This window comes from Azotosporobacter soli, assembly GCF_030542965.1.
Taxonomy (GTDB): Bacteria; Bacillota; Negativicutes; order SG130; family SG130; genus Azotosporobacter; species Azotosporobacter soli.
On sequence record NZ_JAUAOA010000001.1, the window covers coordinates 1 to 57,671 of the forward strand.

The 57,671-nt window shown below is 52.0% G+C and carries 42 protein-coding genes, 2 tRNA genes, 1 rRNA gene and 1 other RNA gene; 4 read left to right on the forward strand and 42 right to left on the reverse strand.

Annotation, left to right across the window (positions count from 1 at the left end; genetic code table 11):
• The 16 genes from QTL79_RS00005 to QTL79_RS00080 all read right to left on the reverse strand — a co-directional run.
• Nucleotides 1-416 (reverse strand): 16S ribosomal RNA (locus QTL79_RS00005); the annotation flags it as partial.
• 271 nt (nt 417-687) lie between these two features.
• Nucleotides 688-954 carry a pro-sigmaK processing inhibitor BofA family protein gene (locus tag QTL79_RS00010; RefSeq protein WP_346352873.1) on the reverse strand — a complete coding sequence of 89 codons (267 nt, stop codon included), beginning with the start codon at nt 952-954 and terminating at the stop codon, nt 688-690.
• Between the two features lie 287 nt (nt 955-1,241).
• Nucleotides 1,242-1,838, reverse strand: a complete 597-nt coding sequence (recR, locus tag QTL79_RS00015; RefSeq protein WP_346352874.1) for a recombination mediator RecR — start codon at nt 1,836-1,838, stop codon at nt 1,242-1,244.
• A 6-nt stretch (nt 1,839-1,844) separates the two neighbouring features.
• Nucleotides 1,845-2,171: a YbaB/EbfC family nucleoid-associated protein gene (locus QTL79_RS00020; protein ID WP_346352875.1), complete on the reverse strand. Its 327-nt coding sequence runs from the start codon at nt 2,169-2,171 to the stop codon at nt 1,845-1,847.
• A gap of 12 nt (nt 2,172-2,183) precedes the next feature.
• Entirely contained in the window at nt 2,184-3,881 is a 1,698-nt protein-coding gene (dnaX, locus tag QTL79_RS00025; protein ID WP_346352876.1) for a DNA polymerase III subunit gamma/tau, read from the reverse strand.
• Nucleotides 3,882-4,019: 138 nt separating this feature from the next.
• An RNA gene (gene ffs / locus QTL79_RS00030) (signal recognition particle sRNA small type) lies at nt 4,020-4,119 on the reverse strand.
• 102 nt (nt 4,120-4,221) lie between these two features.
• A tRNA-Ser gene (locus QTL79_RS00035) sits at nt 4,222-4,311 on the reverse strand.
• A 110-nt stretch (nt 4,312-4,421) separates the two neighbouring features.
• Nucleotides 4,422-5,135 (reverse strand): response regulator, encoded by a 714-nt coding sequence (locus QTL79_RS00040; RefSeq protein ID WP_346352877.1) that lies wholly within the window; start codon nt 5,133-5,135, stop codon nt 4,422-4,424.
• On the reverse strand, nt 5,101-6,672 hold the full coding sequence (locus tag QTL79_RS00045) for a Spo0B domain-containing protein (protein ID WP_346352878.1): 1,572 nt from the start codon (nt 6,670-6,672) through the stop codon (nt 5,101-5,103). The genes QTL79_RS00040 and QTL79_RS00045 overlap by 35 nt, the downstream gene beginning before the upstream one ends.
• Nucleotides 6,673-7,174: 502 nt before the next feature.
• Nucleotides 7,175-7,262 (reverse strand) — tRNA-Ser (locus QTL79_RS00050).
• Nucleotides 7,263-7,265: 3 nt separating this feature from the next.
• Complete coding sequence (gene tadA / locus QTL79_RS00055; protein ID WP_346352879.1) at nt 7,266-7,727, reverse strand: tRNA adenosine(34) deaminase TadA; 462 nt, start codon at nt 7,725-7,727, stop codon at nt 7,266-7,268.
• Nucleotides 7,728-7,948: 221 nt separating this feature from the next.
• Nucleotides 7,949-8,854: a hypothetical protein gene (locus QTL79_RS00060; protein ID WP_346352880.1), complete on the reverse strand. Its 906-nt coding sequence runs from the start codon at nt 8,852-8,854 to the stop codon at nt 7,949-7,951.
• 438 nt (nt 8,855-9,292) lie between these two features.
• Complete coding sequence (locus QTL79_RS00065) at nt 9,293-11,011, reverse strand: methyl-accepting chemotaxis protein (RefSeq protein WP_346352881.1); 1,719 nt, start codon at nt 11,009-11,011, stop codon at nt 9,293-9,295.
• A 120-nt stretch (nt 11,012-11,131) separates the two neighbouring features.
• Entirely contained in the window at nt 11,132-12,349 is a 1,218-nt protein-coding gene (locus QTL79_RS00070; protein WP_346352882.1) for an ABC transporter permease, read from the reverse strand.
• The gene (locus tag QTL79_RS00075) at nt 12,328-13,035 is read right to left on the reverse strand and encodes an ABC transporter ATP-binding protein (protein ID WP_346352883.1); all 708 of its coding nucleotides are present in this window, start codon (nt 13,033-13,035) and stop codon (nt 12,328-12,330) included. The genes QTL79_RS00070 and QTL79_RS00075 overlap by 22 nt, the downstream gene beginning before the upstream one ends.
• Before the next feature lie 18 nt (nt 13,036-13,053).
• Complete coding sequence (locus QTL79_RS00080) at nt 13,054-14,115, reverse strand: efflux RND transporter periplasmic adaptor subunit (RefSeq protein ID WP_346352884.1); 1,062 nt, start codon at nt 14,113-14,115, stop codon at nt 13,054-13,056.
• A gap of 167 nt (nt 14,116-14,282) precedes the next feature.
• On the opposite strand from QTL79_RS00080, the gene QTL79_RS00085 reads away from it, so the two are divergent.
• The 3 genes from QTL79_RS00085 (at nt 14,283) to QTL79_RS00095 (ending at nt 17,260) form a co-directional block, all read left to right on the forward strand.
• Nucleotides 14,283-14,948, forward strand: a complete 666-nt coding sequence (locus tag QTL79_RS00085; RefSeq protein WP_346352885.1) for a response regulator transcription factor — start codon at nt 14,283-14,285, stop codon at nt 14,946-14,948.
• Nucleotides 14,945-16,423 carry a sensor histidine kinase gene (locus QTL79_RS00090; RefSeq protein ID WP_346352886.1) on the forward strand — a complete coding sequence of 493 codons (1,479 nt, stop codon included), beginning with the start codon at nt 14,945-14,947 and terminating at the stop codon, nt 16,421-16,423. The genes QTL79_RS00085 and QTL79_RS00090 overlap by 4 nt, the downstream gene beginning before the upstream one ends.
• 171 nt (nt 16,424-16,594) lie before the next feature.
• On the forward strand, nt 16,595-17,260 hold the full coding sequence (locus QTL79_RS00095) for a response regulator transcription factor (protein WP_346352887.1): 666 nt from the start codon (nt 16,595-16,597) through the stop codon (nt 17,258-17,260).
• Between the two features lie 62 nt (nt 17,261-17,322).
• Here the strand turns inward: QTL79_RS00095 and QTL79_RS00100 are convergent, their stop codons facing one another.
• The 4 genes from QTL79_RS00100 to QTL79_RS00115 form a co-directional block, all read right to left on the reverse strand.
• Nucleotides 17,323-17,700, reverse strand: coding sequence for a hypothetical protein (locus QTL79_RS00100; protein ID WP_346352888.1), 378 nt, complete (start codon nt 17,698-17,700; stop codon nt 17,323-17,325).
• A 149-nt stretch (nt 17,701-17,849) separates the two neighbouring features.
• Nucleotides 17,850-19,259 carry an aspartate aminotransferase family protein gene (locus QTL79_RS00105; protein ID WP_346352889.1) on the reverse strand — a complete coding sequence of 470 codons (1,410 nt, stop codon included), beginning with the start codon at nt 19,257-19,259 and terminating at the stop codon, nt 17,850-17,852.
• Nucleotides 19,260-19,351: 92 nt separating this feature from the next.
• The gene (locus tag QTL79_RS00110; RefSeq protein ID WP_346352890.1) at nt 19,352-20,176 is read right to left on the reverse strand and encodes an alpha/beta hydrolase family protein; all 825 of its coding nucleotides are present in this window, start codon (nt 20,174-20,176) and stop codon (nt 19,352-19,354) included.
• Between the two features lie 148 nt (nt 20,177-20,324).
• A complete protein-coding gene (locus QTL79_RS00115) occupies nt 20,325-31,529 on the reverse strand; it encodes a calcium-binding protein (RefSeq protein WP_346352891.1) in 11,205 nt (3,734 codons plus the stop codon).
• Nucleotides 31,530-31,751: 222 nt separating this feature from the next.
• Here QTL79_RS00115 and QTL79_RS00120 point away from each other — a divergent pair, with 222 nt between their 5' ends.
• The gene (locus QTL79_RS00120) at nt 31,752-31,937 is read left to right on the forward strand and encodes a YjfB family protein (protein WP_346352892.1); all 186 of its coding nucleotides are present in this window, start codon (nt 31,752-31,754) and stop codon (nt 31,935-31,937) included.
• A gap of 55 nt (nt 31,938-31,992) precedes the next feature.
• Here QTL79_RS00120 and QTL79_RS00125 read toward each other — a convergent pair whose 3' ends face one another.
• From QTL79_RS00125 to QTL79_RS00230, 22 genes are all read right to left on the reverse strand, one after another.
• Nucleotides 31,993-32,667 carry a TVP38/TMEM64 family protein gene (locus QTL79_RS00125; protein ID WP_346352893.1) on the reverse strand — a complete coding sequence of 225 codons (675 nt, stop codon included), beginning with the start codon at nt 32,665-32,667 and terminating at the stop codon, nt 31,993-31,995.
• A 149-nt stretch (nt 32,668-32,816) separates the two neighbouring features.
• Nucleotides 32,817-33,980 carry a twin-arginine translocation signal domain-containing protein gene (locus QTL79_RS00130; protein WP_346352894.1) on the reverse strand — a complete coding sequence of 388 codons (1,164 nt, stop codon included), beginning with the start codon at nt 33,978-33,980 and terminating at the stop codon, nt 32,817-32,819.
• 37 nt (nt 33,981-34,017) lie between these two features.
• Nucleotides 34,018-36,846, reverse strand: a complete 2,829-nt coding sequence (locus QTL79_RS00135) for a purple acid phosphatase family protein (protein WP_346352895.1) — start codon at nt 36,844-36,846, stop codon at nt 34,018-34,020.
• A gap of 19 nt (nt 36,847-36,865) precedes the next feature.
• On the reverse strand, nt 36,866-37,594 hold the full coding sequence (locus QTL79_RS00140; protein WP_346352896.1) for a phosphatase: 729 nt from the start codon (nt 37,592-37,594) through the stop codon (nt 36,866-36,868).
• A gap of 30 nt (nt 37,595-37,624) precedes the next feature.
• Nucleotides 37,625-38,989, reverse strand: a complete 1,365-nt coding sequence (locus QTL79_RS00145) for an MFS transporter (protein ID WP_346352897.1) — start codon at nt 38,987-38,989, stop codon at nt 37,625-37,627.
• Between the two features lie 68 nt (nt 38,990-39,057).
• On the reverse strand, nt 39,058-40,026 hold the full coding sequence (locus QTL79_RS00150) for a sugar ABC transporter substrate-binding protein (RefSeq protein ID WP_346352898.1): 969 nt from the start codon (nt 40,024-40,026) through the stop codon (nt 39,058-39,060).
• 101 nt (nt 40,027-40,127) lie between these two features.
• Nucleotides 40,128-41,126 carry an ABC transporter permease gene (locus QTL79_RS00155; RefSeq protein ID WP_346352899.1) on the reverse strand — a complete coding sequence of 333 codons (999 nt, stop codon included), beginning with the start codon at nt 41,124-41,126 and terminating at the stop codon, nt 40,128-40,130.
• Nucleotides 41,095-42,624, reverse strand: coding sequence for a sugar ABC transporter ATP-binding protein (locus QTL79_RS00160; RefSeq protein WP_346352900.1), 1,530 nt, complete (start codon nt 42,622-42,624; stop codon nt 41,095-41,097). The genes QTL79_RS00155 and QTL79_RS00160 overlap by 32 nt, the downstream gene beginning before the upstream one ends.
• A 101-nt stretch (nt 42,625-42,725) precedes the next feature.
• Nucleotides 42,726-43,799, reverse strand: coding sequence for a tartrate dehydrogenase (locus tag QTL79_RS00165; RefSeq protein WP_346352901.1), 1,074 nt, complete (start codon nt 43,797-43,799; stop codon nt 42,726-42,728).
• A gap of 87 nt (nt 43,800-43,886) precedes the next feature.
• Entirely contained in the window at nt 43,887-44,897 is a 1,011-nt protein-coding gene (gene iolG / locus QTL79_RS00170) for an inositol 2-dehydrogenase (protein WP_346352902.1), read from the reverse strand.
• Nucleotides 44,898-44,909: 12 nt separating this feature from the next.
• A complete protein-coding gene (iolE, locus tag QTL79_RS00175; RefSeq protein WP_346352903.1) occupies nt 44,910-45,806 on the reverse strand; it encodes a myo-inosose-2 dehydratase in 897 nt (298 codons plus the stop codon).
• A 13-nt stretch (nt 45,807-45,819) separates the two neighbouring features.
• On the reverse strand, nt 45,820-47,682 hold the full coding sequence (gene iolD / locus QTL79_RS00180) for a 3D-(3,5/4)-trihydroxycyclohexane-1,2-dione acylhydrolase (decyclizing) (RefSeq protein WP_346352904.1): 1,863 nt from the start codon (nt 47,680-47,682) through the stop codon (nt 45,820-45,822).
• Nucleotides 47,679-48,497 carry a 5-deoxy-glucuronate isomerase gene (locus tag QTL79_RS00185; RefSeq protein WP_346352905.1) on the reverse strand — a complete coding sequence of 273 codons (819 nt, stop codon included), beginning with the start codon at nt 48,495-48,497 and terminating at the stop codon, nt 47,679-47,681. Before QTL79_RS00185 ends, iolD begins: the two co-directional genes overlap by 4 nt.
• 14 nt (nt 48,498-48,511) lie before the next feature.
• Nucleotides 48,512-49,480, reverse strand: coding sequence for a transketolase family protein (locus QTL79_RS00190; protein ID WP_346352906.1), 969 nt, complete (start codon nt 49,478-49,480; stop codon nt 48,512-48,514).
• Nucleotides 49,477-50,325 carry a transketolase gene (locus tag QTL79_RS00195; protein WP_346352907.1) on the reverse strand — a complete coding sequence of 283 codons (849 nt, stop codon included), beginning with the start codon at nt 50,323-50,325 and terminating at the stop codon, nt 49,477-49,479. Before QTL79_RS00195 ends, QTL79_RS00190 begins: the two co-directional genes overlap by 4 nt.
• Nucleotides 50,315-51,589, reverse strand: a complete 1,275-nt coding sequence (locus tag QTL79_RS00200) for a phosphoglycerate kinase (RefSeq protein WP_346352908.1) — start codon at nt 51,587-51,589, stop codon at nt 50,315-50,317. Before QTL79_RS00200 ends, QTL79_RS00195 begins: the two co-directional genes overlap by 11 nt.
• A complete protein-coding gene (locus QTL79_RS00205; protein ID WP_346352909.1) occupies nt 51,574-52,602 on the reverse strand; it encodes a type II glyceraldehyde-3-phosphate dehydrogenase in 1,029 nt (342 codons plus the stop codon). The genes QTL79_RS00200 and QTL79_RS00205 overlap by 16 nt, the downstream gene beginning before the upstream one ends.
• 272 nt (nt 52,603-52,874) lie before the next feature.
• Nucleotides 52,875-53,939 carry a LacI family DNA-binding transcriptional regulator gene (locus tag QTL79_RS00210; protein WP_346352910.1) on the reverse strand — a complete coding sequence of 355 codons (1,065 nt, stop codon included), beginning with the start codon at nt 53,937-53,939 and terminating at the stop codon, nt 52,875-52,877.
• Between the two features lie 303 nt (nt 53,940-54,242).
• Nucleotides 54,243-55,373 carry an ankyrin repeat domain-containing protein gene (locus QTL79_RS00215; RefSeq protein WP_346352911.1) on the reverse strand — a complete coding sequence of 377 codons (1,131 nt, stop codon included), beginning with the start codon at nt 55,371-55,373 and terminating at the stop codon, nt 54,243-54,245.
• 647 nt (nt 55,374-56,020) lie between these two features.
• A complete protein-coding gene (locus tag QTL79_RS00220) occupies nt 56,021-56,404 on the reverse strand; it encodes a DUF6960 family protein (protein WP_346352912.1) in 384 nt (127 codons plus the stop codon).
• Nucleotides 56,405-56,608: 204 nt separating this feature from the next.
• Nucleotides 56,609-57,088: a hypothetical protein gene (locus tag QTL79_RS00225; RefSeq protein WP_346352913.1), complete on the reverse strand. Its 480-nt coding sequence runs from the start codon at nt 57,086-57,088 to the stop codon at nt 56,609-56,611.
• Nucleotides 57,089-57,099: 11 nt separating this feature from the next.
• Nucleotides 57,100-57,624: a hypothetical protein gene (locus QTL79_RS00230; RefSeq protein ID WP_346352914.1), complete on the reverse strand. Its 525-nt coding sequence runs from the start codon at nt 57,622-57,624 to the stop codon at nt 57,100-57,102.
• Nucleotides 57,625-57,671 lie beyond the last annotated feature (47 nt).

Here is a 57,671-nt window from a genome sequence, read left to right on the forward strand (position 1 = left end):
GTGGCCGTTCATCCTCTCAGACCGGCTACTGATCGTCGCCTTGGTGGGCCATTACCCCTCCAACTAGCTAATCAGACGCAGACCCATCTCTAAGCGGTAGCATATTCAGAGGCCACCTTCAAACAGCATCCCATGCGAGGCACTGTTCACATTCGGTATTAGCAACCCTTTCGAGTTGTTGTCCCCATCTTAGAGGCAGGTTATCTACGCGTTACTCACCCGTTCGCCACTATTTGTTGTTCAACACCCAACCTTCAACTGAAGTGTTATCCTCTTTGATAACGCGTTCCCTCTTCGCTTTCGCTCATCGGTAACGCCTCCGCAAAGATTCGGTGTTAAACAACAAACCGTTCGACTTGCATGTGTTAGGCACGCCGCCAGCGTTCGTCCTGAGCCAGGATCAAACTCTCCATAAAATTATGAAGAAGCTTCATCAGCTCTTTATAACAAAAACATATTGTTTGTTGAGCCATCATCACCGAAGCGATGACGTCTCCGCACATCTGGCTTTTCATTCTTTTCCACATTGTTCAGTTTTCAAGGAGCACCACCGCTTTCGCGGCCGGAACATTAGTTTAGCACAGTCACTCGAACCATGTCAACTACTTGTTTCCGTTTTTCTTTTTCAGTTGCTGCCGCCGTTTGGCGACTTGCCTAGTATACCATAATCCGTTTTCTCTGTACAGCCTATTTGCCAAAAAGTTGATATAAAATAATCGCCGCTACGCCAGGCAAGCCAAAAAAGCCAGCAATTACAGCCGTCAACGGGTTAAGCGGTACCGAAAAATGTATGTATGCGCCGACAAAATTGACGACCCACAACAAGATGCCGCCGATGATTCCGTTATATACTAATTTGAAAAACAATCGGATCGGCAACGTGAACAATTTGCAAATCACATACAATGCGATCAACGCACCGACAAAAGCTAATAGTACCGTCATGCTCATCATCCAAAACCACCTTCATCGCATTCTTATTTCATTATAGTAATAGAAAACCGCCGCCATTGCAAACGGCAGCGGTCTATGTCGTCTCGCAAACCCCGTCGTCCCCACGAACGAACCAGTCGGCACCGCCGACGAAGTTCGCCCCTCACTTTGCAAAAGCAAGGCGGCTGTCGAGACGCAGACCGGCCTAGGCGGCAGGGGCGAGCCGCCCACAGGCGTACCGAAAGGTACGTTGAGGACTGGCGAACTCCTGCCAACAACGACCGGCGAAGCGTATCGGCAGTCGCCGCCTACATTTCGCGACGGTTTTCGAGAGCCTTGGAGAGCGTCACCTCGTCCGCATACTCCAAATCCCCGCCCACCGGCAAGCCGTGTGCAATGCGCGTAACCATCACGCCGAGCGGTTTCAGGAGCTTTGCGACATACATCGCGGTCGCTTCCCCTTCGACATCCGGATTGCTGGCCATAATGACTTCCGTCACCTGATCGCGATGGATGCGTTCCAAGAGTTCTCTAATCTTCAAATTATCCGGCCCGATTCCTTCGAGCGGCGAAAGGTGTCCATGCAAAACATGATAGCGGCCTTTAAATTCGCGCGTTCGTTCCATCGCAGCCACATCCCGCGGTTCTTCCACCACGCAGATTTGTTTGACGTCACGCTCCGCGGAACGGCAAATGCGGCATGGATCTGCATCGGTCAGATCAAAACAGGTCTGGCAATAGCCGATTTTTTCTTTGGCTTCGAGAATCGCTTGCGCGAGTCCTTTCGCTTTCCCCTTATCCATTTCCAAGATATGATACGATAATCGCACCGCCGTCTTGGCGCCGATTCCCGGCAGTCCTCTGAATTGCTCGATCAATTTGGCCAACGGCCCAATGTGTTTCATAAACGCTTAGAACAATCCTTTAGGTAAATTCATGCCGCCAGTCAGTTTGCCCATTTCCTGCGCCATCATGTCGTCGACTTTCTGCGTTGCTTCATTGAAAGCCGCCGCCATCAGGTCTTCGAGCATTTCTACGTCTTCCGGGTCTACGGCCGCCGGAGAAATCGACAGCGACTGCACTTGCTTCTCGCCGTTCATGACGATTTTTACCGCCCCGCCGCCGGCCGATACTTCAACCGTACGCAGTTTCAGTTCTTCCTGCAGTTTCGCCATATCGGTCTGCAGTTTCTGCATTTTCTTCATCATACCGCCCATATTTCCCATGTTCCCAAACATTATGATTCCCCCTTAATTTTCTTTTACCGTTACATTGCCGCCAAACATTTCAATGGCTTTTTCCACTGCCGGATGCATTTTTTCAGCGTCCGGCACACTTTGTTTCGCTGCAGCAGGCGATTTCCCCTGCGACGCAGCGCTCTTTTTCGGCACTGCGACGCTAGGAGTTCCCGCTCCCAGTATACAATAGAGATTCACCCTTCGGCCAGTAATTTGTGCCAAAGATTGTTCAATCAATTCCTTGTAATCCGGTTTTTCCGTCCGTTCTTTCGGAAACGCCGCCGCAAATTGCACGGTGGCCTGTTTCTCCGTAAGCCCGACCAACTGCCCCTGCGCCACGCAAGCGTGTACAGAGCGTTTACCGCCTTGGACCAATCCCTGCAGCAACTGCCCCCACACGGCAGTCAGATCGTCAGGCAACGGTTTTGCCGTCGCTGCCGCAACGGCCGCACTGTTGTCCGGCGCCGCTTGTTCCACTTTCACTGCAGGACGAGCCACCCGCGCATTTTGCGGCGACGCCTCAAATACAGGGGGCGAAGACGACACGCTTACGGCTCCGCCTTGCAAAAGCTTAGCCAACTTTGCTTCAAGCGCCTCGATCCGGGCAACCAATTGCCCTTCCTCGGCTCCGCCGCTGTTGCGCCGGCAGGCCGACAATAGCGCCATCTCGACCGCAAAACGTGGCTCTGCAGCATAGCGCGCCTCCGTTCCGCCCTGGTGGAGAATATTCAATATATTCATGACGTCAGCCGCTGGCAATGCCTTCGCCTGCTCCGCCAATTTTTCCCGCTGTCCTTCCGGCACGCTGATCTCAGGGGCCGCCTGAAACAACATGATCGTCCTCATGTACTGCGATAATTCACTGATCACTTGGCGCGGATCTTTGCCGAGCGCCAACAGCTCCTCTAGCGTAAAAAGCAGGTCTTTCGGCTCACGTTTTGCCAGCGCATCGGTAAAGCGGCATAACCATTCATGCCCGACCAGGCCTAGCATATTCCTCACTTTTACAGCCGTTACGATCTGATCATCCATGACCGCGCACTGGTCTAAAATACTCAGCGCATCACGCATTCCGCCATCCGCGTGCGCCGCAATCAGTTCAAGCGCCGCCGCTTCCGCTTCGATTCCACTGCCGTCCGCCACTTCACGCAGCCGCGCTACCATCTCCGGCAAACCGATACGCCGGAAGTCATAACGCTGACAGCGCGAATGAATGGTCGCCGGAATCTTATGCGATTCGGTCGTCGCCAGGATGAAGACAACATGGGGCGGCGGTTCCTCTAACGTCTTTAAGAGTGCATTGAACGCTTCCGTCGTCAGCATATGTACTTCATCGATGATATAGACTTTATACCGGCCATCGACCGGCGCAAACTTGACCGTCTCGCGTAAATCCCGGATCTCATCGATACCGCGGTTGGAGGCAGCATCGATCTCAAAGACATCCATCGACGAGCCGTTGTTGATCTTCAGGCAGGCATCGCACTGGTTGCAAGGCTCCGGCGTCGGCCCCTTTTCGCAATTGAGGGCTTTGGCCACAATCTTGGCAGTACTGGTTTTTCCCGTCCCGCGCGGGCCGGAAAACAAATAGGCATGGGCAATTCTGCCCGAGCCAATCGCATTTCTCAGCGTCACGCCGATATGATCCTGTCCGACCAGGTTGTCAAAGTCTTGAGGCCGCCATTGTCGATAAAGCGCAACATACGCCATAGCCGCTGCACCTCCTTTTTACATTCTGCATTACCTTAATTCCACATTAGCGTTTCGTTTCCTGTACCCCTATGAAAAAGAAGCAACCAGCATGGCTGATTGCTTCTTTTCCGTCCGTTTTTAGAGCCGGTTCACGACAAAAACCAGGCGCCCTCGCGGCACATGAGAATAATCACTTACCGTTGCTTCCTTCCGGACCTGGCGGGGTTCATGAGTTCCCATTGCGCAAGACCCGGCTTTTGCCGTGATCCCACCCTAAAATGAATAAATGGCCCAACCCGAAGTGTAAAGCCAAATATAACGAACGTACTATATGATTTTCTGCCATCCAGCATATAAATGGCGGAGAGAGAGGGATTCGAACCCTCGGTACAGTTTCCCGTACACACGCTTTCCAGGCGTGCTCCTTCAACCGCTCGGACATCTCTCCGGATCCACACTTTATGTATTATAAAGCATGGGCATCTAAAAAGCAAGCCTAACCAGTAACTTTTTTACGTTTGCATTCATTTTATGTAAATATATATTTCGCACTTTATTCTACAACCAATTTTTCGGCAAGGAGGCGCCTTGGTTATAACGGTATTGATTCACCGGCCGTCCGACAGCGCCGTATTGCGCTTCCATAATCAAGAGACCTAACTCCTGCAGGAATTTGAGATACTTTCGAATTGAGACTTGCGAAATTCCAACGACTACAGCCATCTCTTCCGCGGTAAATTCCTGTTCCACACTGCTGACGCTTTCCCATACGCGGCGCAGCGTATTGCGCTCGACCCCTTTGGGAAGAATCAGCGCCGACCGTTCTTCCGGCTGTGCACGAGAGAAAACCTTGCGATCCAAATCCTCCTGACTGACCTGCTTCAGATCATTCATCCATTCGCAGCGTTGACGATAACGCTGCAGCGCGCCTTGAAAACGGTCAAATTGGAATGGTTTCACTAAATAATCGACCGCCCCCTGACGCAATGCTTCCAAAATACTCTTTTGATCCTTCGCGGCCGTAACCAGGATCACATCGACGCTATACTGTTCTTTGCGAATATGATTAATCAGATCCAAACCGCTCATTCCCGGCATATAGACATCGACCAGCAAGAGGTCGACTTCTGTTTCTTGCAAGGCTTCCAGCGCTTCTTCGCCGCTGCGGCATGAGCCAAGCAAAACGAATCCACTCATCTGCTCCAAATAACGTCGATTCAGATCCGCCACCATAGGATCATCTTCCACAATCATCACACGAATCATTTTCATCCCTCCACTCCTGTAACGGCATCGTAATCGTAATTCGTTCCCGGCCCTCGCTCGGACGACGCCTCTGTAGAGTCGCCCCCCGCGTTTCCGCCAACACTGTCAGCCGCAAAAGGCCATCCGAACGCTCGACGTTTCGTGCCGAAAAATCAAGTTCTGCCGCTACATATCCTTCATCCGCCCACAACGCAAGTACGACGTCCCCCATCGCTTCGCGTTCCGGCAACGCAAACACTTCCATCAACAAGGCATCCAGCAAAGCGATCCATTGGCGAGCCATCACTTCCGTCAGGACGCGCAGCTCACTGTCCGGGTGCAGGAAGAACGACACCTTGCGCTCGCGCGCCTGACTCATCTTGCCCAGCAAAAAGCCCGATACCAGCGGATCCATGATCTTGACCCCGACATCCTCCAGTTCGCGTTGATTGCTTTCAACCACAAAACGGACATATTCCTCCAGTGCATCATAACGCTGCAATTGGACCATGCCCCAAATGACATGAAGCCGGTTCATGAACTCATGCGCTCGCGCCCTTAACGCTTCTATATAAGAATGCACGCCCGTCAATTCTTCCGCCAGACGCTCTACTTCCCCCTTATCATAAAAGGTCAGCAGCGCACCGATCAAACGACCTTCCAATAACAACGGCGTCCGACTGGCCAGTACGTTTTTTCCGCCCAACTGCATTTGCGTATCGGCCATACTTTGCCCAAGTTCCATCACTTCAAGCAAGCCCGCCCCCGGCAAGGAAGCTTCGATCCGTTTGCCGTACCATTCCTGTGCATCGCCTGAAAGCGATAAGATGCGCATCGCCTCATCGTTAACCAGCGTGATTTTCCCCTGTTCGTCAACGGACATCACGCCCGCGCGGACGGAAGCGAGGATCGCATTGCGCTGTGCCAGTTGGCGCGCAATCGTTTCCGGTTCCATCCCCCACATGATTTTTTTCACATGGCGGGCCATCCCCCATGCGGCCAATACGCCAAACGACAGTCCCGCCAGCAAAGCCCAGCACAAAGCCCGGTAGGTAGCCGCCAGCGACTCGGTCAGATCTTCGCGCAAAATCCCCACCAAAGCCACGCCAATCTGACGTTCTCCGTCATAAACCGGCACATAGGCGCGCAAAGTACGTCCGCCGCTCCCTTCAAAGGTAGCGACATGCATCTCGCCCCGCCAGGCTTTCTTTTTTTCTTCGCTGTCGATCGCCCGTTTCCCCACAGGGGCATCTTCCGGACGATAAAGGCGCTTTCCTTCCATGTCAAACACATTTACGATTTTGACCTTCGCCGTGTCTTTCATGGACTCGATATGTTCTTCCAGCACTGCTGACGGACGTACTCCCAGCAAAGCATCCCTTACGACTTCTTCCTTGGCAAGTATGCGGGCCAGCGTCACCGCCTGATATTCCGCATGGCTACGAGCTCCCTCGCCAAGTACTTTAAACAACACCGGCGTCAATACGGCCAACACAACCAAGACAACCGTTATCGCCAAAACCAGGATGCGACCCTGGAGGCTGAGCCGCTTCCAAAGTTTCATGAAAAATACCCCTTTTCTAACTTCGGTTTCATTATACCTTAGGTATTTATTCACTACAAGTGCTGTGCATCTTTGTCCTCAGTCTCATTTTCCCGTCACGGCCATTATGACCATTACTAGTAAGGCAGCCGACAATAGTCCTATCTGATTCTGTTGCATATTCCTCTCCTCCTTTTAAATTGTCGTCAGCTACACTTTCCACCTATCTTGGTTAAATCGTTTTTAAACAAAAAGAAAAGGCTTTGAAACAGCAGAAATAATATATTTCCACTCCATTCAGCCTCACAGTCATGGTAAGCCGATCAACTTTACGATTCCTTATGATAACACACCATTTTTTTCCTGTCAATCTTACTGTCGTATTTTCCCTCACAAACACGGGCCGCTTCTTTCCTTAAAAGTCATCCGCAGTTTTTCAGACTCGCCCTCCAGCATTGCGCACTCAACGTTTTTCCCGCAAAAAAAGCTCTGTAGTTTTTAAACTACAGAGCCGTACTTTCAATGGCGGAGAGGGTGGGATTCGAACCCACGGTCCCTTGCGGGACACTTGATTTCGAGTCAAGCACCTTCGACCACTCGGACACCTCTCCAAACTATGCTTTTTTCTGCCGCCGCCGTTCACGAAAGAATTCTTTCATAATTCCGGAACACTCCTCTTCCATCACGCCAGCCGTGACGGCCAAGCGATGGTTGAGCTTTTCGTGCTGTACGACATTGAACAGCGATTCCACCGCGCCCGCTTTGCTGTCAGGGCTGCCGTACACCAACCGGTCTACCCGGCTGTTGACCAGCGCTCCTGCGCACATCGGACAAGGTTCGATTGTCACATACAAGGTCGTTCCCGATAAACGCCAGCGTTCCAATTTGCGGCAGGCATCCTGGATGACGATCATCTCCGCATGTGCGGTAGCATCGTGTCCGATTTCTCTCAGGTTATGTCCCTTAGAGATGATCTGACCTTCACTGACCAATACGGCTCCGATAGGAACTTCGCCGAGCTCGAAGGCCTTACGCGCTTCTTCCAGGGCTAACGCCATATAGTCTCTATCATCCATGTTCAGTTCACCACGCATTATCGTTCTGTCTTGTTTGTGACGACCACTCTGATATTATAGCTTATAAACTGTCGCCATGCAATCCCTTATTTTCTATGTCAACATCGACTTTTCACTTTCTTACGGATGCTGACCACTTTCTTCTCCTGTCTGAATTGCACGCCTCACAAGACCGCCAAGTGAAAAGTCTCTAAATCATACTAGCTGTGCAATCTTTTCAATTACTTCTGATGCGGCGTCATCTTGAAACGATAGACTTCGCAAATTTCCTTTTCATAACCTGGGTAAAACCCTTTGACCATCCCCAATACAATACGGGAGCCGCGATTGTAAAGCACTACCAGTTCATCAGTCTTCGGATCCACCGCAAAGCCTTCGATCTCGCCTTGCTTCTTCACTTCGGTAAATGCTTTTTCCATTACTACGCTGGCATATGACTTGTCCGTAACATTGACGCGGTAGAGATGATCCGGTTCATCCAGATCAGCTGTACCATCATCGGCCGTCAGGTACAGCGAACCTTTCCAATAATAAATGCCCTGCTGCCATTGCGGCACGGCCTGCAAATGAACTTTGCGCAGATACGCTCCACTGTCGAGGCTGTATTCGTAAATATAACGGCCGCTTTCCTCGCCGACCCAGGAGCTCATCCAAACGGTCCGCTTGTCGCGATCCACGCAGATCGCCGACACTTCTTCCTGGCCACTGGACGGTTCGAAGGCAAAAGCGCGCTTGAATTTCAATGTTGCAGCATCATGAACAGCAATCTGAATGTCCTTGCCCACGCCATCCATGAAATTTTCCGCGCTGACAAACACTTCGCCATTAAAGACGTCAATGCCGCCAATATGATTAGCAAAAATAGGATAACCTTCAAACGGATTCTCATTGGCCAGCAGCAATTTTCCCGCCTTGTCATATTTGTACAACGCCTTACTGCCGCTGACATAATAGAAATCTCCGTCCGTCGTGACGCCTTGACGTCCCTTTACTTCGAACGAGCCAACCAGCGTATAGTCATAGTTTGCCAGTTTTTCCTGATCCGCCGGCGTAATTTTCGCCGCCGCGCTGCCGCTGCCGGTCGCCAGACAGAGCAGCATTAGGATAAGCGTGCATTTTTTTAACATGTTTGCGTCCTCCATATTCTTCTATTCTTTCAAGCTGGATTCTCATCTATTATTTCACGGATTTAACTCTTGCGAAATGCGGAAATTTTCCGATTTTTGTGTAAGTGTTTTTCTTACAACATCTACAAAGCATCTTGATTATTTTTCCGACGCCATATAACATAAGGCTATACTTTTCACCAGAAGGAGTACACGATTAATGAAAGACTGGAAAAATATTGTTGCCTTCATCATTTTTGCTGGTTTAATATACCTTTCTCTTACAGGCTGATGCCCCGCCTCGTTTTGCACCCATAACGCACAAAAAAAGAAATTCTCTCTGCAAAACAATCATGGACATCCTTCGCCAACAGAGAATCTTCACAGCCAACGCTTGCTCTTTACAATCACTAAAGGGCCGATCAGCAATCCGCTGCATCGGCCCTTTAGTGTCCCACTTTATACCGTAAATTTTTGTATCGACTCTTGCAGTTGGCTGGCCAAATCCGCCAGCCGTTTGACCCGTTGCGCAATTTCCTGAATCGTGGCGCTGGCTTCTTCGGTCAGAGCCGCCACGTCTTCGGTTCCGGCTGCGGTTTCTTCCGAGATGCTGGCAACATCGCTCAGTGCATGCCCCGCCAATTGCGCTTCTTTACTGAGCGACTGCGTCGCTTCACTGACCGAGCGCACATTCTCCTGCACGCTGCTCACCGCATCGGCAATCTGTCGGAATGCACCAACCATCTGCTGCAAGCCTTTTTCCTGATTTTCGACGACTTCGGTAACCGTGTCCATCTCGCTCGATGCATGATCGACGCCGATCTGCACTTCTTTGACGATATCGATGATCCTTGTTCCCGAGTGACTGACCTGTTCGGCTAACTTGCGGACTTCATCGGCCACGACGGCAAACCCTCTGCCGTGTTCGCCGGCGCGTGCCGCTTCAATCGCCGCATTCAGCGCGAGCAAGTTGGTCTGACTGGCAATGCCCTGAATGACCTGGACGATTTCACCGATTTCGCGCGATTTTTCCGCCAGTCCGGCGACCGCACTGCCTACCTTTTGGCAGACCGCTTTGTTTTCCGCCATTTTTTCTTCCTGCTCGCCAACCAGCCCCGCGCCGGTGGAAACAGCCAGTCCAGCCTGCTTAGTCAACGCGGCGGAATTCGTCATGTCCGAGCTGATATGTTCCAGTCCACTAACGATTTCGCGCAGTTTGTCGCTGCTGCTTTCCGCCGACATGGCTTGCGCAACGGCTCCTTTGGCCAGTTCAGTGATTGTGATTGCAATGCGCTCCGAACCTTTGCTGATTTCATCAATCGAAACGCTCATCTGTTGCGCATCTTTGACCACGGTGCCGCTAAGTCCGCGGGTATCGGTAATTAACGTTTTGATATTGCCGATAACCAGATTAAAAGTCTGCGCGATCAAACCGAGTTCATCTTTTTGTTTCAAATCGATGGATTTTGAAAAATCATACGCTTCCAGATGATTCAACAATGCGATGATTTTTTCGACTGCATTTTTGATCGGCGCAATAATCAAAAGATAGACAAAAGCCAACACAAGGCAAATAACGCTTACAACAGCAATGATAATTCGGTACATGAACGTATTTTTAATTTCCGTCAGGTCATCGACATAGATGCCGGTACCGACAATCCATTTCCATGGTTCAAAGCCTTTTACGTAGGAAAATTTCGGCTGCGGCGCATCTTTACCCGGTTTAGGCCATTGATAGCGTACAAGCCCCTCGCCATTTTTCTTGACCGTTTCCGCAAACTCGCTAAAAATACGCAAGCCATTCGGATCTTTCAGTTCGCTGACGTTTTGTCCATCCAGTTCCGGCTTCATCGGATGCGCAATCATCACCGGAGTATAATCATTAATCCAAAAGTATTCATCCTCGGCATAACGCAACTTTTTAATTTCCTGTTTGGCCCGTTCTTTTGCCGCCCCTTCCTGCATTCGTCCCGCTTTGACTTCATCATTGTAAAACTCCATGATGTGATAGGCGGTTTCCGTCAGATTTTTAATCTTTGTTTCCGCATCGCGTTCCAGTGCATTGCTTAGCGTCGGCAAAATATAAAAAGCAACCAAAGCGCCAAACGACGCACTGAGGATCAGGACGACCAATACGATTTTGCTGGCTAAATGCATATTGTTCAGCCATTTCACAGTACCGCCCCCATTTCAAAATAATGACGTTTTATAATAGCATTCGCTTTTTTTATCCCACTTCCTTCCATATAAATAAAAACATTCCATCTACTTTCCCCAAAACAGATGGAATGTTTTTTATTCATAGCGTAATGCATCAATCGGATCAAGCAGCGCCGCTTTGCGCGCGGGATAAATACCAAAAAACAAACCGATGCCAATCGTCAGACTGAACGCGCTGATGATCGCATGATAGGAAAGAACCGTCGTCCAGCCTGCCACTGCGGAAACGATATACGATGCCGCACTGCCGCAGAGGATGCCGATGATTCCGCCGCTGACGCTGATGACGATCGCTTCCGCCAGAAATTGCAGCAAGATGTTGCCGTAACTGGCGCCAAGCGCTTTGCGGATGCCAATCTCCCTTGTCCGCTCCGTCACCGAAACCAACATGATATTCATCACGCCGATGCCGCCGACTAGCAGTGCGATCGCGGCCACCGCCGCAAGAAAAAGCGTGATGGTCGCCGTGTTTTCCTGCATCGTCGCCATTAGCGCCGTCATATTTCGTACTGTAAAATCATTTTCCGCATTGGCGGCGATGTGATGGCGCGTTCTTATGAGCTGCGCTATCTCTTCCTGCACACGCTCGATTTCACCGCTTTCCGTCACTTGGATACTGATGGAATGCACATAATTTATCCCCATCAAACGTTCCTGTCCTGTCGTCAACGGAATCACGACAAGATCGTCCTGATCCTGCCCCATGGAAGACTGTCCCTTCGCCGCCAAAACGCCAATCACGCGAAACGGGGCGTTATCGACACGAATCATTTGTCCGACTGGCGATGCATTGCCAAACAGGTTTTCTGCTACCGTTTGTCCGATCACGGCAACGCGGTTGCGCATCGTTTCATCGCTGCTGCTAAAGCTCGCACCAACTGCCAAAGAGTAATTGCGTAGAGCAAAAAACTCCGGCGTCGCCCCCTGCACCGACGTCTTCCAGTTCTGGTTGCCGTAGACAAGTCTGCACTGTTGGCTGACGGTCGGCGCAACCGCTTCTACGCCGCTTATTTCGCGCGTAATCGCTTTTGCATCCTGGTTCGTTAATGTAATGTTTGACCCGGCCGCCAAACGAACGCCGCCTGACGGTGAATTCGCGCCCGGCATCACGATCAATAAATTGCTGCCTAAGCTGGCAATCGAGCTTTGCACTTTTTTCTGCACGCCGAGTCCGATCGAGACCATCGCGACAACGGCCGCGACGCCGACGATAATGCCGAGCATCGTCAATAGCGAACGCAGTTTGTTGCTTTTTAAGCCTTCCCAGGCAATCAGGATACTCTCTCGGAACAATGCTCTTCCTCCTTGCGCCGTTCGTCATTGACGATTTTTCCGTCACGCACCTGAATGACCCGCTCGGCATATGCGGCGATCTCCGGTTCATGCGTGACCAAAATCAACGTTCGACCAGCCTTGTGCAGACGGCTGAAAATTTTCATGATCTCTTCACTGGAACGACTGTCCAGATTACCGGTCGGCTCATCGGCAATGACGAGGGGCGGATTGTTAAAGAGCGCTCTGGCAATCGCAACCCGCTGCCGCTGACCGCCGGACAATTCGTTCGGGCGATGATGCATCCGCTCTGCCAGTCCAACGGCATCGAGCATTTCTTCCGCCCGCGCAAGACGCTCCTTTTTCCCGAGTCCGGCATACAAGCCCGGCAAGGCGACGTTATACAAAGCCGAAATGCGCGGCAGCAAATTAAAATTTTGAAAGACAAAACCGATGGTTCGATTACGAATCGCGGCCAATTGATCCATTGTCAGTTTCGCCGTCTCGCTCCCGTTTAAGAGATACGAGCCTTCGCTCGGCCGATCCAGACAGCCCAGAATATTCATCAGCGTCGATTTGCCGGAGCCGGACGGGCCGGTGATCGCGACAAACTCACCTGCACTTATTTCAAGATCAATGCCGCTTAGCACCAACAGCATCTCACTGCCCATATGGTATGACTTTTGCAGCTTTTTCAGCTCAATCATGATCTACCCTCCTGACGCCTACATCGGCGGCGGCCCCTGCATTTGATTGTTGCTTGTTTTAGTCTTTGACGTCGGCAACACAATTTGATCTCCTTCCTGCAAACCGCTGATCACTTCTGTTTTTTCATCGTCGCTCAGGCCCGTTTTGATTTCAACTGTCTCTATTTTTCCGTCCTGCATGACCTGCACGCAACGTTTTCCTTTGACGTCCTTAATGGCCGTCAGCGGCACCGTCAATACCGCCTTTCTTTCATTGATCTGTATCGTCGCTCTGGCCGTCATGCCGGGGTAAAGCAAATCATCCGCCGCATCAACATCGACATACACTTTGTAATAGACGACATTCGACGTTGTGGTCGCTTCTTTCGAGATGCTGCTCACGCGGCCCTGAAAGGTTCTATCGCTGTAAGAATCGACCGTAAACGAAACGCTTTGCCCTACTTTCACCTTGCCGATATCGGTTTCATCGACGGAAACCTTGATCTGCATTTTCGACATGTCGGCGATTGTCATGATGACCTGCGGCGTCGAAATCCCCTGTGCCACCGTCTGCCCTGCCGGAGTCGGTTTGCCAACCACGACGCCGTCGAGCGGCGAGGTAATGATGTAATAGTCAAGCTGCAACGCAAAATTGTCATAGTTCGCTTTTGCCACTAAGTAATTGGTTCTGTCGGTTTCCAGTTGTTGCGCCGCTTGCGCGCCGGCTGCGCTCAACTTTTTGCTGCGTTCGTAAATAGCCGCATAATTATCGAGCTGCGCCTGATACTGCGCAATTTGCGCGCGCAGCGTCGAATCGTCCAAGACGACGACGACTTGCCCGGCTTTAACTCTTTCGTTTTCCTGCACCTTCAATTCGCGAATCAGACCAGTCACGCGCGAAGAAATTTCCACCGAGTTGAGCGCCGCAATCGTTCCTGTCGCAGCAACCGTCGCTTGAATGTCCGCACGACTCACCGCCGTTGTTTTCGTTTCTACAGAGGCAGCATTATTTTTGCTTTGGTAATAAAAAAAACCGCCTGCCGTCAGCGCACCGACGCAGAGCAGCGCAGCAGCCCATCGCCAAATTTTTTCCCGCTTCATCAGCGCACTCCTTTTCCATTCTTTCTATTTCTTTCAGCATAGACAGCTTATGTCACAGTTTTGTTACAGCTCCGTCTAAAAACCAGCAACTTTCTTTCCTGTGCATTGACGTTGCCGTCCGCAAACCGTATCCTAATAGATGACATACCTATAAGGAGCGTCTTAGCATGAAAAAAACGATCTTGCTGGTTGATGATGAACCACGCATGCGCAAACTGCTCTCCGATTTTCTCAGCCGCGAAAGCTATGCAATTGTTGAAGCCGACAACGGACAGTCCGCATTGGAAATCGCCGCTGCTGGAGGCATCGATCTCGTGATCCTCGACGTGATGATGCCGGTTCACGACGGCTGGACAGTCTGCCGTGAGCTGCGCAAAAAATCGACCCTACCGATTATCCTCTTGACCGCCAAAGGCGAGGAAAGCGATCAGTTGCTCGGTTTTGAACTCGGCGCCGACGAATATATCACCAAGCCTTTTAGCCCTCGCGTATTATGCGCCCGCGTCAACGCGCTCTTTCGCCGTCTGGAAAGCGAAGCAGCCACCGCCTACGACGGACTGGTCATCGATCAGTCTGCGCACACCGTTTCCAGTGACGGCGCCCTACTGGATCTCAGTCCAAAGGAATATGACCTTCTTTCCTTTCTCGCCGCCAACAGCGGTCGCGCTTTGAGCCGCGAACAGATCCTGAATCAGGTTTGGAGCTATGACTATTTTGGCGACCTGCGCACTGTGGACACGCACATCAACCGCTTGCGCACCAAACTGGGCGCGCACAGCACACTGATCCAGACGATTCGTGGCTTCGGCTACCGTTTTGAGGTGAGCAAATGAGATCGATCCGCACCCGCCTTTTCCGCAACATCACCTGTCTGATCCTTTGTTTCGTCCTTGCTGTTTGGGCCTTGGGCGCTCTTTTTATGGAAGATTTTTATCTCTGGCAAAAAAAAAGCAGCCTGATTGAAAACAGCCGTCGCATCGCCGCTCTTTATGCACAAAACGATCCCTCTTTTTCCTTAGAGATGAACCGCATTGCCAACCATCTCGGCACTCATGTCGTCATCCTCGATGCCGAAGGACACATCAAGCAAAACACCTTTAGTTTTTTCCACGACACTCACCCGGAAGGGCCGGATTCTCCGCCTCCGCCGCGCGGTCCCCGCCCCTCATTTTTGACAAAAAGCCAGGAGACAATTGATGCGGATACGACCATTGCGCTGGAACACGATCAAATGCTGCGCATCGATTTCATGGCCTTGGAGCATAAACTGCCAAACGGCGATCTTCTCCTGCTCAAACTTCCGCTCCCAAGCATCAAGGAAAGCGCCGCTTACGCCAATCGTTTCCTCAGCCTGACCGCCTTCTTTTTTCTCTTGGCCGGCAGTCTTTGGGCCTACCGTTTCGCGCGCGACTTCACCGCGCCCTTGCTTGAACTTGACGGCATCGCGCAAAACATGTCCCGCCTCGATTTTTCCCGTACCTGCTCAATCAGCACGCAGGATGAACTCGGCAATCTCGGCCAGAGCATCAACCATTTGTCCGGTCAACTAAGCCAGACAATTTATGAGCTGAATGAAAAAAACGAGCAACTGACCGTAGAGATCGCCAAAGAAAAACAGCTCGACAGTTTGCGTAAGACCTTCGTCTCCAGCGTCTCGCACGAGTTAAAAACTCCGATCGCTTTGATTCTCGGCTATGCCGAAGGACTGAAAGAAGATATTGCCGACGATGCCGCCAGCAAAGACTATTACGCTTCGGTCATCGTCGATGAAGCGGAAAAAATGGATCGCCTAGTCAAGGATCTGCTTAATCTTTCGCAGCTCGAAGGCGGCTATTTTCATTTGGAGAAAACGGATTTTGACCTTTCCTCGCTGATCGATGCCGTTTTGCAGCCTTACCAGTCTCTGCTGCTGGAAAAGAAGATTCGCCTTTGCTTGGAAAAGCCCTCTGTCCAACCGGTTCACGGCGATATCCTGCGCACCGAGCAAGTTCTGCTCAATTTATTGACCAATGCTCTTGACCATGTCGATATCGGCGGCGAGCTGGCGATCCGCTGCCAGATCGCAGGCGAGCATTGCCGGGTGAGCGTATATAATTCGGGCAGCCAAATTCCATCCGACGCAATCGACCACCTCTGGCAAAGTTTTTACAAAGCCGATCCCGCCCGCACCCGGCACCTCGGAGGTTACGGACTCGGTCTTTCGATCGTCCGCGCCATTCAGGAGCTGCACGGCAACGCCTACGGCGTCGCCAATCAAACCGACGGCGTACTCTTCTGGGTCGATTTTCGCACCGCCGCTGCGCTATAACATTTTTTGCCTGATTGTAACAAGACTGTGACAATCATCGACTATACTTGTTATTGGAAGATGCCACCATCACACCATTCGTCCCACACTTATCCAATGCCAAATGCAATCCTCCTGAACGAAACCGTCCAGGAGGATTGTTTGGCATCTTGCTTATGGAAAGGAGTCGCGATGCGTTTATTATTAGTGGAAGATGAAGCAAAACTGGCAGAAGCGCTCAGCTATCAGCTGCGCCATCACAGCTATCTCGTCGACTGCCGCCACAATGGCGAAGCCGGGTTAGAATCGGCGCTCAGCGGCATTTATGACCTATTAATCCTTGATCGGATGCTGCCGAAACTCGACGGCCTGACGCTGCTCAAAGAATTTCGCGCGCAAGGCCACAAGACGCCGGTTCTATTTCTCACCGCCAAAGATACGTATCAGGACCGCGTCGCAGGCCTTGACGCCGGTGCCGACGATTATATGGTCAAGCCTTTTTCCACCGAAGAACTGTTGGCCCGCATCCGCGCGCTCGGTCGACGATTGGACAAGGATTTTGTCGATGACGTTATCGCGCTTGGTTCGTTACGCCTCGATCCGCTGCGCTCGCTCGTCTATGTCGCCGATAGACCGGTGCACTTGAGCGCCAAAGAAATGCAACTCTTAGAGCTATTAATGCGCAATCATAAACAGGTCTTGACGAAAAATCAGATTTTCTTCAAGATCTGGGGCAATTCCAATTCCGACTTCGCCAACGTCGATCTTTATGTTCACTACCTGCGCCGCAAGCTGCCGCCGGATTTGATCAAGACGATTCGCGGCATCGGCTATTCGCTGGAAATTCCGTCTTCCTGAGAAGGTAAAGATCGTCCCAGCCTTAGAAAGCAAAAAGCGCTGCCGCATGCAGCGCTTTTTTACTATTTCTTGCTGGTCGTATTCTGTTCCACTGCAGTTCCGCCCGCTGATCCGGTTGCCTGGCCGCTTAACTCCACCTTATAGGCAGGACCGGCTTGCGGCGCTTGGCCGCCTTGCGGAGGTTGTCCGCCGCCTTGGGCGCTGCCCTGGCTGCTGCTGGAAGTTGCGTTTTTTTGCTGCAGGATTTGCGTATCGATCTGTTGGATTTGCAGTTGCAATTGTTTGATCTTGTCCGCGTTCCCTTCAGATGCCTGCGACTGCAGCTCTTTCACTTGCGCTTCCAGTTCCTGTTTTTTCTTTTCCAGTGTAGCTTCGCTGGTACTGCTGCTTTGCGACGCGCTGCTGCTGGTCGTCGTACTGCTCGTTGCCGTAATGTTCATTTTCACCTCTCCTTTCGTTTCTACTTATATTGTCTGCATCCAATCTTGGAATTCAGTTGGAATCCGCCTTCTTTTCAAAAATTATTCCTACTGCACAAAAAGAAAAACGACTGAGAACTTTTTTAGCGCTCTCAGTCGTTTTTCTTTTTTTATTTTTTCAGCAGCGAGCCTAAGATCGTTTTGCCGCTGGCAAAAACCATGTCGCCAAAGCCTTTGTTCTTCGCAAACACTTCTTCCAGCGCCGCCAGCAAGCGGTCGATCTGTTCATATGAAACCGTCAGCGGCGGTTCCAGACGGATGACATTCGGATTATTCAGCGTGTACGCGGTGATGATGCGATGCTTGTTCAGCAGTTCGCCCGCGACCATCGCGCCCACATATTCATTGGCCATCTTCTCGAGCGCGCCGCCGGTCAAAAGATTCATCAATCCTTTTTTCGGCGGCGTAAATTCGAGCCCGATCAACAGGCCGCGCCCGCGCACTTCTTTAATGAACGGATATTTTTCTTGCAGCTGCTGCAGTTTACCCAGCAGATACTCGCCCTTTTCGGCCGCCTGCCGCGGCAGATCCTCTTCGTACATCGTCTCCAGCACCGCGATTCCGGCCGCGACCGCGCGCGTATTGCCGCCGAAAGTCGAGGTGTGCAGCATCGCTTTCTCCACGCTGCCGTAAGCCTGCTTCCAGATCTTCTCTGTCGTCATATAGGCTGCCAGCGGCATCACGCCGCCGCCGAACGATTTCGAAATGCACAGGATGTCCGGCGTAACTTCTGCATGCTCGCAGGCGAACCACTTTCCGGTACGGCCAAAGCCGGTCTGAATTTCATCGGCGATAAACATCGTGCCGTGTGCGCTGCAAACGGCGCGCACCTTTTGCAAATATTCGTCCGGCGCGACGATGATGCCGCCCTCTCCCTGCACCGGTTCCATGATAAAGGCCGCGACATCGTCCTTAGCGAGTGCCTGCTCGAGCGCCGCCGCATCGGCGAACGCGATGAACTCGACCTCCGGCACGAGCGGTGCAAACGGCGTGCGGTATTTCGCCCGTCCGGTCACCGACAGCGCCCCGAGCGATTTGCCGTGGAACGAGCCTTCGCAGGAAACGATCTTTTTCCGTCCCGTTGCGGCCCGCGCCAGTTTCAGCGCCCCTTCGACCGCCTCGGCGCCGCTGTTGCCGAAGAAACTGTACTTCAACTCGCCCGGCGTGACGAGAGCCAGATTGCTGGCGAGCGCTCCCGCCAACGGATTGAGCGATGCCTGGAGCAAATTCGGCAGTTCCTGTACCGAAGCCAGCGCCACGTCGAGCGCCGGATGATTGTGTCCTAAATTCAAGGCACCATAGCCGCCGAGAAAATCAAGGTATTCGTTGCCGTCCGCATCCCAGACGCTCGTTCCCTTGGCACGAACAAAACACTTGTCGAAATTCAAAATGCCCATCAGATTCACGATTTCCGGGTTGATAAAACGCCGGTGGTTATCGCGGTTTTGCTCGCGCGACAAGGCGACTGCTTCCTCTATGCTGATAAAATCCGGCATGGCCGTTTTAATTTTCTTTTCCATATTCAATACCCTCCCCCGTTACAGACCAGTTAATCATTTATAGCGCCACATCCATTATATACTTTTCCCTTACCTGCGCAAGAGCCGTCCGCTTATAAGCCGATGCTTTTCAGATAGGGACCGACTTGTTTCCACCAGATGCCAATCGTCGCCGGTCTGAGAAAAAAATCATGCGGTCCGTCAAACGTCACGACATTGACTTTGCCGCCCGCGCTGCTGAATCCCTTCTGCATCCCTTGGACAAAATCACCCGGATACCAATCGTCGCCCTTGGTATAAATCCAAAGTTCCGGCACTTTCGTCGTCTTGCCGAATTCCTTGTAGCAGGCGAACAACGGTCCGGCATTGCTCGCGTCAAACACGCCGCCGCTCGAACTGCGCGCGCCGCCGGCAAAGCTGATCACCCCGACTACGCCGTCCAGTTGCTTCGCACCGATGCAAACGGAAATGAAACCGCCGAACGAGTAGCCCGCCACGACAATCTTATTTTTATCGACATATTCCTTCTGCTTCATATGCGCAATCGTCGCCAATACGTCCTGCGCACCGTTCTCGACCGCTTGACGCGGATTGTAACGCTTGAAATCCCACTCCTGGTACTTGCTGAGTGAGCGCCCGTAACCGCGCCGCGTCGGCATCACGACGACATAGCCCTGCTCAGCCAAAAATGTGGCTTGTGCATCAAAGTTAAACGCGCGAAAGCCCATCTGCAGTTCCGATTCCGTGCTGCCGCCGTGATTGATCACAATCATTGGCTGAGGCTTCTCGCTCCACTTCTTATAGACCATCACGTCGATCGCTTCGCTGCCGACGATCACCTTCTCCGTACCGATGCCGACCGCCGCTTCCGCAGCCAGCGGCATCTGAAAACCAACCGCCAGCAACAACAGCGCCAGCATCCGAAAGCAATTTCCCATCCTTTACAACCTCCTTCTGCCAAGAACCCTTTAGCAACTTAAATACCATTTTATCGCATTAGGCTGTCTATGTACAATCGCTTTGACTGTCAAAATAAAGAAATACCGCAGTCACGACAATGCCGTAACTGCGGTGCTTACTTTGTAATTAAGAAACCTTTGTCCAACTGCTGCCATTGGTCTTATACAGCTCGTTGTTCAGATAGAATTGACCGATTTGGTTGGCGCCGCCCAAATTCCAATCGTCAAGCGTGATCTTATCGCCCTGATTGTCGCTGATCACCAAATTGTTGCCATTTAGCGCCACAAGCAGATCATTGATAGAGGAAACGCCATCAATGCGCAGCTTGTCGCCAGCGCTGGCGACACTGGAGAGAATCTCATCCACGCCCCACTTGCCGTTAAAGAGGTAGGTGTCGTTGCCGGCTCCGCCATCCAGAATGTCATTGCCGCTGCCGCCGTTTAAGACATCATTTCCCGCACCGCCGTACAAAGTATCGTTGCCGCCATTGGCAGCGGTCGTCTGAAATTCCAGCTGCAGCATATTTATCAGGCTCGAATATGTCCCTGTCGGTTCTGTAATCTGCAGCGTCCAGGTGCCCGCCGCGCTTTGGCCATTGAAAGCGCTTAACGCCTGAGCCGGCAGATAGCTGCCGCTATACGGCGCCGTGTCATTGCCGATTGCGGCATACGCCTGGTCATCAAGCGTCACGCCGTTCAAGCTGCCGTTCGCACCGCTGAAGAGATTGATCTTCGTACCGTTCGGACTGGTCAGATACGCGTTTAGTCCTACCTTGGAATAGCAATTGACGTTCAGACGTATGTTCAGGTCCTCCACCAACCCAGGATCGGTTATATTCATCTGGATCGTCACCCCATTCGGGTCGCCGGTCTTTATGAGCCCATTCCCTGTCGTTTGCATGCATAAGTAAGATCCGTCGCCATACAGCTTATCGTCGCCATTGCCGCCGTATAAAGCATCATTGCCAGCGCCGCCATAAAGACTGTCATTTCCGTCATAGCCATACGCCGTATCGTCGCCGTTGCCACAATCCAGCAAATCGGCTCCACCGGCTTCCGCCAGGACGTAGCTGCCGTTCGAGCCATCCGCAATTTCCGGATGCATGCCGCTGTTAAAATCCGGTATATTGGTCTTGACGTATTGGTACAGCTCGCCCGTGGTAATGACGCCGTCGCCATTGGCATCGGCCGCGCTCTGTCTTAGACCCCAATCGCCAAACAAATATGTGAAATCGCCATTTTTCAGATAACTCGGATCACCGCTGACTTCCGTAGGCGAACTGGCGCTGAACACGGTATAGCCGCTGCCTGCGTTATTGAATTCATTCACATACTGACCGGAATAGCAGGAGTCGAACGCCATCGTGATTCGGCCCGTCGGCCCCAGCTTGTCATAGACCGCCTGCATCGCCGTGCGCAATTCCGCCGGGCTGATATATTCACCGGCGTTGTAGCCGACCATGTCACCTGTTGGGTTAACGCCATGACCGGAATAATAGAAGAAGATTTGATCGCCGCTTTGCACCTTGGTTGCCAGATCGGCAATGCTGCTGTAAATCGCCGCTTTCGTCGCCGCGGCATCAAGCAAGCTGGTGACCGATGCACTAGCCCATTCGGTATTGCTGCTCAAAAACTCTTGCATGTCCGCCAAATCATAAACAGGGCCATTCAAATGGTGCGCCGGGTCGCTATAGTTACTCAAAGCAACGAGCACCGCATACTTATTGCCGCCATTTACAGCCGCATGCGGCAAATCGCCGTACAGCGTGTCATTGCCGTCACCGGCATAAATCGTATCGCTGCCGCCGCCGCCCTGCAGGACATTGGCATTGGCGTCGCCCTGCAAGAGGTCATTGCCTTGTCCGCCTGTCGCATTTTCCACACTCACGTAGCGGCTGTCCGCCAGGTTAATCGATACAGCATTTTTCAGCGCAGATGCGTCAATAGTGTCACTGCCTGCGCCGCCGTTGACCACTTCCGTATCCTGATAGTATTTGATTTTATCATCGCCTGCGCCGGCAAAAATGACATCTTCACCGCCGCCGCCGTCGATCACGTCATCGCCGCCAAGAGCAACCAGCACATCGTTTCCGGAGCTTCCCGACAAAAGCGCATCATTACCTGCGCTGCCGGCGCTCAATTCATAGGAATCCGATCCCAATTTGACTTTATGCAGATGATTAGCCGGATCGGAAAACCACCCTTCCAGCGTTACATCGCAATTGCCGCTGGAAACGATTTTTAAGTCATCGCCGCTTTGCGTCACATCCGCGTTTTTGAGTTCCGATGGGCTAACAAAGAACATGTCTAAGACATCTTCTTTATTTCCTGCGTTTGCCGTGATTTTATCCGAACCAACACTTAAACCGATTTTATATGTATCTTGCCCTGCGCCGCCCGTCAGGACATTGCTGCCGCGTCCGCCGTTAAGCGTCGCGCCGGTCGCGCCATTATTGACGATCGTATCGTTCCCGTCGCCGCCGTCAACATATTCTATTTCGCTGATTAAATCTGCTGCACCGTTAAAGTTGATCGTCGCACCGCTGCCATAAACAGCTAAGGTATCACGACCCGCGCCGCCCGAGATTTTGACGGCGGCCGGATCATAATAAATGATGTCATTGCCCGCCCCTGCCAGAATCGTGTCGGCACCGCCGCCACCGTCAATCCAGTCGTCGCCCTCGCTGCCTTTGATCGTTTCCGCTGCAGCCGTTCCCTTGATGTCAATATCGCCATCTTTTTCAAAGAGGACATTGATCTCTGAACTATTGCCAAACTTGAAACGACAGATGCGTCGGCTGTCTTTTTCCGGATAAAGCCCGTAATTGTCGTTTTCTCCCGCATACCAGCCTTCCAGCGTCAATGAGCCTGTACCCAGATTGATCTTCAGGTCATTTCCAATCCGGCTTGTCGGCAATTTCATGAAATCGGCCAAACTCGCCACATCCGGCAGCACCAGCAAATCCTCGTTGTTCAGGATATCAAGCGAGATCCTGTCATTACCTGCATTGTTTCTCACAATGTACGTGTCTGCGCCGCCGCCGCCGGTCAATCTGTCATCGCCCGTTCCGCCGTCGAGCACATTGGCATTGCCGTCGCCGACCAGAGTGTCCGCGCCGCTGCCGCCGGTCAGATTTTCGAAGTTCGCGTAGTTAGTGCCGCTCGTGCCCTGTTTACTCAGATTGATCGTCACTGATGCGGTCTGCTTTGACGCATCCAGCGTATCGATGCCTTCACCGCCATCCAGACTCAGAGCAGCGCTGTTGTAATACACGGTATCGTTCCCCGCTCCCGCCGTGATCACGTCGGCTCCGCCGCCGCCGTCAATCGTATCGTTGCCGTCAAGCCCCAGGATCAGGTCGGCGCTCGCCGAGCCGGAAAGGATGTCCGCCTCACTCGTTCCAAACTTGAAGCCATATTCCTGTCCGTTGCCGAGACGGATGCGCTGAACCTTATTCGTATCCGCATTGTACCAGCCCTGAATCGTAACGGAGTCACTGGCGTTGAACTGGATTTTTAAGTCCTGATCTCCGTTGACCTTCGTCAGGCTCAGTTTTTGGAAATCAGCCAGCGTCTTGACGTCGCTCAGCACCAGAACGTCATCCTTATTGCTCGCATCCGCCAGGATCGTATCGTTTCCGTCACCGGTTTTGAATACATAGCTGTCGCTTCCCGCTCCGCCGACCAATAGATCGTCGCCTGCGCCGCCGGTCAGCGTATCGTTGCCATTGCCGCCAAGCAGCGTATCATTGCCCGCACCGCCAAGCAGCACATCGTTCGCAACGCTGCCCATGCGATACGCCGGCAGCAACGCTTCGATCTGCACGCTCGTGAACGTGCCGTCGGCAAAAATGAAGCTTTCGATCTTATTGTTGACCCAGTCTTTTATCGTAATCGTACCATTGCTGTGCGTCATCACCAGATCGTTGCCGTTCATGCTGTAGACAAAATCGCTTTTCTTCGGCTTGAACGTCGGCGCATTGCTTTGGTCATCCAGCACTTTTAAGACGTCGATGCCGTTGTCGCCGCTGGCTACCGAATTGTCTATCACAATATTGCCCGTTCCGCCATTCGTCCACAGGCCGCCAATCTGGTACGAATCGTTGCCTGCGCCGCCTTTCATCGTACCGTTGCCGCTCAGGAAGAGCTTGTCATTGCCCGCACCGCCGTCTAATACGGTATTGCCGACCGCCCAGGCCTGCAGCGTGTCATCGCCGTCTTCGCCGTAAAGCAGATTGTCCGCGACGCCGTTATCAGCGGTAATTTTATCATTGCCCGCACCACCGTGCATTTCATTGCTGCCGGAGTCGTCCCAGATCGCATCATTGCCGTCGCCGCCGTAGATCTTATCATCGCCCGCGTCGCCGCCCAATGCATCATTGCCGGCTCCGCCGCTGATGGTGTCGTTGCCGCCGCCGCCCACGATGTAATCGTCGGTAAGCGTGCCGTTTAGTATTTCATTGGCATCATTGCCCGCTTGAAAATTGACGGTCACGATTTTGCCGTCGACTTGCGCCTTCATTTGTCCGACTTTGTAATCGGCGCTGCCGGAGAAATAGCCTTCGAGTTTAACGCTGTTTCCTGAGCCAAAATCAAGCGTCAAGTCTTCGCCGTTTGCCTGCGTGGTAAAGTCCGGCCGTTCGTAGGCGCTAAAGTCAAGGATGTCCGTTTTGTTATCCGCCGACTTCGTTATCGTATCCGCGCCAAAGTTTTTTCCGAATACATACGTGTCGCTTCCCGCACCGCCGCTCAGCGTATCATTGCCCGCGCCGCCGTTCAAAATGTCGTTGCCTGCGCCGCCTAGCAATACGTTATCTTTCGCATCGCCGGTCAGGAAGTCATTGCCGGCGCCGCCGTTCAGATTTTCAAAGTTGGCATAGTTGATGCCGTTCGTCCCCTGTTTGCTTAGGTCAAGCGTCACTGCGCCAGTCAGTTTTGAAGCGTCGAGCGTATCACCGTCGCCGTCGCCGCCGTCAATCGTCAGTGCGCCGGAATTATACGCTACGCTATCATTGCCCGCTCCGGCCAAAACAACGTCAGCCCCACTTACTCCGTCGATCGTGTCGTCGCCATCCAAGCCCATAATCAGATCGACGCCAGTCGTACCGCCCAGAGTTTCCCCTCCGCTTGTGCCTAGCTTAAAGCCATATTCTTGTCCGTTGCCCAGACGAATTCGCTGGATTTTATTTGCATCAGCATCATACCAGCCTTGAATTGTAATCGAATCATTGGCATTCAGCTGAATCTTGAGATCATGATCACCATTGGTTCTGGTCATGCTCAATTTTTGAAAGTCCGCCAGCGTCTTAACATCGCTCAGCACAAGAACGTCTTCCTTGTCACTTGAGTCGGCCAGGATCGTGTCATTGCCGTCTCCAGTCTTAAATACGTAGCTGTCGGAGCCCGCGCCGCCGCTCAAAATGTCATCGCCAGTTCCGCCGCTCAACGTATCGTTGCCGTCGCCGCCCAGCAACGTATCATTACCCGCTCCGCCGCTCAGTACATCGTTGCCCGCTCCGCCGTCCAGTACATTGGCATTGGCATCGCCGTTCAGTATGTCTGCCGCGCTGCCGCCAGTCAGATTTTCAAAATTAATATAGTTGGCAGCAATCGTACCCTGCTTGCTCAGATCCAGACTCACTGCAGTCTTCATTTTTGACGCATCAAGTGTATCGATATCGTCGCCGCCATCGATAGTCATGGCACTGGCATTATAAGCTACACTGTCATTGCCCGCTCCAGCCAGAATTCTGTCATTTCCTGCATAACCATCAATACTGTCATCCCCAGCCAACCCAAAAATCAATTCTGCGCCAGCATTCCCTATGATTGCATCATTGTTAGCACCACCTAGTTTGAGCGTGTAATAATTCCCATCCCCTGTTCTAATTTGGTTAATCTTACTAATATCCTGAAAAACCAAGGAATTGTTGGCATCGAAGATGATTTTAAGATCATTGTCATTGTTCATTCTAACAAAAGTCAGTTTTCTCAAGTCATCCAGCGTCTTAATATCGTCTAACGCAATCGTCTTATAGCTGGCATCAGCCACAATCGTGTCATTGCCATCTCCATTTCTAATCACAACAGTATCCAGTCCCGTTCCACCCTGGAAAATATCATCGCCTGTTCCGCCATAAAGGGTATCATTCCCGTCGCCGCCGGTCAGCGTATCATTGCCCGCGCCGCCGCTCAGCACGTCGTTGCCTGCGCCGCCCAGCAATACGTTGTCTTTCGCATCGCCGGTCAAGAAGTCGTTACCTGCGCCGCCGCTCAGGTTTTCAAAATTGGCATAGTTGATGCCGCTTGTCCCCTGTTTGCTCAGATCCAGCGTCACTGCGCCGGTCAGTTTCGAGGCGTCGAGCGTATCACCGTCGCCGTCGCCGCCGTCGAGCAGCAGTGCGCTGCCGCTGTAGGCGACAGTATCGTTGCCGGCTCCGGCGCGAATCAGGTCGATGCCGCCTTTGCCGTCGATGGTATCGTTTGCATCGCTACCGATCAGGATGTCGTTTCCGCTTGTCCCTGTTGTGTCCGCCTGATAGGAAAGCGTGGTCGTACCGAGTTGAATCTTATTGATGCGGCCGTTGCCGTTCCAGTTGCTGACGGTGACATCATCCTGAGCGCTGGTGGAAAAGATCGCATCGGAACCGGTGACTGCGGCGCTGAAATTCAGATAGTCCTGCATAGTTTTCACATCGCTAAATTGCAGGATGTCGTCGTTATTGGTGATCCAATTGCCCGCCTGGTCTTTCTGCTGTGCGATCGTGTCATGCCCGCCGCTCTTTTTAATGACGTACGTGTCGCTGCCTGTAGCGCCGGAGAGAGTGTTGTTGTCGGCGTTGCCCGTCAGGATGTCGTTTCCTTTGCCGCCCAGTACGTTTTGCACGTTGCTGACTTTGGCCGCATCGTTTAGGTCGATGCTGACGGCGGTCGCGCTTGTACTGGCATCCAGCGTGTTCACGCCGCTGCCGCCATTCACTTTGTCCGTCGCATAATATGCGATCGTGTCGTCGCCGTCACCGCCAAAGATGACGTCGCCGCCGCCTTTGCCGTCGATTTCGTCGTCGCCGGCTTGTGCCATGATCAGATCGGTGCCCGTCGTACCGATCAGTTTTGCGCTGGCGCTGTCGCTGTTATCGGTTCCCAGAATATAACCATAGGTCTTGTTATCGCCTATTTTGATGTTGTGAATTTGATAGTTGCTGCCTTTGTACCAGTCGATGATCGTCAGTTGGTCAGCATTGTTGAGTTTTAAAATTAAGTTTTCGCCGTTTTTCACAGCTTCGAGGCCCTGCAGTTCGCTCAGCGATTTGACGCTTGGCAGATACAAGGTATCTTCCTGGTTGCGATTGTCGGAGGTGATGGTATCGGCTCCGTCGCCTACGTTAAAGACGTAGGTGTCTTTGCCGGCGCCGCCGCTTAGAATATCGCCGTCGCCTTTGCCGCCAAGCAACGTATCGTCTCCGTCGCCGCCGAGCAGCGTGTCGGCTCCGCCGTTGCCGGTCAAGATGTCGTTGCCCGCTCCGCCGCTTATTACGTTGTCTTTCTCGTTGCCGGTCAGGGTATCGGTGCCGGCTGTGCCGACGAGGTTTTCAAAGTTTACGTAGTTAATGCCGCTGCTTCCCTGTTTGCTTAGGTCAAGGGTTTGGCCTGCGGTCAGTTTTGAGGCATCGAGCGTGTCATGTTCTCCCGTACCGCCGTCGATCACGCTGTCGGCCGCATCATAATAGACGGTGTCGTCGCCGTCTCCGGCATAAATCATGTCTGCGCCGGCACCGCCGTCGATGATATTATTGCCGCCCATGCCCATGATAAGATCGACCCCGCTGCTGCCGGCCGTCGAGGCATTGCTGTTCATATTGCACGCATATTTCATTCCGTTGCCCAACTGGACGGTACCGATTGCATTGCCCGCGAACCAGTCCTTCACCTGGATCGAATCATAGTCGTTGAGGTTGATGATCAGATCCTGTCCCTGTTGCCGGATGTCAAGTTTTTTGAAGTCATCATACGTTTTGATGTCGGCTAAGAGAAGCAGGTCTTTGCTGTTTGCGCCTTCTATGCTGTCGCGACCGCTTCCGAGGCGGAAGGTGTAGGTATTGCTGCCCGCACCGCCGCGCAAGGTATCATCGCCGCTGCCGCCTTCGAGCACATCGTCGCCCGTTCCGCCCTCGAGGGTATCGTCGCCCTCACCGCCAAGCAGCGTGTCGTTGCCGTCGCCGCCATATAGGGCATCGTCGCCGGCTCCGCCGTTTAGCGTATCGATTCCTGCACCGCCGCTTAGGCTGTTGTTTTTGGCATCGCCGGTCAGCGTGTCATTGAGTGCACTGCCGGTCAAATTTTCAAAGTTGTTGTAGTTAACGCCGACGCTGCCTTGTTTGGTCAGGTCAATCGTCACACCGCTCTTATTGCCGGATGCATCGAGCGTGTCAACGCCCGCGCCGCCGTCGACGAAAAGATCGCTGGCGTCATAGCCGACGCTGTCATTGCCGGCTCCGGCGCGGATGATGTCGGCGCTGTTTTGTACGCCAGACAGAATGTCGTCGCTATCGCGGCCGGCAACGTAGCCGAATTTTTGCCCATTGCCGATTTGGATGTTGCCGAGTTGGCTGCCGGCAAACCAGCCTTCGACTTTGACGGCATCCTGATCGTTGAGATAGAACGTCAGATCGTCGCCGCTGTCTTCGATCGCCAACGCTTTGAAGTCATCCAATGTCTTACTGTCGCTCAGCACTAACGTGTCCTGGTTGTTTGTCGTCTCGCTCGCAATAGTGTCGTAGCCGCTGTCGGTCGCAAAGAGGTATTGGTCTTTGCCCGCACCGCCCACTAGGCGATCATTGCCTGCGCCGCCTTTTAGGATGTCGTCGCCCGCTCCGCCATCGAGAACATCGTCGCCGTCATCGCCGCTCAGCGTATCGTTGCCGTCGCCGCCGTACAAGGTGTCGCTTCCTGCACCGCCTGCCAGCGTATCAAGGCCCGCGCCGCCTTCGAGGATATTTGCACCGCTGTCACCGGTCAAAGTGTCGCTTCCTCTGCCGCCGCGCAGATTTTCCATGTTGCTGAAGTTTTTCCCAGCTGCATTCATATCGAGTTTAACGCCTAGCGTATCACTGGAGGCGTCCAGCGTGTCATTGCCGTCGCCGCCGTCGAGCACGACAGCGGTCGCGGAGTAGCTGACGGTATCGTTGCCCGCACCGGCATAAATCTGGTCGCTGCCTTTTTGCCCGTTGATGATGTCGTCGCTGTCGGAGCCTTCGATCAAATCGGCATTATCGCTGCCAACCAGATTTCCGCCTGTGCTTTTAGCTTTGCGGTAGCTGAAGGTTTGTCCATTGGCAGTCTGAATAGAGCCAACCGAGCCGGTCGCGCTGTCGTACCAGCCTTGCAGGTTGACGCTGTCGCCATTGCCGAGATCAATCGACAGATCGCTCGCATTGTCGGTCTTGGTCAGCTTGCGAAACGCATCGATGTTGGCAATGCCTTTGAGTACCAGGTTGTCGTCTTTGTTCGAAGCATTGGCTGCAATCGTGTCGTTTCCGTCGCCGGCGTTCAGGATGTATTGGTCTTTTCCCGCACCGCCCAGTAGCGTGTCGCTGCCTTTGCCTCCGGTCAAAACATCGTCGCCGGCACCGCCGTTTAAGCGGTTATTATTGGCATCGCCTGTGAGCGTGTCGCCGTAGTTGCTGCCGGTCAGGTTTTCGATGTTTTTGAGTTGCAGGCTTTTGCTCAGGTCAATTTTTACGCCGCGGCTGCTTGCTTCTGCGCTGACGGTATCGCTTCCCGCACCGCCGTCGACGATGGAGTCGTTCGCATCATAGGCGATGAGGTCGTCGCCGCTGCCGCCGTAAATGGCATCGCGCCCTGCGCCGCCGTCGATCGTGTCTCCTTGGCTGCCGGCCTGAATCAGGTCGCTGCCGCTCGTGCCGATCAGCGTTCCCGCGATATCGTCGCGTCCCTGGCGGTAACCGAAGGTTTGGCCGTTGCCAAGCTGGATGTAGCCGACTGCGCCTTCTTTATACCAGCCTTGAATCCTGACGCTGTCGCTAGCGCTCTCGTTTAAGTAAATAACAAGGTCTTGTCCATCCGCCACTTTGTTTAATTTTTTGAAGGCGGTCATGTCGGCTACGCCGTTTAAGACCAAGGTGTCTTCCTGGTTGGATACACTGGCGCTGATGACGTCTTGTCCATCGCCGCTGTTTAGAATGTATTGGTCTTTTCCCGCGCCGCCGCTTAAGGTGTCGTTGCCGGCGCCGCCGGTCAAACTGTCGTCGCCCAAACCGCCGCTCAGTAAGTTAGCCGCACCGTCGCCGTTTAAGATGTCATTGTAGTCACTGCCGGTCAGATTCTCGATATTTTTAAAGTTGCTGATCGTTTTGTTCATATCGAGTTTAACGCCGCTCTTACTGCCCGACGCATCAAGCGTATCGATGCCGCTTCCGCCGTCGAGCAGGATGTCGGCTGCATCATAAATGAGCGTATCGTCGCCTGCGCCGCCTAGCACGATATCGCGACCGCCGCGTCCGTCGAGGCGGTTGTCTTCGCTGTCGCCGTTTAGCGTTTCGGCTCCATTTGTGCCAAGGATCGTGAAGCGGTCGGTTATTGCACCGCTGTTCAGACCGCCTACGCTGGTCAGTTTTTGCAAGGAGGTTCCGTCGCTGCCGATTTGGTATAAGTCGCCGTCTTTGGCAAAGGTGAGACTGTTGCCGTCGCTTGTCCAGTTGGGCTGACCAAGAACGGTTCCGCCAGTTCCAGGCAGCAAGACATCAGTTTTGCCGTCGCTGGTGATGATATGAACGCCATCGACATTCGTATACGCAATTCGATTGCCGTTCGGCGACCAGACCGGATTTTGCGCTGTCACATCACCGCTTAGCAGCGTGTCTTTTTTCGTGATTAAATCTGCCAGCCAAAGGCCGTTATTCGTGGTGTTCAAATACGCAATCTGTTTGCCGTCCGGTGATATCGCATAGGAAGCAATATTGGGACGGCGCAAGACTTCTTTTGCGCCATAGGGATCGGATATGGTTTGCGACATGATCGCAACGCCGCCGCTTACGACGGTTTCATAAGTCAAGGTCGTCGCGTTCTGCCAGACCGGCTTCTTGCCAAGCAGATTCTGTACCTCGACATAGCCGGATTGGCACAGCTCATAGACTTTTATTCTGCCGTCTGTCACGACAGCCAGACTGGAACCGCTTGGCGACCAGATCACTGCTTCGAGTTTTTTTACGGAGGAAAAAAGTTTCTCCTGATTTTGCCCGTCTTCGTCCATCAAGAACAGTTCGCTCAAACCATTGTTTTCCGTCACATACGCGATCTTTCGTTTTGCCATTATTCAACATCCTCCCGAGACATTTCACTTCTATTATTTTTATTTATTACATCTAAAAATTGCATATAGCTACAATTCCACTTCTATAGCATAGTACCGCCAATCAAGCATTTCTATTTTTTTAAGTTTTTTTTAAGATTCCTTCTATTAATAAATCGTTATGCTATAATGGAGTCAAAGAGTTCTGTTCGATTACGCAAAACAAAAACGAGGTGAGATTTCATGGACATCGCCGCTATGTCAACCGGCTTGAGCCAACTTAATTTTCAAAGCCAGGCCAGCACGTTAGTGTTGCGCAAAGCGATGGATCAACAGCAACAGCAAGCATCGGACATGTTGTCGTTGCTGCAATCGGTCGCCGTCCCTTCGCCCGAACCTCTCGGACAAAGCATCGATATCTCGGCATAAAAGTAGCAGGTGAGCCTGAATAAATGGCTCCCTGCTATTTTTTATTTTCCATCAATCATTTCTTCTTTGACCACAGATATCCCGCATACGCTGTTATTGAGACAACGAGCAAGGCGATTAAGCGTACAGGATGATCTTTATAAGAAGCCGCATCATGCCCCAGCGTGACTTCGATCCAGGCGGACGGCAGTTTGCCGATAAAGGTCGCGATCACATAATCACGCAAACTGATCGCGCTGATCGCGCCGATTGCGGTAATCAGACCGGACGGAACAAACGGGATGCTGCGGGCGACGATCATGATGACAAGACCGTCCTTGCCGCTCAGTTCTTCCACTTTCTGCAGCGCATCGCTGCGCACGATCAGTGCATGCGCATTCTCGCGAAAGAAATAGCGCATAAAGACAAAGCTGATGATAACGCCGACGGATTCCGCCGCCCAGGAAATCAGCGTTCCTTCCCAGATGCCGAAAACGATTCCGTTTACTGCCAGCATGAAAATATTCGGCAACACGGCTACGCAATTGATCAACACAACGATCAGAAAGCTGACTACGGCGGCATACGCTCCGAAGGAACGGATATATTCGATGCAGCCCGTCATGTCGCCGGTATAAATAAAATGCGCCATTTTTTGCAGCGGTTCGGGATTCAGCCAGTACAACACGCCGCAGACAAGCGCCAGCGCCGCCAGTACCATTATTTTTTGCTTCGTTTGTTCTTGCTTCATAGTTATACTACCTCTTTTTCAGCCCCGTACACTCTTTTTTCGATGATCCTTCTATTATAGAGTTGTTTCCGATTATATTCAAATCGAAGCTTCATTAATAAGAAAGACAACCTGCCTCGTTTGACAGGTTGTCTTTCTTATTCGCGGCATTAGCTGATGATAATTTTTTTCACAGTCGCGCGCAAACCTTCCTCGCCGTTTTCCACCCAAACCTGATGCAAGCGCTTGACGCTGGCTTGCGAGAACAAATAACTGCGAAATGCATTAAACGGCAAACCGTTCAGGTCGCTCTCCGTCATCCGGTAATCCTGCCGCGCGATTACGCTCAGTTTTTCCGTCATCCAGCCGGCGGCCGGAGCCGTCATGACATAATCATGATCGCCCAGATGCACCATGAACCCTTCCTGACGGCGCGGCAACGGCAGCGTCGCTGCGTCGCTTGCCAAATAACCTTCCCGGACCGGATCTTTGCCGGCAATGATCGCCGCGGCCTTAATCCAGTCGACTACCTGCGCCTCATCCGCTTTAAAGCCGGGATGATTATGCGAGCAGGCCAACGCTACGACCAATTCCGGCGCGGCATCCCGATACATCGTGTCGGCAATGCCTAAGATATGATGCACGCCGGTTCCCGCTACATTGGCCTCCGGCAGGCAAGTGCCGTCGTCTTTCCACTGCAATACCCAGGTCTTTTGAATGTCATGCAGCAAAATAGCCGACACGATCAGTTCCTTATTCATCCGGTAACCGTAGATCTCCTGATACGCTTCATAAATACCGAGCGCCGTTTTCAAATCCACCGCGACATGCGTTACCAAGCCGCCCGGGTAAGGATGATGGCTTTTCCAACCGCTGCCCGGCGCGGTGCTGAATGCCTGCAGCACACGATCCGGGCCTTCGTTTTTAGGAAACAGCTGTTCATCTGTCATTTCCGCTTTGGCATACCCGACGTCTTGCAGACGCAGACGCAGGCGAGTCACATCGCCAGAGCCCGGATACCGTTCCAGTAACTTCGGCTTCGGTTGCTGCAAACCGTCCCGTGCCATGCTGCGTACCGCAGCGTTTGAGATCAGATCACACGACGAGAGCAAATAAGCATAGCCTCGCTTCACCATTGCCGAGCGCTCCGCCATCGCTGCCGGCGTTAATTTTATGCACGCATCCAATGAAATGGCACTACTGTCCGCCGCCACCTGGTTTGCCGCTTCCGAAACAGAAAATCCAGTCCCCACCGTCAACACCGCTGCCGCTCCGGCGGTCAAGCGCAAAAAATCCCGTCGATTCAGTCCACGCGTCAATAAATCTGCAGCCATTTTTTTCTTTCACTCCTTCGCTTTGCTTTGCTTGCAGTTAGCCATGAATCACATCGGTATATTCTTCAAACACTTTTGTGCGATAAAGAGGCAAGAAGCCGACTGCCCCTTCCCATTCGCCGTCTTCCCAGTCCAGGCGTGTTCCCCAGGCCAGCAGAGACGTTCCGGCAGCATCTTCCAACGAATAGCATTCCAGCTTCGGCACTTCGGTTCCACTTTCGCCGACATACGATTCAAATTCGCTGCGGATTCGCAGCCATCGTCCCAGTTTCAGTCCCTGCAACGGGAAAGTTTCCTCGCCGCCGGACAACGTGATGTTAAGTTTGTCCTTTACTACGCAGCCGTCATCCGACGTTTCAAGCGTAGCCCGTAATTTCGTTTTTTCCGGCACCTTTGCGCATCCCCTGAGGCAATGCACGTTTGCTTTTAGCTCACGCCACGCGGTGCAATGACGTCCTTTCGTTTCAACCTGCGCCGCATCAAGCCATACCGCAAGCGCATCGCTCTTACTCCCCGCCGCCTCCGGTCTTTCCTGCAACGCGAAAATTTGCTGCGCATTCAGCTTTTCGGTGTAAAAGCGCACTTGCCCGACCTTTGCCGAAAGCTGCGTAAAATATTTCGGTCGGTTGATTTCCCAGATCACATGGCCGATATACGAATACCCGACAAAAAGCGGCATCCCAGGCCAATTACGCAGCTCTTCCTCCGGAGCAATCCCTGCGCTGCTGCCGACCAGTTGCCTGTCGCAATACGAAGCGCCGCCGCTTCGTTTATCAAAACTCGATGCATACTGCCGCCAGCTGCCGACCGCTGCGCAACCGCCCTGCCAGGTGTACTCGGACGTACCAAAGCAAGTTCCCCACTTTAGCTGTCCATTGCGTTCGATTGCCATGCGCAAAAGATAGGTCGCACCCCAGCCGGTCGATATGCCTTTGAGCAAGAGCGGATTGTGTCCCATTTCCGCTTCGCCGGCCAAACGGCTGACATTGGCCGAAACAATACCGGTATACCCGTCACGTACGTGCAGACTTTCGTGATCCGGCACTTCGATGCATTCGCCCGGTTCCGCAAAGACAAAGGCCATTCGTCCCTCTTCCGCAATCCGTTTTGCCTTGCCGCGAATCAGGCCGTGATTTCCGTTTCCCGACAGATCTTTCAGATATGGCGTACCGCATAACGGTCCTTCAATTGTTATTTCCTGTTCCGGCAAATCGCCGATGCGCAGACGGTAAACACCGCTTTGCCTGAAACGATGCACCAGCTCGACCCGCTTGGTCTCGCCGCCGTCCAAACAGACTGCAAGCGAAGTCGCCGCCGCATCGTCGACGAGCAATACAACCTGCGCCGTATTTTTTTCCCTGCGCTGACTGGTAACATCGACCTGGACCGTTACCTGAGCCAAAAATGCCCCTGTTCCTACTTTCGCACTGAAATTAGCATAGTGAAGCGGCTCTTTTAATTCGATGCAAGCGGTGCAACTTGCTTCGCCAACTTTGAGGCGGTAGACGCCGGGCAGCGTAATCTTATATTCGCTTTGAAAGCGGCATTCTTCGCCCGCATTGAGCGTAAGCATGCGCTCACGCCCCAGTGTACCGAATTGATATAGCTTTCGCGTCCGCTCATTCTCCTGTACCGCGACCGTTACTTGCGCCAAACTTTGCCCGGCATTAAGCGCAAGACCCGTTACGCAGACCCAGCCCGTATCTTCTTCGACGCGCAGGTCGATCTCTTTTAGCGTCAACGCCGCTGCTGCCTTATCGAGTACGATTTCATCCAGCAAAAATTCCCGGCCTTTTTCCATCCCATAGATCCGAAAGCGCAATTGCCGCTCGGTAATGTTCAATTTGCCGTGCGACACCTGCCCGGTAGCCAAAAGTTCGGGAAAATCCGGCAGCAACCGTTCACCCGGCTCTCCCTTTTCCACATAGCCGCCGAATGTCTGCCCGCTGCCCTGGCTGACATAGGCGATTCCCGCCCCGACTGCCGGATCGGCTGAGATATTTTTCATATAACAATGCAAATGTCCGGACAGCACCAGATGGACGCGCCCTGCTTCCACCCGTCTTGCGATGTATTGGCGGCAGAAGTCGTCGGTATACGGATGATGCAGCATCACGATCCGCCATGTGGCTTCCGTCGCATCAGGCGACGATAATTCCGCGTCCAACCACTGCATCGTCTCTTCGATTCGTTTCTTTGTCGCTGCAGCAACCGCGACGCCCGCGTTGTATGCATTCATCTCCGACAGGCTCCACGGATTGCTGTTTAAAACGATGAAATGCGTGTTGCCGTAAGTAAAGGAATAATTCCCCTCACACCCCTGATAGGCTTCATCCTGCAAATCGCCAAAATATTGCTGGTAAAACGGTCCCTCATCATGATTTCCGGTTGCATAAACAACCGGGACATTCGCCAAAAACGCAGCGCCTTTTTGAAACCAGTTTTCCAGATATTCGTTCTGTTCAAAGCCGGTACTGCGCGACAAATCACCCGCGTGCAAAATAAAATCCGGTTGTTCCGCCTCCAGCAGCGCGGAAAATTCCTCATGAATTTCAAATTGATGTGAATCGGTCAACGTTACCAGGCGAATCTCCTGCGGCGTTTCGCCCAACGTGCGAAATCGTCCCGCACGCGTCTCGCCGCCTTGCAGACGAACCCGGTATTGATAACGCGTATCGGGCTGCAACTGACGAAGCGTCGCCTGTTGGCGCAATAGTCCTGTATTCCGTTCTGCCGCTACGACGATCGTTTCCCCGTCCGCCTGATACTCGACCTGAGCCGCGACCGGCACGTCCGTTTCCCATACAAGCGTCATTTCTCTTGTCTTCGGAGCCAGCAAATAAGGCCCACTGCAAATTTTCGCCATCTTTGCTCCCTCTTTCTTGCTAGTCACCGCTGCTCGCAGCTTGTCTACGCTGCTGCAAATAATTAGTAAGCCGTTCCCATGAACTGTTGATGACCTGCTCCTCCGGAATATTATTTTCCTTCAGCAGCCGCAGCGCATAAGAAAACTCGCCAACCGCCATATGATAATGTGCATCCGACGCTACCGCCAATTTTGCGCCAAACTGTAGCGCCGCTTGAATAATGGCCGTACACATCGCTTCACTGCCGGGGCGCGCCGCCGGTGAGCTGTTATTGATTTCGAGCGCCACGCCGCAGCGGGCCGCTTCCTGCACAACGCGCAGCACATCGATCGGATATTTCGGACTGTCCGGATGTCCAATGACGTCAACGCGTGGATTGCGGATCGCACCAAGATACATCGCCGTGTTTTCTTCCACGCTGCCGCAAGGCGTCACTTCTCCATGACAACTCGCAATCACGATATCCAGTTTGGCCAGTTGTTCTGCCGTGAAGTCGAGCTTTCCGTCGCGATCCATCAGATTCGCTTCGCAGCCTTTCAAGACCCGAATGCCGAACATTTGCGCAGGGATATCGCGGTAGGTATTAAAATAAGCATAACTGACGCTGCCCGGATACCCAGGCCCATGCTCCGTCAAGCCGACCGCCAGCAGTTTTTTCTCCGCCGCCGCGCGGATCACTTCCGTGACGGTGCTGAATCCATGACGACAGGCCAGCGTATGCGTGTGTAAATCGGCAATGATATTCATCGTTTCAACTCCTTATCCGCGCGTCTGGTCCTAAGCGCTTTTTTCCGCTGCCTCAAACTTTTTCGGCTTTTTCGCCCACAATGTCGGCAAGACCAGAATGATCATCAAAATAACCGAGCCGATCCAAAACATTTTTATATTGCTGAAGTTGTACACGGCGACGCCTTTGACCATGATCTTGCTGGAATCCATCAGCCAGCCGTTCAGCACGTCCTGCACCGCAGCGCCGGCATAAGCGAGCAATCCGACCGTTCCCATCGCCGCCCCAGCCGCCTTTTGCGAGCACAGGTCAACGGCCAGCATACCGCCGATGAAACACAGGATCACGCCAAGACCAAATCCGAAAATCGCCATGAACAGCGAATCCAACCATTGATTGCCCGCCGGACTCAGGCAAAATCCAACCAGGCCGACCAGCATCACAAAACCGAACACGACGGTAGTTAACGCATGGTTCGATTTGAAAATTTTATCGGAAATATAACCGGAGGCGAACGATCCCACCCCGCCCATCAGCGGTGCAAGGGCCAATACACTGCCCGCGGCTACCAGACTGTACGCCTTCACTTCCTGCAGATAAATAACGCCCCAGCTGTTGATCGAATAGCGGGCGATGCCCATGCAGGCGGCGCTCAACGCGATAAACCAGATATATGGATTCTTCAACACTTCGAGTTGCGCTTCGCGCGTTGTTTTGACCTTCTCTTTGGCAACCTCTTCGACTTCCCCTTTAAATTCGTTAGCCGAAGGCAAACCATACGCCTGCGGCCGGTCATACATAAACTTATACATGCCGAAAGCGATGAAAATGCAAGCCAGTCCCGGATACAAGAACGCCGACTGCCAGCCAAAATGAACGATCAGCATCGCGGAAAAAATAAAGGTAGCGCCTTCACCGATGTAGTGCGCAATGCTGAATACGCCATATTGCGTCGCAACCTCTTTCTTGGAAAACCACTGCGTAATCGAGACAATACAGGGCGCGGAACCCATCGACTGAAACCAGCCGTTCAAGAACCATAGTATCATAAAGGCCCAAAAATAAGGCGTAAAACCGAGCACCACATTGATAACGGCCGAGCCGAGCAAGCCGATCGGCACAATCTTCTTCACATTGCAGCGATCGCCTAAAAAGCCATGAAAGCATTTGCCTACCGCATAGGCAATCAATAAGCCAGCGCCGATCTGCCCCAGATCGGTCGCCGAAAAACCGGCCTCCAGCATTGGTTTTTTGGCAACGCCAAGCGTCATTTTGGTCACATAGTACATGCCGTAGCCAATGATCATCGCCGTCATGCTTTGCCAGCGCGCTTTCGTGAATAGCCGCTTTACTTCTTGAGAATCTTGAATCCGAGGTTTTTCTTTCCCTGTTGCAAAGAAGTCCATCATACTCATCTTGGTACCACTCCTTCTTTTACATCAAGAAAGGAAGCAGGGAATCTTCCCCGCTTCCTCGCTCTATTCTATTTCCCCAGTATCTTTTTCAAATCCTCTCGTTTTTGCGCAACATTCTCCTTATTGATGATTTCCGTTCCGGTATCAATCCGTTTGTCTACGCTTTCATTTTTAGCCGCTTTAATCGCAGCTTCTACGCCTTTGAAGCCGATGTTGAACGGACTTTGCGCAACCGATGCATCCAGTTTGCCGTCGGAAATCGAACCAAGCGCATCCGGTGAGCCGTCAAAACCGACGACCGGCAGGTTCATTTTTGCCGCTTCCAACGCTTTTACCGCACCGAGAGCCATTTCATCATTCGTGGCAAAGACGGCGGCAAATTCTTGTTTGCTTTGCAGAATGTTTTCCATAACGGTTACTGCCATCGCCCGTTCGCTATTGGCCGGTTGAATCGCAGCCACTTCAAGACCAGCTGCTTTCAATGCTTCCACGCAACCATTGGCCCGGTCATCATGCGTGGGATCGCCTTGTGCGCCGCGCAGAATAACGACTTTAGCGCCTTTGCCCAGTTTCTTCGCCAAATATTCGCCGGCTAATTTGCCGCCATTGGCATTACCGGTACCGACGAACGATACTTTGTCATCCCATTTCGCATCCGTATCGCCTAAGATAACCGGTATTTTCATTTCCTTCGCTTTGTTAAACACCGGAATGGCACTGGACGGCTGCGACGGCGCAACCACTAAGGCATTCACTTTTTTGGTGATTTGGTCTTCGATCATGGAAATCTGTCCGGTAACATCCGTTTCTGCATTGGGTCCGAGAACGGTGACATTGACGCCGTATTTTTCACCAGCCGCCTTGGCTCCAGCTTCGACAATTTTCCAATAGTCGCTGTTCAAAGCCTTGACGACAACACCGATGTTCATTTTCTTCGCTTGATCCTGCGTCTGACTCGTTTGGGAACCGCCGCAACCGGCGACCAAGAGCGCAACCAGTAACGATAATGACATCACAAAATACAGGCCTTTTTTCATTACACTTTTCCCCCTCAAATTTTCTTTCATCCCCAAGAGAAAATTCCATTCGCGAAGCTAGTCATCCACCTCCTCCGTTTTGCTGCACTGCGCGACATCCGTTACTTTGCCTTTTTCGCCGCCTTGTGACGCAACACATCAATGTATACCGCCAATATGATGACAATGCCGATCGCCACCGTCTGCATCTCCGACGACACGCTCAGCAAATTTAATCCGTTACGCAGCACCGCCATGATCAGCGCACCGATCAGCGTCCCCCAGACGGTACCTTCGCCGCCCAGGAAGCTTGCGCCGCCGATGATCGTTGCGGCAATCGCATCGAATTCATAACCTAGGCCGGCCAGCGGATACGCCGCATTGACGCGCCCGACCAAAAGCAGTCCGGCCAAGGCCGCCATGAAGCCGCTGATCGTATAGACAATGATCAACACTTTGTCGATGCTGATCCCCGACAGGCGAGTCGCTTCGGGGTTGCCGCCGACCGCGTAGATGTAGCGACCGACCGTCGTATAATTCAGGAAGACATGAAACAAACCATAAACAAACAGCACCAGTAGGAAACTGACCGGAACCGGTCCGACAAACGCCGCGCCAAGAAACTGAATCGACGGCGGGAAGTTCGAAATCGGCGACGCCGCCGTTACGATCAAGGCCAGGCCGCGAGCCACATTCATCGTGCCCAGCGTTGAAATGAACGGATGCGGCAACGACATTTTCGTCAGCGTCAGGCCATTGATCAAGCCGAGCAGCAGGCCGACGCCGAGACAGACTGCGATGCCGATAATCGGCGACATGCCCATCTTAACCACGACAATCCCCATCAGCACGATGCTCAGCGCCAGGATGGAGCCAACCGACAAATCGATCCCCGCCGTCAGGATCGAGAGCAGCATCCCCAGCGCAATCAAACTGTTGATCGAGGATTGACGGGCGATATTCATGATATTATCCATCGTCAGAAAATGAGGCGATAAGAAAGTTAGCGTTGTACACAGCACCACTAACCCGATCAAAGCACCCATTTTTTTAAAAATGTCTTTTATGCGCGTCTTACTACTATTAGTGTCAGCCGGCAGCGCTTGCAAGTTCATGCTCATTGCTTCTACCTCCCGTTGCAGCTTTCATAATATTTTCCGGCGTCGCTTCCGCCTGGACAAATTCGCCGGTTATTCGCCCATTGCCCATGACCAGTATCCGGTCGCTAATCCCCATGACTTCGGGGAGTTCGGACGATATGACGATGACCGCAGCGCCTTCGCCGACTAAGCGGTTGATCAGGTTGTACACTTCCACCTTCGCGCCTACGTCGATGCCGCGCGTCGGCTCGTCAAAGATGAAGATCGAAGCCTCCGAGCACAACCATTTTGCAATGACGACCTTTTGCTGATTTCCGCCGGACAGCAGACGGGTCGTTGTCTGCGCATTGTTGGGCCGAATTTGCAGATCCCGCACCAAATCCTCCACCGACTGCTGCAGTTTTCCAGGATTGATAAAACTATTGAAGGAACAGAATTTTTTCAGACTGGAGAGGCTGGCGTTAAAACGAATATCATGCATTAAAACCAGGCCCTGCCCCTTGCGGTCTTCGGTCAAAAACGCCAAGCCTTGCTCGATCGCGTCTTTCGGACTGGAAATCTTCACTTCCTGCCCGCGTACCCATATCCGCCCGCTGTCAATCTTGTCCGCGCCGAACACCGCGCGCGCCAGTTCCGTCCGCCCCGCACCGACCAGTCCGGCAAAACCGAGCACCTCGCCGCGGCGCAGCTCAAACGAAATATCCTTGAGCGTAGAGCCGCGATTCAGTCCCTCAACCTGCAAGACCACATCGCCCTGCGTCGCCGGAACCTTGGGGAATTTTTCTTCCAGCGAGCGGCCGACCATCAGTTTGATCAGCTTTTCCTGATCCGCTTCGTCCTTTTCTAGCGTAGTAATCTTGCAGCCGTCACGAATTACCGTGATCCGATCCGCCACTTCCAGCACTTCTTCCAAGCGGTGCGAAATATAAACCACGCCGATATTTTGCGCCTTGATTTTTCGGATATTATCCAGCAGCACCCGCACTTCTTTTTCCGACAGACTGGATGTCGGTTCATCCATGATGATCAGTTTGGCATTGGCAACCAGCGCTCTGGCAATTTCGATCATTTGCTGATAGCCCATGCTGTAACTGGACACCAACTTCGTCGCTTTGACTTCAATGCCAAGACTGTCGAGCGTTTCCTGCGCAATCTTGTTCATTTTTCGATAATCCAAAAGTCTAAGTCCCGGCAAGCGCAGTTCGCGACCGAGAAAAATGTTTTCCGTCACCGTCATATTCGGCGCGAGACTTAATTCCTGATAAATACAGGCAATGCCCAGTTTATGCGCATCCTTTGGATTTTGAAATTGAACCTGCTGCTCTTCGCAATACATTTCGCCTTCATCATATTGATAAGCGCCGGTCAATATTTTAATGAGAGTCGATTTTCCCGCCCCATTCTCGCCGCAGAGCGCATGAATTTCCCCTTCCCGGAAATTCAGATCAATCGAACTCAGGGCTTTTACGCCCGGAAAGCTTTTCGAGATCCCTTTCAACGTCAAAAAGTGTTCAGCCATTGTTTGCCGCCTCCTCTATCCCCGGCAAGGCCGGGTTGCACCAAGAGCAGAGTTCCGAGTCCAAACAAAAGGGCGATTACCACCCAGACTTTATAGCAGAATTAGCGTTTCAGCTGCGTGATCATCGCAACCACCGCATCGCCAACCGCATCAGTTTTTGCCGTACCGCCCATATCCGGCGTCAGGCAGTTGCCTTGAACCAGAACCTTTTCGATCGCCTGCAGCACGACTTTCCCCCATTCGGCCTGATCGAAGTGGTCAAGCATTTGACTGACTGACCAGATGGCCGCCAATGGATTGGCAACGCCTTTTCCGGCAATATCCGGCGCCGAGCCGTGTATCGGCTCAAACATCGACGGATAACGCCGTTCCGGATTGATGTTCGCTCCGGCCGCCAATCCCATGCCGCCGGCAATCGCCGCGCCGAGATCCGTCAGAATATCGCCGAACAGATTGGACGTGACGACGATTTGAAAACGCTGCGGATCGCGGATGAAAAACATGCTGGCCGCATCAACCAGATACGAATACGTCTTGACATCCGGATAGTCGCGTCCCACTTCTTCAAATACGCTATCCCAGAAGACCATCGAATAGTTCAGCGCGTTGGCCTTGCTGATATTGGTCAGCGTCCGGCCCGTTTTGCGCGCCAGTTCATACGCGTAACGGATAATTCGCTCCGTTCCTTTGCGGGAAAAGACGCCGGTTTGCAGCACCACTTCCTCCGGCTTGCCTTTAAAGAGCCAATCGCCCGCTCCGGCATATTCGCCCTCGCTGTTTTCGCGCACCACCATCATGTCCACTTGTTGGCGCTCGATCCCTTTAATGGGACAGTGCGCACCCTCCAGCAGCTGGATCGGACGCAGGTTTACGTATTGGTCAAAGCCCTTGCGGATCGTAAGCAGCAATCCCCACAAGGAAATATGATCCGGTACGCCCGGATAACCGACTGCGCCTAAATAAATGGCGTCAAAAGCTGCCAGCCGTTCCATGCCGTCGTCGTCCATCATTTTTCCGTGCTTCAGATAATATTGGCAGCTCCAGGGAAAGTATTCAAAGGCAAAGGCTATTTTGCCGTCCAGCGCGGCCACGCAGTTTAAGACTTTGATGCCTTCTGCCAGTACCTCGGGTCCGATTCCGTCTCCGGCAATGACGGCTATTTTATACGTCTTCATCTTCTTCACTCCATGTCTTTACTTTTATTCAAGACATGCCTGTCTCCGCACTGACGTCGTCACCGCGGAGGCAGGCCGGCCACCGGACTACTCTTCCAATCGCACCGGTTTTCCTTCTTTGTATGATTTTTGCGCCGCGAGGCCGATCAAGACCGGCTTCAGACCGTCGATCCCGGATACCACGGTATCTTTGTTCTGCAATACGCTATTGAAAAACTCTTTCATTTCCGCTTCAAACGACTCCATGTAGCGTTCGAGGAAAAAGTATTTCGGTTTGTCCTGCGTTACCGCGCTATCGGTACTGACGACCACGGTTGTCGGCGTATCGTTGCCAACGCTGATGCCGCCTTTGGTTCCCAATATCTCTACCCGCTGGTCATAGCCGTAGACAGCCTGACGGCAATTATCGATCATGCCGATCGCGCCGTTTTTAAACTTCAGACTGATCAACGCCGTGTCGACGTCACCGGCTTCGCCAATCGCCTTGTCGACCAACACGCCTGCATTGGCGTATACTTCGGTTACTTCGCTGCCGGTCAGATAGCGCACCATATCAAAATCATGAATCGTCATATCGAGGAACATGCCGCCGGAGACCTTAACGTATTCGACAGGGGGCGGTGCAGGGTCGCGCGAAATGACTTTAACAATTTGCAGTTCGCCGATCGCGCCGCTCTGGATCAGATCACGCACTTTTTTGAAGTTATGATCAAATCTCCGGTTGAAGCCGACCTGGAATTTGACGCCGGCTTTCTTTACTGCGTCAAGCGCTGCATGAATTCGGTCCACATCATAGTCGATCGGTTTTTCGCAAAAGATATGTTTTCCGGCCTGCGCCGCTTCAATCGTGATCTGCGAATGCGTATCGGTCGAAGAACAAATGATGACCGCGCCGATTTCCGGATCGTTGATGATTTTTTTATAATCATCATATACATTGGCAATCCCCAGTCCTGCAGCCCATTCGGCAATGGAAGCCGCATGAATATCGGCCACTGCTTTGACTTCAACATCCGGAAAGTTTTTAATAATGTTGGCCGCGTGAATTTTGCCGATCCGGCCAGCGCCGATCACGCCGATCTTAATCGTTTTTCCCATTATCGTTTCCTCCTATAATCCCGTTTTTTCGCCGATATATTTTCTTGCCTTGATCGCATACTCCAGCGGATTGGCGAGCGCCGGATCCTGTTCCGCTTCGACGATAAACCAGCCGGCATAGTTCTGTTCGGCAAGAATCGTAAAGAGCGGCGCATAATCAATCATGCCATCGCCGGGTACGGTAAATACGCCCGCTTTCACCGCCTGCAAAAAGCTCATTTTTTCTTTTTTTACTTTTTCCAGCACCGAAGCTCTGATATCTTTCAAGTGAACATGCTTGATCCGTGCACCATACTTGCGCAAAATGTCTGCCGGGTTTTCGCCGGAGAAGACCAGATGTCCGGTATCAAAGAGCAGATACACCTTCGCCGGATTCGTCAGCTCCATCAGTTTGTCGATCTCCGCGCTGGTCTGCACGCCGGTCCCCATGTGATGGTGGTAAACGATCTGCATTCCTTTTTCCGCAGCCAGATCGGCCAGCTGTTCCAGCCCCTGCGCCAACCGCTTCCACTCATCCTCGCTGAAGGAAGGTTTGCCGTCGAACACGGGACAGCTCATGTCCCCCTGCACGCTGTGTCCCTGTTCGGCAACGACGATGACCTGCGCCCCCATCGCATGCAGGAAGTCGCGATGCTGTAAAAACGCTTCACGCGTTTCGGCAAACGGCTTCGTCGTTAAAAAAGAACTGAACCAGGCGCTGGCAATTTGAATGCCGCGCAGCGACAGCGCTTTTTTCAAAACTTTCGTGTCGCGCGGATATTTATTGCCCACTTCGCTGCCGGTGAATCCGGCTAACGCCATTTCACTGACGCACTGCTCAAACGTGTTTTCGCCGCCCAGTTCCGGCAGATCGTCATTCGTCCAGGCAATCGGCGCAATTCCCAACTTGACCTTATCCTTGGCAAACATAGTTGCATCCCCCTTAGAATTGTTTTGTCTTACTCACTTCCACTTTAAACGCCTTGTGCGCCTCCAGCACGGCCGGATTCTCCGACACTTCCGGCACGCCGACGCGCCACCAGGCTTCATAGCCGCCCGTCATCGTCTTCGGCAATACTTTAATATCAATCAGCGTCGATACGTTGGCTTGCTTCGCATCGGCAAGCGCCGCGCGCAATTCAGCAAGCGTCCGCACCGTGTATGCCTTCGCTCCGTAGCCCGCAGCGCATGCCGCATAATCAATCGGCATATCCGGGCCGTTTAAGCGTCCGCTTTCCGGATCGCGGAACTTGAACTGCGTAGCAAACGACGGAATGCCCTGTGAGTTTTGCAGATTTTCGATGCAGCCAAAACCGCTGTTGTCAAACAGCACCACATTGATCTTGCGCCCTTCCTGAATGCTGGTGACCAATTCGGAATGCAGCATCAGGTAACTGCCGTCGCCGACCATCGCATAGACTTCACGCTCCGGTTCGGCCATCTTGACGCCCAGTGCGGCGCAAACCTCATAACCCATGCAGGAAAAACCGTATTCCATATGATAGGTCTTGGGTCGTACCGGACGCCAAACCCGCTGCAAGTCACCCGGCAGACTGCCCGAGGAACCGACGACGATCGACGTTTCATCGAGCAGCGCCGAAAGTTCGCCCAGCACGCGCGTTTGCGCCAAGCCATCCGGCCGTTCCGTTTGAAAAAGCCGATCCACTTCCTGATCCCACTCGCGTTTGGCCTCGCGCACCTCATCGCCGTACGCAGAGCAGTATCGCACGCTCTCGAGCGCGCCTCCAAGCGCACCCAGCGTTTCCATCGCATCGGCGACAATCATCGTCGCATTCATTTTGTAAGCGTCAAAGGCATTGACGTTGATATTCAGGAATTCCACCTCAGGATTTTGAAACAACCACTTCGAGGCGGTCGTGAAATCGGAGAGTCGGCTGCCGACTGCAATTACCAGATCCGCTTCGCTCGCGATCCGGTTGGCCGCAAGACCACCGGTCACGCCGATGCCGCCGAGATTGAGCTCGTGGTTCCAGGGAATGGCTCCTTTTCCGGCTTGGGTTTCGGCGATCGGAATGTTAAAGCGTTTCGCAAATTCGCCCAGCGCGGCTCCGGCCTCCGAATATACAACGCCGCCGCCGCAGATAAGGAGCGGCTTTTTCTTCCCTTTGATTATTTCCGCAGCCCTGCTGATTTCGCTTTTCACCGGCAGCCGTCGGTTGATCGCGTGAACCCGTTTGGCAAAGAACTCCAACGGATAGTCATAACTTTCCGCTTCGACGTCCTGCGGCAGACAGATCGTCACCGCCCCGGTTTCCGCCGGATCCGTCAACACGCGCATCGCATTGAGCATCGCGGTCATCAGTTGTTCGGGACGCGTAACCCGATCCCAATAACGCGACACCGGTTTGAACGCATCATTGGCGGTAATCGATACGCTGGCCGGATTTTCCAGTTGCTGCAGCACCGGATCGGGCTGGCGGCAGGCAAAGCTGTCGCCGGGCAGCAAGAGCAGCGGAATCCGGTTGACCGTCGCGGTTCCGGCAGCGGTCACCATATTCAGCGCGCCCGGTCCGATCGATGATGTACAGGCGATAATTTCGCGCCGGTTCTTTTGCTTGGCATAACCGATCGCGGCATGCGCCATGCCTTGTTCATTCTTGCCCTGGTAGACCTGGATGTCGCCCCGGTAACTCTCGAGCGCTTCACCGAAACCGACTACGACGCCGTGGCCGAAAATGGTGAACACGCCTTTGACAAACTTATTTTCCCGCCCGTCAAATTCCACATATTGATTGTCGAGAAAGCGCAAGAGCGCCTGTCCCATTGTAAGTTTAACGGTCTTCATACTCCACTCTCCCGGTCCGGCCAGATTTTAGCCTCTTTGTCGGTTACCCAGAGATGCTCCGGTACAAATACCGGATATTCCGGACTCTTATACGGATTGCCGTCCAAATGCCGGATCACCCAGATATAATACATGGCATAGCCCGGCGCCGTGGCCTGCGGATGCGTCGCGCTGTTCAAGATTTTCACCGTATCGTTGTGTCTGAGTTTGACTGCCTCTTCACCCAGCTCCGAAAAACCGTAGCCTTGTTGCGGATTGAATTTATAAAAATAAATTTCCGGCTGCGGATGATGGTGCGGCGGATAGCTCGACCATTTTCCCGGATGGTCGATTACCTCACCGATCACCAGATTGGAGTACGGCGCGTTGCTGTAGTCGAATACGGTGCGCACGATCCGCGTCGATGTTTCTTTCATCGTTCCTTTGCCGCGTTCTTCGGCCGCACATTCTTCCGGCGTATACAACTTGGCTGCAAATGGACGCTCGTTCGTGGTTTTCGTCAGACTGATTTCGCTGTCCGCCGCTGCGCCGATCAGCGTAACCGGCGTCGCTTTCGGCACATGCAGCACCCAGGGATTTTCGTCAAAGCAGGATTTGCGTTCGATCGTCCGCTCCTGGCCGTCGAACTGCAGCGTCACCCTGCCTTGGATCAAAAGCAGTGCGCTTTCTTTTTCCGCATCCAACAGCTCTTCGCGCTGGCCCTGTCCCAGCCGCAGAATGCCAAAATCCATCATCGTATTGTCTTCGTTTTCTTCCATCGTCGTGATTGCATTGTAACCATATTGAAAGCCCTGTTCCTGTCGTATCCTTAGCATCGTTTACGCCTCCATTAGCTTTTTCGCGCCAACACCTTGTTCACGTTGGCCACGATGTTTTCCGCAGTCAAACCGAAGCGCCGCTTCAGATAATCCTGCGGTCCGACTTCGCCGAACGAATCATTGACGCCGACCCGTTCCATCGGCACGTTTTTATTGTCGACGACCACTTCCGCCACCGCCGAACCCAGTCCGTTGATAATGCTGTGGTTTTCAACCGTCACAATCGCTCCGGTTTCTTGCGCACAACGGATAATCAGTTCCTTGTCGATCGGCTTCCAAGTGAAAATATTGACGACGCGAGCCGATACGCCCTGCTTAGCTAGTTCATCGGCTGCGGTCAGCGCATCGTCCACCATGATGCCGCTGGCAATGATCGTTACATCGCTGCCGTTTTTCAGCGTGATGCCCTTGCCGATTTCAAACGTCGATCCGTCCTGGTAAATTTTCAATGCATTTTTGCGCAAGAGACGGATATAAAACACGCCGTATAAGTCCGCCGTTTGTTTTAACAGGTCATTCAGCATCGTCGCATCGACCGGCTCCAAAACCGTGATGCCCGGAATATTTCTGACGATCCCCATATCTTCGAACGGCATATGCGTACCGCCGTTATACGCCGCAGTTACTCCGGGATCGCTGCCGACAACCCTGACGTTAAGCTTGGCATAGCCGCAGGATAAGAAAAGCTGGTCAAAACAGCGTCGCGTGGCAAACGGTCCGAAGGAATGTGCGAAAGGGATCTTGCCTGTCGCCGACAAGCCGGCCGCGACGCCGATCATGTTTGCTTCCTGCACGCCGACGTTAAATGTCCGTTCCGGATATGCCTTGCCGAATTTCGTCATGCCCATCGAATTCATCAGGTCGGCATCGAGTGCGACGATATTCTTATTGCCCTGGGCCAGTTCCATCAGCGTTTCACAATAAACAGCCCGCATTTCCTTGGCTTCTTTTACTCTTTCTTCCGCTAAAACCGCTTTCATGACTGCACCAGCCTTTCCACTTCACCGTTCAGCACGGCCAGGGCTTCTTCCATTTGCGCCGCGCTGATCGTCATGTGATGATTTAAAAGTACATTTTCCGCAAAGCTGCAGCCCTTGCCTTTCAGCGTGTTCAATACGATGACCGACGGCTTTTCCTGCTCTTGTTTCGCCTTTTCAATCGCCTGCGCTACTGCGGCCACGTCGGATCCGTCCACTTCCTGCGCATGCCAGCCGAACGCGTCAAACTTGGCTTTGATGTCGCCCATATCATTGATGTCCTTCGTGTAACCGTCCAGTTGCTGCTTGTTGTAATCAACAAACGTGATCAGGCGGCTTACTTTTTTCTGCGCTGCCAGCAGCACCGCTTCCCAGACTTGCCCTTCCTGCATTTCACCGTCGCCAAGAATCAGATACGTGTAGTTGTCCCGTCCGTCAAGCCGATGACCGAGCGCTACGCCGACCGCAAGCGACGAACCCTGCCCCAGCGAGCCTGTCGTCATGTCGATGCCGGTCGTCAGGTTTCTGTCGCAATGACTGGGAAAGCTGGTTCCCGGTTTATTTAGTTCCAATAAGCGTTCCAGCGGGAAAAAGCCTTTTAAAGCCAGGGATGAATAAATCGCCGGTCCGGCATGGCCCTTCGAACAAACCAGCCAATCGCGCTCTTCCCAGTCCGGATTTTTCGCGTCGTATTTCATCGCTTTGCCGTACAAAACGGCCAGCGTATCGGCAATCGACATCGCGCCGCCGATATGGCCGAAGCCCAGATTCCCCATCGCTTTCAGCGTTTCGATGCGGATGTTGAGCGCGAATAATTTCAGTTCCTTTGTCTCTTCCTTACTCAGCATGGTCATCCCCCCTTTTTGTACCGCCTTTCTGCATCGCTGCCAACAGCGGCAGTCGGTCGCCGGATAAAAACCGGACCATCGCTCCGCCGGCGGTACACACATAATTAATTTTTCCGGTATCGATGAACTTTTGCGCCGCACTGACCGTGTCGCCGCCGCCGATCACCGAATAGCCTTTGGCTTCGGCAATCGCAGTCCAAATGTTTTTTGTGCCGTTTTCAAAGAGCGGATTTTCATAGACCCCGGCCGGTCCGTTGACGAAGATCGTCCCCGCGCCAGTCAGCTCGGCGCGGAATTTTTCAATCGTCTGCTGGCCGATATCGAGATACAGTTCGTCTGCCGGCAACGCAGAAAGCATAATCTCGGCCCGTTTTCCCGCCTGCTCATAGGCCAAATCGAGCGGATAGACGATTTTGTCGCGATGCCGTGCCAGATAGTCTTGCGCCGGTTTGATGAAGACATCGAGCGAACGCGCCTTGATGAATTCCTCATTCTTCGCACCCAGATCGTACCCGGCGGCCATCATCATGATTTGACCGGTAACGCCGCAGGTCAGGATCTTATCGGCCGAACCGTTCTCCAGCACCTGTTCCATCATGCCGAATGCATCCGATATCTTAAGCCCGCCCAGCACGAAGACGTTCGGTCGCGCCGGTTTTTCCATCACGGTCGCCAGCGCACGAATCTCATCCATCAGCAGCAAGCCGCCTGCACTCGGCAGCAGTTCCTGAAATGCGACCATCGACGGTGCATTGCGGTGCGCCGCGGCAAAGGCGTCATTCACATAAAAGTCAGCCAGCGGCGCCAAGCTCCGTACCAGATACGTATTGAGCATTTCCGACGGTTTCAGTTTTACCGCATCTTCAAACGTCGATATTTCCTCGGACAAATAACGTAAATTGCCGAGCAGTACCGCTTCGCCTGCTTTCAGGTTCCGCACCGCTTCCTGCGCCGCCGGTCCGCATACATCATCGATGTAGCGAACCTCCTGACCAAGCAGCGCCGACAGCTTTTGCGCATGTTCGGTCAGCGGAATCAGATTATGATAATCGAGCGTGTCGCCCTGATGGGCAAGGATCGCCAGTTTCGCACCGCGTTCCAGTAGATGCCGTAGCGTCGGCAAACTTTTTTTGATGCGATTTTCGCTTACGATCTTCTTCGTCTTCGGATCGAGCGGCGAATTGATGTCAAGGCGCAGTATCACCGTTTTACCGCTGACCGCCAGCTCGTCCATCGCTTTGATTGCGCTTATTGTTCCAGCCATTTTCCCAACCCCAGATATTTATTCGTTTCGCCGACCGCCGCCAGACGTTCTTTCTGCATCCCCATCGCGGCCCGTATCGCGTCAATCGTTTCCGGTATCGTCACCGCTTCCTGCGGAATATTGATCGCATACATGATGTCATTGCCCGATTCGACGATCGATTCATCCCACAAACCGATTTCGTACATGTCGCCGCGTGGGTTGCCGAGATCTCTTGCATAACGGAACAGGGAAGCATTGCCCTGGAAACCGTCTTCGATTTTCACGACCCGGATGCGCGGATGTTTGCCGAATACATCCAGTGCTTGTTGTTTGTTGATCTTTTTCTTCGTCGTTGCAACCACCGTGATGATGTGGCCGTGCGTGACCGGCGTATGCACTAATATCCCCGTCGCGTTAATGTGCGGCATGATCGTCATTAAGTCTTCCGCCTGATGACTGGGGGCTTTGTCGATTTGCAGCGCATTGGTCAGACCGCGGTGATAATCGCCGGGATCGGCGACGCGGCGGATGATCGTGATCGCCACTTTCTCAACGCCATAGGCACGGTCGAGGCAATCAACCGAACGGATCAAGCCGGTCGTATTGCAGGAGGTCAGCTTAAGAAAATCTTTGCCCACGCCGTTTTCATAATTGGCATAACCATGAAAAAACACATCGGCAACCGAATTTTTTTCGCCGCCTTGGAAGATCGCTTTCTTGCCGTACTTTTTATACAGCTCTTTATTTTTCGCTCCGACGCCGGCGCTGGTCGCATCGAGCAGGATGTCCGACTCGCGCACCAAATCTTCCAACGATCCGGCAATCGGAATGTTCAGCGCGTCAAACTGCGGACGATTTTCCGCCAAGCCAAGATAGAGAGAATACGGCATGCCTTTTTCCTTCAACGCTCTAATTGCCAAAGTCGGAGCCACATCGGCAACACCGACCAGCTTCATGTCCTGTTGCAGCGCCACGCCGTCAGCCAACCGCTGCCCGATTACTCCATACCCTACTACGCCAACTTTTATCATTTCTGACCCCTCCGCTTTCGATTTTATTTTGCTTTGCAAGCGCCTTCCCGGCCCCCTTTCCGCGCGCAATTGTTGCTCTATTCCGACTTTTTAAGCTATTTTTTATTTGCAAACGTTTGCATTTTGGGCAAAAAAAGATAATGCATAACAGAATCTTCCCCAGGCTGTTTCATTTTCCGGATCGTGCGTTACGTTCAGTGCAACAGTTCACAATAGTCCGATTACAAGTGCTTGTAATAAATGATAAAAACAACCGATGGATTCGTCATGCATTATTCGATGTTGCGGTCCGCATCACTGCGGGTTCCGCATGATTCGCGTATGATCAGCGGCGGCTTGATGACCAAGTTCCGCTTTTGTGTTTTTTCGTTCTTGATTAACTGGATTAGCGATTCGCATGCCAGTACCGCGATCTGTTCACGCGGTTGATGCACCGTCGTCAGTTGCGGTCTGAAAAACGGCAGGAGTTCGATGTCGTCATAGCCCACGACCGCGATGTCTTCCGGCACGCTCAGCTTCAATTCCTTCAACGCCTGAATCGCCCCCAGGGCCATCAGGTCATTTTGCGCAAACAGCGCGCTGACGCTGCGCAGCGTCGCTTCATTATCGAGCACCGTCTGGTACCCGGCTTGAAACGACTGATCGCCGTAAAACAGCAGTTGCTCATCAAATGCGAGGCCATGCTGTTCGAGCGCGGCTCGGTAGCCTTTCGTCCGGCTGGCAAACTCGTCCATACCGCCTTCCGCCGTGATGCAGGCGATGCGCGTATGTCCATGTTGCAGTAAATGGTCGGTCGCCTTGAAGCCGCCGATGAAATGGTCGGTGCAAAAGACGTTCGCCTCTTCCAAGAGCCAGGGATCGCTCGGATAATGATGCAGGAAAACAAAAGGAATGCCCTGCTTTTTCATCAGACGGAGCGCCGCCTTGTCGAGTTCATCCAAAAGCGGGCTGACAATGATCAGTCCGTCGACCTTTTTGCTCTTTACCAAGCGTTCGATGTTGCTGCTGTTGCCGTCAAAACGGTTCTTCGGAAAGGCCACGATCAAGTCGAGCGCCGCTTTCTCGAGCGTCTTGCGGATCTGATTGTGCAGCGAATTATAGAACAGGTTGACATGAAAGGCTTCAAAGCTTTCCGGATAAATGACGCCGATCGAGCCCGTCTTTTGGGTGCTTAAGCTTCTCGCGTTGGCGTTGAATTCAAAGCCCAGGTTCTTCGCAATTTCTTTGATCTGCTTTTTCGTTTCTTCCGCTACCAGGTCGCTGTCGTTCAGACTTCTCGACACGGTGGAAAAGTTTACGCCAGCAATCTTGGCAATATCCTTAATCGTTACCGGCATAATATGCACCCCAATATTCCGTCTCTGTTTTTATAATAACAAACGTTTGCATTCACTGTCAAGCAGGACATTGGTCTGCGTTAAATAAACATTTTTTCTTTTATCAGGGGCACTTGCTTTCTTTTTTTCACTTCTCTCAAATCTGAAGCGACCATCCTTCATACTCGCTGCCTTGCTCTTCTTGAGAGAATAAAAAAACGAAGTCAGCGGATTTTTCTGCCCGTTGACCTCGTTTTTAAATTCACGGTTTTGTAACTTTTTCAGCGGATTCGGAGCCTTACCCTGCTCCGAATCCGCTCCCGCTTATTTTATTTCCGCAATCCGGTCTGCGGATACTTTTAAGATTTTCTGTTCATTATCGGCATCTACCGCGATCACTTCCATGTCTTCGCTGCCGACAAATAAATCGATCGGGAAATACCATTTATCGCCATTGCGCAGAACATTTTGAAACACTTCGCCATTTTTCCGAATTACAACATTCGAAATGGTGGCCTCGTATTTGTGAGCGGAATATCCGTTATACCGTTCCCAAAAATTTTCATTAGCGGCATTCTTGGGAGATATGACAAGGCACACGGTATCCCGATGATTCATATAATAATCCAGCGCCGCTTGGTCCACCGGCTTAAATTGCTTGTTTGCCCGCCAAAATTCATACCGCACAGCCGAATATGGCGTTATCAGCGTATACTCAATATCTGTTTTTCCGCCGGCAATCCCAAACCAAAATTTTCCCCCAAAGTCATTATAGCCTTTGCTGCCCAGCAGATAGCCGTAACGATTTACTTCGCGCTGAAACGAATCGACTTTGCCGATTTCGGCTTTCGCTTCTTTCAATGTATTTTCCGACAGCATTCTCAAGCTGGTTTTTGTTTTGATCGTTGGATAATCCGCCGGAATCAGCGGGTCGATCAGCGCAAGCGCCGCATTTTCTTTTTTATAGCTGCCGCGATTCAGCAGTTCCAAGATGCCCTCATTCTTTGTCATGTTCGCCATTTTTTTCGCCGTAAAGCCATAGTTTGTTTTCACTTCCGGATCGGCGCCTTTGTTGATTAATTCTTCCACCAAAGGCTTATTCGCCATGGATACGGCAAAGAATAGCGGCGTGGCATTTTGAAAGTCTTTGGCATTTACATCCGCGCCTGCATTGATCAATGCTTTTGCATTTTCCACCTTATTGGCCGTCACGGCCATCATCAACGCCGTTCCGCCCGCTGCGTTTTTCGCTTCCAGATTCATGCCTGCATCGATATATAACTGAACAGTTTGCGCATTCCCACTTATGCATTGTTTGAAAAAATCCTGCTCCGTAAAGTTCAAGTTTCTTTTTGCCATTTCCGCTTTTGCATCGTCTTGGCTCATGGCCATGGCCTGTAATGAAAAACTGCAAATCATCGCGCACAGCACCCATCGAAGAACCATTTTCATCATCGTATCCCCGCACCTCTTCACTTAAATATAGTCGCCGGTTCCGCCATTTTAAGTCTGCTTCAGCAATTAAAGCCTCGCTTCTTCCAGACCGGCTTATTCCTTTGTCTTACACTTCACATTTATATTTTCCGCTTCTTTTTCACAATCCCCTGCCTGTTTCATCCAAATTTGAAACAATTTTCGTAAACTATCTCCTGCCGCAGCCTTTCGCTCGTTCTTTCCATTTCATTGTTATTTAAGCAATCGTCCACTTTCAAAAATCACTTTTACCAGTCTTGTCGAAAAAACAATCTACTAAAATCACATTGCCATATCCTCTCATATTTATCCGTTTTGAATATGATTCTGCTTTACCAGCAAAAAAATAAAGGGACGCAGCGTAAGCGTCCCTTTGCTTGATTCCTCGAAAAATAAGAACAAGGTCAACTGATTTTTTTGCCCGTTGACCTCGTTTTTGTATTCACTGTTTTGTAACTTTTTCAGTGGTTTCGAACCGTCCCCTTGTTTGCCGATGAATGCAAATTCTGCGGCCTGGTTTTTTGTTCTTTTTTCGGTTTGAATTGCCAATCAACTTCTTTTTTCTCATTGATGACTTACTTCGAACTTTACCCCAATAAAACCGGTCTGATGTTACTTTTTCAATGATTTCATATCATACTCAAATCAGTCTCCATATACCTAGTAGATTTGCGTTTTCCATTTATTTCAATAAGGTAAATCGGAGTATTTTCTTTATTGTGCCAGTTTATATCTATGATTACTCCAATAGTTTCAAGTTTTTCGGTTAATCGTACCTTATTTCCAAATGTGAATATAGGTGCATTTACTTGTTTATACAATTCAGCTTTAACCTGGTATACTTCTTCACCATATTTCAAAGTAATATACTCATTATCCTCATCTATACATTCAAATATTTTACCATATGGTGATAGACGCTTAAATTTTTCTAGATCCAATGGTTCGATAAGTTGCTCACCATTTTCAATAAACCAGGGGTATAATCCCCAAGTATTTTTGTTTCGACTCAAAACATCTCAACCCCTCTTCTACAATTTAACTTTTAACCAATAACGTTTTATTTAGGGCAAGCAAACAAGGGGACGCTTCCATTGTTCGATTCAAGCCAAACATGCGTGAATGAGGCGGTATAAGGATGCGGTGAGGCGGGCTGACAAAAAGAAAAACCTGGCGAGCCGAGCGCCCAGGGTGAGAAGGTTATTGCTTTAGTTACCTCATTTTAACATTTTTATGGTTGAAACTATGGATTCGATTTCTCTTCGATCTTTGTCTAGGTCCTCATATTTACCAAAAGCTAATACTCTACATTGGATGTTGTCACCGTAAATTATATAAAGAATCTCATACATCATGCAGTTATTAGTCGAACTTAGTATAAAAGCAGCGTCGCGATTGTTGAGTGTTAAGCTGCCAGAGGATTCAATTTGATGTGGTATTTTTGAATGTTCGATAACCATAAGCATATGGGACAATTCATTGTCGATGTTCTGCCTGGTGATTGAAGTAAAAGTAGCAGCTAGAAAAAAAGGATTATCTTGGGTGATTATGGATTTCTTTGTAGCAGTTATTAAGTGGCTAGCAGGAATGTCGATTGTAAAAGAATCATCAACGGTATATGTGGTTTGGGGGCTTGCTAGTGACACTGAAGACACTAATAGGGTGAAAAGAAAAACGAACAGCAAAAATCGTTTCAAGGTAGCCCCTCCTATAGTGGTTTAAACGTTTGCATGATGGCATCTGATACGTTGAGCAGATATTGATAATCGGCAGAATTAGCTTTGAACATGAAAATGTACATGGTTTTATCTCCTCGGAGATCATAAACGATCAAAGTAAATGGTTCTGGCAGTTGATCCTTATTTTTTCCATCCACTTTCATTTCATAGAGCTTGCCGTTTATTCCTGAATACGAAACATCTTTTGTGTTTGAAAAACTTCCACCAATTGGCTCGATTTTCACATATTTCATTGCTTCATGATTAGCATAAAACTTGGCATCACAGGCCAAAAATGCGACAGAGGAGTTAGGATCTTGCAGAAGAAATTGATCGCTTTTGCTCCATTTATCGGGAACTGTAATTTGAAAAACATCAGTGTAGATCAATTTTTTAGCTGGCTTGTCCATCAGGAGGCTATCTGTGGAGGCGTATGTGTAGGGGGACGCAGCTTGAGACAGGAGAGGGAAAGACATAATAAGCACTAGGCATAATAGCATGGATTTGATTCGCATGAATTTAGCTCCTTTGGTAGATTCTTCAAACATATTCCATTATAGGG

Excerpts from the sequence above, each read along its gene's own strand:
- QTL79_RS00080 (WP_346352884.1), bottom strand. The coding sequence starts at position 14,115 with ATGAAGCGGGAAAAAATTTGGCGATGGGCTGCTGCGCTGCTCTGCGTC.
- QTL79_RS00085 (WP_346352885.1), top strand. The coding sequence starts at position 14,283 with ATGAAAAAAACGATCTTGCTGGTTGATGATGAACCACGCATGCGCAAA.
- QTL79_RS00075 (WP_346352883.1), bottom strand. The coding sequence starts at position 13,035 with ATGATTGAGCTGAAAAAGCTGCAAAAGTCATACCATATGGGCAGTGAG.
- QTL79_RS00215 (WP_346352911.1), bottom strand. The coding sequence starts at position 55,373 with ATGATGAAAATGGTTCTTCGATGGGTGCTGTGCGCGATGATTTGCAGT.
- QTL79_RS00155 (WP_346352899.1), bottom strand. The coding sequence starts at position 41,126 with ATGAGCATGAACTTGCAAGCGCTGCCGGCTGACACTAATAGTAGTAAG.
- QTL79_RS00150 (WP_346352898.1), bottom strand. The coding sequence starts at position 40,026 with ATGAAAAAAGGCCTGTATTTTGTGATGTCATTATCGTTACTGGTTGCG.
- QTL79_RS00120 (WP_346352892.1), top strand. The coding sequence starts at position 31,752 with ATGGACATCGCCGCTATGTCAACCGGCTTGAGCCAACTTAATTTTCAA.
- QTL79_RS00195 (WP_346352907.1), bottom strand. The coding sequence starts at position 50,325 with ATGCTGAGTAAGGAAGAGACAAAGGAACTGAAATTATTCGCGCTCAAC.
- QTL79_RS00110 (WP_346352890.1), bottom strand. The coding sequence starts at position 20,176 with ATGGGAAATTGCTTTCGGATGCTGGCGCTGTTGTTGCTGGCGGTTGGT.
- QTL79_RS00020 (WP_346352875.1), bottom strand. The coding sequence starts at position 2,171 with ATGTTTGGGAACATGGGAAATATGGGCGGTATGATGAAGAAAATGCAG.
- QTL79_RS00095 (WP_346352887.1), top strand. The coding sequence starts at position 16,595 with ATGCGTTTATTATTAGTGGAAGATGAAGCAAAACTGGCAGAAGCGCTC.
- tadA (WP_346352879.1), bottom strand. The coding sequence starts at position 7,727 with ATGGATGATAGAGACTATATGGCGTTAGCCCTGGAAGAAGCGCGTAAG.
- QTL79_RS00200 (WP_346352908.1), bottom strand. The coding sequence starts at position 51,589 with ATGGCTGGAACAATAAGCGCAATCAAAGCGATGGACGAGCTGGCGGTC.
- QTL79_RS00045 (WP_346352878.1), bottom strand. The coding sequence starts at position 6,672 with ATGAAACTTTGGAAGCGGCTCAGCCTCCAGGGTCGCATCCTGGTTTTG.
- QTL79_RS00105 (WP_346352889.1), bottom strand. The coding sequence starts at position 19,259 with ATGGAAAAGAAAATTAAAACGGCCATGCCGGATTTTATCAGCATAGAG.
- QTL79_RS00135 (WP_346352895.1), bottom strand. The coding sequence starts at position 36,846 with ATGGCGAAAATTTGCAGTGGGCCTTATTTGCTGGCTCCGAAGACAAGA.
- iolG (WP_346352902.1), bottom strand. The coding sequence starts at position 44,897 with ATGGGAAAAACGATTAAGATCGGCGTGATCGGCGCTGGCCGGATCGGC.
- QTL79_RS00190 (WP_346352906.1), bottom strand. The coding sequence starts at position 49,480 with ATGAAAGCGGTTTTAGCGGAAGAAAGAGTAAAAGAAGCCAAGGAAATG.
- QTL79_RS00060 (WP_346352880.1), bottom strand. The coding sequence starts at position 8,854 with ATGTTAAAAAAATGCACGCTTATCCTAATGCTGCTCTGTCTGGCGACC.
- QTL79_RS00185 (WP_346352905.1), bottom strand. The coding sequence starts at position 48,497 with ATGCTAAGGATACGACAGGAACAGGGCTTTCAATATGGTTACAATGCA.
- QTL79_RS00210 (WP_346352910.1), bottom strand. The coding sequence starts at position 53,939 with ATGCCGGTAACGATTAAGGATATTGCCAAGATTGCTGGCGTAAACTTT.
- QTL79_RS00040 (WP_346352877.1), bottom strand. The coding sequence starts at position 5,135 with ATGAAAATGATTCGTGTGATGATTGTGGAAGATGATCCTATGGTGGCG.
- QTL79_RS00205 (WP_346352909.1), bottom strand. The coding sequence starts at position 52,602 with ATGATAAAAGTTGGCGTAGTAGGGTATGGAGTAATCGGGCAGCGGTTG.
- QTL79_RS00165 (WP_346352901.1), bottom strand. The coding sequence starts at position 43,799 with ATGAAGACGTATAAAATAGCCGTCATTGCCGGAGACGGAATCGGACCC.
- QTL79_RS00100 (WP_346352888.1), bottom strand. The coding sequence starts at position 17,700 with ATGAACATTACGGCAACGAGCAGTACGACGACCAGCAGCAGCGCGTCG.
- iolE (WP_346352903.1), bottom strand. The coding sequence starts at position 45,806 with ATGTTTGCCAAGGATAAGGTCAAGTTGGGAATTGCGCCGATTGCCTGG.
- QTL79_RS00145 (WP_346352897.1), bottom strand. The coding sequence starts at position 38,989 with ATGAGTATGATGGACTTCTTTGCAACAGGGAAAGAAAAACCTCGGATT.
- dnaX (WP_346352876.1), bottom strand. The coding sequence starts at position 3,881 with ATGGCGTATGTTGCGCTTTATCGACAATGGCGGCCTCAAGACTTTGAC.
- QTL79_RS00090 (WP_346352886.1), top strand. The coding sequence starts at position 14,945 with ATGAGATCGATCCGCACCCGCCTTTTCCGCAACATCACCTGTCTGATC.
- QTL79_RS00230 (WP_346352914.1), bottom strand. The coding sequence starts at position 57,624 with ATGCGAATCAAATCCATGCTATTATGCCTAGTGCTTATTATGTCTTTC.
- QTL79_RS00140 (WP_346352896.1), bottom strand. The coding sequence starts at position 37,594 with ATGAATATCATTGCCGATTTACACACGCATACGCTGGCCTGTCGTCAT.
- QTL79_RS00130 (WP_346352894.1), bottom strand. The coding sequence starts at position 33,980 with ATGGCTGCAGATTTATTGACGCGTGGACTGAATCGACGGGATTTTTTG.
- QTL79_RS00125 (WP_346352893.1), bottom strand. The coding sequence starts at position 32,667 with ATGAAGCAAGAACAAACGAAGCAAAAAATAATGGTACTGGCGGCGCTG.
- QTL79_RS00115 (WP_346352891.1), bottom strand. The coding sequence starts at position 31,529 with ATGGCAAAACGAAAGATCGCGTATGTGACGGAAAACAATGGTTTGAGC.
- recR (WP_346352874.1), bottom strand. The coding sequence starts at position 1,838 with ATGAAACACATTGGGCCGTTGGCCAAATTGATCGAGCAATTCAGAGGA.
- QTL79_RS00010 (WP_346352873.1), bottom strand. The coding sequence starts at position 954 with ATGATGAGCATGACGGTACTATTAGCTTTTGTCGGTGCGTTGATCGCA.
- iolD (WP_346352904.1), bottom strand. The coding sequence starts at position 47,682 with ATGAAGACCGTTAAACTTACAATGGGACAGGCGCTCTTGCGCTTTCTC.
- QTL79_RS00160 (WP_346352900.1), bottom strand. The coding sequence starts at position 42,624 with ATGGCTGAACACTTTTTGACGTTGAAAGGGATCTCGAAAAGCTTTCCG.